Consider the following 47,890-nt stretch of genomic DNA (forward strand, 5'->3'; position numbering starts at 1 on the left):
TCTTGACGTTCTTGGTCAACACCTCAAGCTTGGATATATCGTGATCGACCACGAAAACCGTGAGCTTGGCGACCTGATCCGGCCTGGCACCGAGCGCATCGAGGGCGGTGCGCAAATTTGCGTAGGCTTGCTCGACCTGGACAGCGAAGTCGGGCGACAAGGCTCCCGTGCTGTCTTGGCCGCCCTGTCCGGAGATGTAGGCCACCCGGGCTCCGCGGGGCGTGATCACCGCCGTGCTGTAGCCATTCGGCGACGGGTCGTAGAGGTTTTGTGGATTGACGATGGTCAGCTTGAGATCATTCTCATTCGCTGTCGTCGCAGTGGGAACTCCGATGGTCATGATAATTAGCCCTTCGAGAAGCAGATGCTTAATTGTGCGTGACATGATTTTCTTTTGGCTTTGCGGACCGCGAGCAACGTACCCTCGCGGCCGGCAGATTGAACTTTAACCGCATCGCCCATACGATGACTCGTGCGACGTACGAGTCATCGTATGGTACGTCGTACGAGTCAATCGTTCAAGATCGACATTCGCTGCGTTCCCGGTCAAAATCGACATCTGAACAGCGAGGGAGACGGATGGCTGCCAAACGCAGCGGCGCCCGGAGCAAACGAAGGATAAATGAGCGGCTCCAGCCTGTGCCGGAGCCGCGCAGTGAACCGCCGCTCTCTCGGGAACGTATCGTGACGACCGCGGTAGAACTGCTGGATGGTCAAGGAGTCGACGGATTGACGATGCGCCGGCTGGCCGATCGCCTCGGCTCGGGCGTGATGAGCCTATATTGGCACGTCGATAACAAAGAGGATGTCTTTGATCTGGCGCTCGACTCGGTGCTCGAATATCGCGGACCGCCGCAAATAGTTGAGTCTAAAGACTGGCGCGGAGAAGTCGTTCATATGCTCGAAGACTGGCGCGCCAGCATGCTGCGCCATCCTTGGTCGGCATCGCTGTTGCCGCGCCGGGCGCTAGGCCCGAACATCCTCAGTCGCCTAGAACTGCTGAGCAAGTCGTTGTCCAGGGCCGGTGTAGCGGACGCAGAATTGAACGTCGCGATATGGTCGCTCTGGAACTATGTGATGGGCGCCACCATCACCCGGGCGAGCTTCGACTTGTCGGACGACGACAGGGCCGCCGCGCAGCAGCGCCTTACACGTCTCAGCGAACGTTACCCGACAATCGAACGCTCTCGTCTGCTGTTGGATAACGATTGGGATGGTGCTTTTCGGAAAGGCCTCGACTTCCTGCTCGATGGCCTCTCTCCAAGATGAGGCTGAAAGATAGCTTTGGGGCTCAAAGCGACTGTCGCAAATCCCAGTTTTGCACCTGATTTTCGCAACGTCGCAGAAGAAGCCTTTGCGGCAAGGTTAAGATTCCGGAACGGTCGTGAGCCAAAATGGCAAACTGAGGACTGCCCAGGCACTTGACGAAAGGTCGGTCGCGCGCAAATCTGCTAAGATGTCAGACCAATTTTGGATGTAGGTACCCATGCGAGCGCGCGGCGAACTGCCCGGGGCACCTGCCACGCGTGTGGCAATCGCCACGCTCCCGCCGTTGGATCGCGGCAAGCAGGTTATGGAAGCGCTAGCCGACTATGTCGAGCGCGCTGCGCTGAAGAGCGGTGACCGGCTTCCGACCGAACGCGAATTGATGGCTGCACTTTCCGTGGGGCGCTCGACGATACGGGAGGCGATGGGGCGTTTCGAAGCGCTCGGCGTCACCGAGACCCGCAAAGGCAGCGGCACCTATCTGCTGAAACCGATATCCGCCGGCACAATCCATTTGCCGTTGTCGCTCGATACGGCAGAACTGCGCGATGCTCTCTTGCATACCCTCGAGGTACGCCGCGGCATCGAGGCCGAGGCAAGCATGGTCGCGGCGCGGCGGCGGACAGTTGACGATCTGCGAACGATCGAGGAAAAACTCATCGAGATGGAGCGCGTCCATCTCGCCACCGGCACGTCGGGGCCGGAAGACCTGGCCTTTCACTTGGCGGTCTACGACGCCACGCACAATCCGCTTTTCCGGCAGCTCCTGGGGCAGATGCGCGAAGCGTTCGAGCGCTTCTGGGATCATCCTTTCGACCGTCAGGATTTCGCGCGGCGATCGTTCCCGTATCACCGTGAGCTGTTCGATGCGATCGTCGCCAGGGACGCGGAGCTGGCGCGCGCAAAAACGCTGAAGATCCTCGAGATCGTGGAAGAGGATATCGAGGAAATGTCGAAATGAGCGGTCCCGATTTTTTCGACCAGGCATCGCTGATCGCCGCACATGACGAGGGCAACGCCTTCGATGCCGTCGTCCCGCCGATCGTGCAGACCTCGCTCTTCACCTTCCCGAATTATGACGAGATGCTCGAGACATACCGCGGCGAAAAGGTGCGGCCAACCTACACGCGCGGGCTGAACCCGACCGTGCGCATGTTCGAGGAAATGGTGGCAAAACTGGAAGGCGCCGAGGACGCGATCGGTTTTGCAAGCGGCATGTCGGCCATCTCGTCGGCAGTGCTGAGCTTCGTCGAGCCGGGCGACCGCATCGTCGCGGTCAGGCATATCTACCCGGACGCGTTCCGGCTGTTCGGGACGCTGCTCGCGCGCATGCGCATCGAGGTGACCTATGTCGACGGGCGCGACGAGGCGGCTGTCGCGAGCGCCCTGCCTGGCGCCAAGCTGTTCTATATGGAAAGCCCGACCAGCTGGGTCATGGAAACCCATGACATCGGTGCGCTCGCTGCGCTGGCAAAGTCCCGCGGCATCCCGACCATTATCGACAACAGCTGGGCCAGCCCGGTCTTCCAGCGGCCGCTGTCGCTCGGCGTCGATGTTGTGGTCCACTCCGCGTCCAAGTATCTGGGTGGCCACAGCGATGTCGTGGCCGGCGTGGTCGCGGGCTCGAAGGACTTGATCGGCCGTATTCGCGGCGAAGCCTATCCATATCTCGGCGGCAAACTGTCGCCATTCGATGCCTGGCTCTTGATTCGCGGCTTGCGCACACTGCCGATCCGGATGCGCGCGCATCAGGCCTCCGGCCTCGAAATCGCACGGCGCCTGCAGGATCATCCGATCGTCGAGAAGGTCTGCCATCCGGGGTTGGCCAACCTGCTTCCTGCGGGGCTGACCGGCACGTCTGGCCTGTTCTCATTTGTCTTCCGCGACGGCATCGACATCCGGACGTTTGCCGACCGCCTCAAGCTGTTCAAGCTGGGCGTGTCGTGGGGCGGCCACGAAAGCCTCATCGTGCCCGGCGAGGTCGTGCTGCAGCAGAAAGCCCAACCCAATTCCGCAATGGCGTTCGGCGTCCATCCGCGGTCCGTGCGTCTCCATGTCGGCCTCGAGGGAACCGAGGCGCTGTGGAGTGACCTGGAAACGGCGATCGACGCCGCTTCCGAAGAAAAGACCTGAAGCAACCAGACAAGAAGGGAACGGAAAATGAAGAAGCTTCTTATCGCCGCTTTCGCCACCGTACTGATGTCGGGTGCCGCACTCGCCGACACGACGCTGAAGCTCGTGGAGGTGATCACCAGCCCCGAGCGCACCGAAACCCTGAAATCGATCGTCTCCAAATTCGAGGCTGCCAACCCGGGCACCAAGGTCGAGGTCATCTCGCTGCCCTGGGGCGAGGCGTTCCAGAAATTCGCGACCATGGTGTCCGCCGGCGAAATCCCCGACGTCATGGAGATGCCGGACACCTGGCTGTCGCTCTATGCCAACAACGGCCTTCTCGAGAGCCTCGAACCCTATCTTGCCAAATGGGAGCACACCTCGGGCCTCACCGATCGCGCGCTTGAACTCGGCCGCGACGTGAACAACACCGCCTACATGCTGCCGTACGGCTTCTATCTTCGGGCAATGTTCTACAACAAGAAGCTGTTCCAGGAGGCTGGTGTCGCCGAGCCGCCCAAGACGATGGACGAGTTCGTGGCGGCGTCTGAGAAAGTCTCCAAGCTTCCGGGCAAATATGGCTACTGCCTGCGCGGCGGGCCGGGCGGCCTCAACGGCTGGATCATGTTCGGCGCAACCATGGCCGGGTCCAACAAGTTCTTCAACGAAGACGGCACCTCGACGATGAACAGCGAAGGCTGGGTCAAGGGACTGACCTGGGTCGTCGATCTGTACAAGAAGGGATTGGCACCGAAGGACAGCGTCAACTGGGGCTTCAATGAAATCGTCGCCGGTTTCTACACCGGCACCTGCGCGATGCTTGATCAGGATCCAGACGCACTGATCGCAATCGCCGAGCGGATGAAGCCGGAAGACTACGGCGTCACGACCATGCCGAAAGGGCCGAGCGGCAAGACGTTCCCGACCATCGGCTATGCCGGTTGGTCGATGATGGCGGCCAGTCAGAACAAGGACCTCTCCTGGAAGCTGATCGAAACGCTCGAAGGGCCCGAGGGCAATATCGAGTGGAACAAACGCACCGGAGCGCTGCCAGTCCACAAGTCGGCCGAAAAGGATCCCTTCTACGCGAGCGAGCAGTTCAAGGGCTGGTTCGCCGAACTTGAGGACAAGGATGCGGTGCCGACGGTCATGCCGACCTATCTCGAGGAGTTCGCCTTCTTCAAGGACTCGATGGTCATCAAGACCAGTCAACAGGCACTGCTCGGTGATATCACGCCAGAGGAGATGGCCAACCAGTGGGCCGACTATCTGACCAAGGCGCAGCAGAAATATCTGGCCAAGAAATAAACGGCGGACCGCAAGCATTGGAGCCGCCCGTCGCGGGCGGCTCCAACAGACCTGCCCATGGCAATGGAACGAAAGCGTTAGCTGATGGTTTTTGACGCCACCGCCGGGTTCCCGGAATCGCGCCGCCGGTCGCTGGTCGACCGGATCACGCGCCACGCCGAGCCATATCTTTACACCGCCCCGGCGCTGATTCTGATCGTCACCATCATGCTGGCGCCGCTGGTGCTAGGCCTGTCCTACGCCTTCCGCGACGTGCACTTGCTCAATCCCTTCTCTGGCGGGTATGTCGGGCTCGATCATTTTCGCACCCTTTATGACGACGACAATTTCTACCGCGCGCTGCGCAACACACTGTGGTGGACCGGCGCATCCGTCTTTCTGCAATTCGTATTCGGCCTGATCCTGGCGCTGTTGCTCGACCGGCCGTTCGCCGGCCGCGCCATAGCGCAGGCGCTGGTGTTCCTGCCCTGGGCGGTTCCGACTTTCCTCACCGGGCTCAACTGGGCGTGGCTGTTCAACCCTGTTATCGGACCGCTGCCGCATTGGCTTTATGCGCTCGGCCTCATGAGTGAGCCGGCCAACATCCTTTCCAATCCGCAGCTTGCTATGTGGGGACCGATCATCGCCAACGTCTGGTGGGGCATTCCTTTCTTCGCCATCACGCTGCTGGCTGCGCTCCAGGCAATCCCGCGCGACCTCTACGAAGCGGCGGCGATCGACGGCGCCGGTGCGGTCAGGCGGTTCACGTCGATCACGTTGCCATTCCTTGCGCCGACCATTGCGATCACCGTGCTGTTGCGCACCGTCTGGATCTCCAACTTCGCCGACCTGATCATCGTGATGACCAGCGGCGGGCCTGCCGACCGTACGCAGATCGTCGCGAGCTACATCTTCACGCAGGCCTTCAGGGCGCTCGATTTCGGCTATGCCTCGGCCATTGCGCTGGTGCTGCTCGTCCTGCTGCTCGCTTATTCGATGCTGATCGTCATGCTTCGGCAAGTCCTGATGGATCGGGCCTGATCGGGGGTGACCAGATGAACAGGTATTCGACTATCGGCACCGCGCTGCACCGCCTGGCGATCCTCTGCTACGTGGTCTTTGCGCTGTTCCCGCTGTTCTGGCTGTTGAAAGTATCGGTGACGCCGAACGACCTGCTCTATTCGGAGGGCGTGCGGATGTGGCCGTCGCGGATGAGCTTCGAACATTTCCGCTTCGTGCTCGCCCACAGTGCATTCCCGGTCTTCTTCAGGAACAGCATGATCGTTGCCGGTGCGACGGCCGTGATCGTGACGCTGCTCGCGTCTCTCTCTGGCTATGCGTTGTCGCGTTTCACCTTCCGCGGCAAATACTGGCTGGTCGCGCTGATGCTGCTCACCCAGATGTTTCCATTGGTGATGCTGGTCGCGCCGATCTTCAAGATGCTCTCGCCGCTCGGACTGACCAACAGCCTGACCGGGCTGGTGGTCGTCTACACCGCCTTCAACATCCCCTTCGCAACGTTCCTGATGCAGTCGTTTTTCGACGGCATTCCCAAGGAGTTGGAGGAGGCGGCCAAGATCGACGGCGCCACGCAATTCATGGCGTTTCGCCAGATCGTGCTGCCGCTGACACTGCCGGGCATTGCCGCGACGCTGGGCTTTGTATTCACCGCCGCATGGAGCGAATTGCTGTTCGCGCTGATGCTGATCTCGGGCAACAGCGCCGCCACGTTTCCGGTCGGTCTGCTCACCTTCGTGTCGAAGTTTTCGGTCGATTTCGGGCAGATGATGGCGGCCGGCGTGCTGGCGCTGATCCCGGCCTGCCTCTTCTTCCTGTTCATCCAGCGCTATCTGGTCCAGGGCCTGACGGCCGGCGCGGTCAAGGGCTGAGTGAGGTTTCATGGCATCAATCGACATCCGCAACGTCCGCAAGAATTTCGGCATCGTCTCCGTGCTGCACGGCGTCGACTTGTCGATAAAGAACGGCGAGTTCGTGGTGCTGGTCGGGCCGTCGGGCTGCGGCAAGAGCACGCTGCTGCGCATGATCGCCGGGCTCGAAGAGGTGACCGAAGGCGAGATCCGGATCGACGGCATGCGCGTCAATGAGCGGGCACCCAAGGACCGCGATATCGCCATGGTGTTCCAGTCCTACGCGCTCTACCCGCATATGAACGTCGCCGAGAACATGAGCTATGGCCTGCGGATCCGGAAGGCCGCCCGCGAGAAGATCACGGCCGCTGTCAGCAATGCCGCCCGGAAGCTTGAGCTGCAGCCGCTGCTTGCACGGCGGCCGAAAGCATTGTCGGGCGGTCAGCGCCAGCGCGTCGCGATGGGCCGCGCGATCGTGCGACAACCCAAGGCATTCCTGTTCGACGAGCCGCTGTCCAATCTCGACGCGCGCTTGCGCGAGCAGATGCGGGCAGAGATCAAGAAGCTGCACCGCGATCTCGGCGCGACCTCGATCTATGTCACCCACGACCAGATCGAGGCGATGACACTGGCCGACCGGATCGTCGCCATGCATGAGGGCGTGGTGCAGCAGGTCGGCAGCCCGCTGGAGCTTTATGACCGCCCGGCCAACCTGTTTGTCGCCGGCTTCATCGGATCGCCGGCCATGAATTTTCTGTCGGCACGCTATGAGGTCGGCGCAGGCACGGCCGGCGCACGACTGCCTGATGGAACGCTGATTGCGCTTTCGTCAGACTATCAACTGGAGGAGGGCGCGGCGGTGACGCTCGGCATCCGGCCGGAGCATGTCGAGATGTCGCCGGCCTCGGAGAGCAGCCTGAGGGCGACGGTCGACCTGATCGAGCCGACTGGCTTCGGCATCATCCTGCATCTCGGCCTGCATGGCCTGCCATTCAACGTCTTCACGCTCGACCGGGGGGCGCTTACGGCTGGTCCGACGGTGACGGTGGCGTTCCCGCCGCAACATTTGCATCTGTTCGATGAGACGGGAAGGCGCGCATTGGAATCGAGCCTTCAGCACGGGAAGGGCTGATCCTTCTTATCGGTCGCTCAGATCATTCGGATTTTCCCAAAACCGGTTCCTACCTTTGGGCCCCATGTTATTGTCTATCTTGGCGCCGGCGAATTCGATACGACGTCGAGCTCGGCCTCGACATGCTCTTGGACGAAATGGAATGCGCCCGCGGCGGCGCTAATGCTAATATCCGGGCAAGGTAGTCGAGCGCATGCGCTTTTTGTTTTTTCTGATCCTGCTCGCCGGCACCGGCATCGGCGTCGTCTATCCCTGGGTGATAAGCAATTTCTCCGGCCATGAGATCGGCACCTGGCGGGTCTACGAACAGGGCCGGTTCAAGCCGGTGACGGTACCGCTGGCCGCTCGCGACGCGCCGGTGCGGGTGCTGGTCGACCTCACCGCGAGGGCCGAACGTATCGTCGTCTCGCAACAGCGCACCGTGCTGACGCTGACCGCCGCCACCGGCGGCAGGACGGTGCTCGCCTCGACGCTGCAATTCAACCATTCGGAAAATCCGCGCCAGGTCAGCCCGCAACTGCCGGACAAGATCTTTCGCGACGAAGCAGGCCTGATCCCGACGGTCAGCCCCGGCCCCTACATCTTCACCGTCGGCCCAGGTGACGCCGAGGGCATCGAGATGCGGGCGGTGGACCTAGTGCTGCGCTCCGGCGTTGGCGAGGTCGATCAACGGGCGCAGCCGGTCGGCTTCTCGTTGATGGCAGTCGGCCTGATCGGGCTGGTGCTGGCGTTTCGTTTCGGTGGCGGCGGCCGGCCGCAAAATCCGAACTCGAAGCCGCCATCGCCGCGCTGGGGCAGGGGCTCGAATTAGCTCGTGAATTACCGCCACGCCTATCACGCCGGAAACTTCGCCGATGTCGTCAAGCACGTCGTGCTGAGCCGGCTCGTCGAATATTTGAAACAGAAGGACAAGGCGTTTCGCGTCGTCGACACCCATGCCGGGATCGGCCGCTACGATCTATCGTCGACTGAGGCGCAAAAGACCGGCGAATGGCAAGGCGGCATCGACCGGCTGGTCGGTGCCCCGCTCGACGCGCCGGCGGCAGCACTTCTGGCGCCTTATCTGGAAGCCGTTCGTTCGCTCAATCCCGAAGGCGGCGTGAAAAAATACCCGGGCTCGCCGCTGATAGCACGTCATCTCATGCGCAAGCAGGACCGGCTGTCGGCGATCGAATTGCATCGCCAGGATGTCGCGAAGCTAAGGGCACTATTCCAAGGCGATTTCCAGACCCGGGTGATCGAGCTCGACGGCTGGTTGGCGCTCGGCGCGCATCTGCCGCCGAAGGAAAAGCGCGGTCTCGTGCTGGTCGATCCGCCCTTCGAGGAGGAGGGCGAGTTCGACCGCCTCGTCGACGGGCTTCGGAAAGCCCACAAGCGCTGGCCTGGCGGCATCTATGTGTTGTGGTATCCGGTCAAGGACCGCAAGGCGGTCGCCGCCTTCCGGAAGGCGCTGGTGCAGTCAGGCATCCCGAAGCTGCTCGACATCGGCTTCGAGATCAGGCCGCCATCGGCCGAGCCCAGCCTCGACGGCAGCGGCCTGGTTGTGGTCAACCCGCCGTTCACGCTGGAAGGCGAATTGCGCACGCTGCTGCCGGCCCTGCACACATTGCTTGTCGTCGAAAAACCGGCGCATTGGACGCTGGAATGGCTGGCGGCATAGGGCGGCAGAGCTATCCGCGCGCCTGTCTTGGTTGAAGGCGATTTCAAACTAAGAAACCATTGTCTCTACAACCGCTTGACCGCGCGCAAGCGAATCCGCACAGTGCACGCAGTCGACCATAAGAGGCTGCCATGACTCGCTTCGCCCATTCCGCCCTTGCCGCACTGATAGCGCTTTGCACGCCGCTCGGCACGTCCCTCGCTGTCACCCAGGCAGCAAAGGCGGCCGACCTTGCCGTCTATACCGAAGAAGACAGCGGCGTTTGCGGTGAGGCCTGGGTGCTGAACAAGATCACCAGCCGCTTTTCCTACCAGGTGCACCACGTGCCGAATCTGCCCGACGTCGAGATTGTCGATTTCCAGGGCATCCACCAGCATCGCTATCTGCCAGCCAACGAAACCTGGCCGATCGGCCGCCGCTATTGCGGCGCCACCGTCAGCCTGTCCGACGGACACGCCCGCACCATCTGGTATCTGATCGAGGAAGGGCAGGGCTTTGCCTCGATCGGCGATAATGTCGAATTCTGCGTCGCGGGCTTCGACCGCTGGATGGTCTACAACGGCCGCTGCCGCGTCCTGCGCTGAACGCGTTTGCCGGGCTGCTCCGCCTCATCGAGGATGGCGCGAAGGAAGGCGGCGTGACCGCGAAAGGCGCGCCGTCCGATTGACGTCGCCTTGACCCGCGTTTGCGGCCGGCGTCCGACAAACAGCTTTTCGACATCGACATATCCTGCCTTGGCAAGCGTATCGATATGAGCGCCGAGATTGCCGTCCGTCGCATTGACGATGGTCTTCAATCGGGCGAATTCCAGCGCTTTGCGCCTTTCCAGAGAATTCAGCGTGGCCATGATCCTGAGACGCACACTCTGGTGGATGATTTCGTCGGCAGCCATCATCGGGCCTGCTGTGATGTCCGGCGTTCAGTCTCACTGATCTGGGACCGCGCCGCTTGATCTTGCGCGAATGACATGCGCTTCTCCCGCATACTGCAGAATACTCTGCTAAATAGAGTAATCTGTCAACCTTAGCAAAAAATTGCCCCTCTCGAACGCAGGCAAGGTCCTGGCGCAGAGCGAGCCGCGTTTTGCTTTTTCAGCTTGTGTAGATCGTCCGGTTGACAAGACGATGAGATCGTTGAAGCAGCCGCATCATGGTGTTGCCGGTCGATGATCGACGAGCAAAACGCTTGCTAACCTTCAGCGCTTCGTAGCAAGATTGGTCCGGCAAAGCGCGCACAATGTCTGTAGCAAACCGTCGGCAAAGATCGAAGAGCAGCAACGGCATTTTGCGAAATCAGCACGAGCGTGTGTCGCCCGTAACCAAAACTTAAACTGAAAAAATCATGCTAATGCTTCGCTGGCTAGACAAGCGCGAGTCAGATATGCATTACGCGCCGGGTCATTAACGGCCGTCGGCACAACTAAGGGGCATGATATGGCGAAACAGTCATCCAAAGCGCCGGCATCCAAGTCACCGGCAAAGAAGGCACCGGCAAAGAAAGCACCAGTAAAAGCGGTGGCGGCAAAGGCCGCAGCCGCTGTGAAGAAAGCAGCACCTGCTGCCAAGCCGAAGGCCGCCGCGGTCAAGGCAAAAGCAGCGCCGGCCAAGAAGCCGGCCGCGAAAGCCGCGGCAAAACCGGCAGTGAAGAAAGCAGCACCAGCCAAGGCCAAAGCAGCGCCGGCCAAGAAACCGGCCGCGAAGGCCGCGGCAAAGCCGGCAGCGAAGAAAGCAGCACCTGCCAAGACTGCACCGATAAAGAAGACTGCACCGGCCAAGAAGGCTGCGCCGGCAAAGAAAGCGGCTGCAGCGAAGACTTCGGTAGCAGTGAAGAAAGCAGCGCCGGCGGCCAAGCCGAAGGCGAAGGCAGCGCCTGCGAAGGCGAAGGCCAAGAAGTAATCGCGTTTCTTCGCTCGCGGAGGACAGTTCTGAAGACCGTCGAGGGCGGGTGCCGGACAAGGCGCCTCGCTCGCAGGGTCAGTGCTCGGGCAAGAATAGAGGCGGAGGGAAGACAGCTTTTCGCAGCTCCCAGGACTTCGCCGTACGGCGAAGTCCGGTGGGCATTTCTCTGTGCCCGGAGAAATTCTCGGTGCAAGGCCGGTTGGCTAGGTTCGGATCTGTCTGATCTGTTCCAGATTCTCTTGGGCTGCAACTGCCGCAGCTCATTGCCTTAAGATCGCGGCGGAAACGGTCGTTCGCCGTGGCGCCCGGTTTTTCCGCCTGTGGCTGTTGATCATGCCGGCATGTCCAGTCAACAGTGCACAAAAATCAACGCGCTACGGTGTCCTCTGCACGTCCAATAGGATCCCGCGGCGCTGTACTCGGCAACAGGACCCGATCATGCCCAGACTGCTCTACGCCTCCACGTCCCCCTACAGTTCCAAGGTGCGCATGGCCGCGCTTTATGCCGGGATCGCAGTCGATCTCGTGCCGATAAAAACCGAAGACAGGCCGGCCGAGCTGATCGACGCCAATCCGCTCGGCAAGATTCCGGTGCTGGTGCTCGACGACGGCCGCTCGATCCACGACAGCCGCGCCATTACCCAGCATCTCAACCGCATGTCGAAGAACGCGCTGTTCCCGCGCAATCCCGACAAGCGCCTCGAGGCGGAAGTGCTGGAGGCACTGGCCGACGGCATCTGCGACTGCGCGCTGTCGATGGTCTATGAGCGGCGCACGCGCCCCGAAGACATGGTCTACCAGCCTTGGCTCGACCGCCAATGGGCGAAGATCACCGGCGCGCTCGATCTGCTCAACGCCAATCCGCCAAAGCTGCCGAAGAAGATCACCGCCGGCCAGCTCGCGCTGCGCGCCTGCCTTGGCTATCTCTCGCTGCGCTTTGCCGGAAAATGGGAAAAGGGCCGCAGCCGGCTGGTCCGCTGGGCAGCGCGCTTCGACGACAAGTTTCCGGAGCTGAAACCCTGCGTCCCGGCGTGAGTTGCTTGGCACCCAGCTAGAGCATTTTGCAGCCACGTGGAATCACTCGGCGTCGCAGAATGCGGCTAAAACAAATAGGTAGAGCGGGATGCTCAGTTCAATCTGAATGCATCCCGCTCTGGATAAGGGATCACAAAAAAGCCGGGCACGAGGCCCGGCTTTTTCGTGTCGTGGCTTGGACGATTTTAGAACTTCATACCGACGCCGAAGGTGACGCGGTTGTCGGTCGACTTGACCTTGCCGATACCGTCGAAGTCCTTGTCGCCGAAGTCGGTGTAGCGATACTCGACACGGCCGAACACATTGTCGGTGATCTTGATGTCGGTACCGACGCCGGCCGTCCAGCCGAGCATGGTGTTTTCGTCGCTGGAGCCAGCGGCTTCGATTTCCTGGTTCTTGAGCGCGCCACCGGCGGTGCCGTAGAGCAGGATCTCCGGGGTGACGGCGTAGCCGAGGCGGGCGCGCAGCGAGCCCTCGAAGCCGCCCTTGGCCTCGACGCCACCATCGTCGCCCTCGATGCCGCTATAGCCGATATCGGCTTCAGCACCGTACACGAAGTTCTCCTGCTGCCACTGGTAGCCGCCGAAGACGCCGCCGACGAATCCATCGGTGTCGACGTCAACGCCGATATCGTCGGCATCGGCATGACCGCTGAAGCCGTAGCCGACGCTCACACCGGCATAGGGACCCGCCCAGGAAGCGACCGGAAGTTCGGCGATCGGGGCGGGTGCGGGCGGCTCTTCCGAGATGACGTCAGCAGCATAGGCGGTTCCGCCGAGGGCGAAGAGCCCGAGCGCCACCGCCAGCGGTCGCGCAAATTTAAGATTGGCTTGCATTGTTCTTTACTCCTTAAGCCACAGGCACAGGCTTGCTTTTCACAAGCGCCCTCAACCCGCCGGGGGGATAAAACGGGTCTGGCGCTCAACGGTTCCGAATGTCGTGTCGAAATGCGGCTGAAGCGAACCTGAACTTGGGTCATTACCGGGCACGAATGAGGCCGAACTTTGACGTTGTATCTGCGCAACAGATGGTGTCAGGAGGCTTTGCCATGCCGCGCTGAACACCGCTTGGAGCAAGGGGTCCGGAGCCCTATATTGCGGTCTGACGGCCGAGTCCCGGCCACAGTCGAAAGATCTCGATCCGGCCGCTTTGCCACAATGCTGCCCAAGGTCCGAACGGCATTTAACGCTTGGCCGGCCATATTTCACCGACTGGCTGAAATCGAAGCCCATTGAGGATTGACAGGATGAGCAAGGCCGCTGGAACGGCGCTGGTGACAGGCGGGGGCAAGCGGATCGGCAAGGCGATCGTCGAGGATCTTGCCGCGAACGGCTTTGCTGTCGCCATCCATTGCAACCGCTCGCGGGCCGAGGCCGAAGCGTTGGCCGCGCGGATCAACGGCGGCCATTTTGGCCAGGATGGCCGCGCCGCTGTGGTCGCCGCCGACCTGACCGACATGGCCGCGGTCGGCGACCTGGTCGGCCGCGCCGAAGCCGCGCTCGGGCCTGTTACACTGCTGGTCAACAATGCCTCGCTGTTCTTGGACGACACGGTTCAGGACGTCGACTGGCTTGCCTGGGACCGTCACTTCGCCGTCCATGTGAAGGCGCCGGCACTTTTGGCGCAAGAATTCGCCGGGGCGCTGCCGGAAGGCCGGGAAGGGCTGATCGTCAATATGATCGACCAGCGCGTGTGGCGCCCGACGCCACGCTATTTCTCCTATGCGCTGTCGAAATCGACATTGTGGACAGCGACGCAGATGATGGCGCAGGCGCTGGCACCCCGTATTCGCGTCAATGCCATCGGCCCCGGCCCGACGCTGAAGAGCGCGCGCCAGGACGACCGCGATTTTGCCGCGCAGGTTGACGGCTTGATCCTGAAGCGCGGCCCGGAATTGCCTGAATTCGGCGCCACCATCCGCTATCTCTGGGGCGCGCGCTCGGTCACCGGCCAGATGATCGCGCTCGACGGCGGCCAGCACCTTGCATGGCAGACGCCGGACGTGACAGGCATTGTCGAATGAGTCCCATGGACCAGAAACACAAACGAGGCGGCGCCGCCGACGACCTGCCCCCCGATGTCGACCTCGAGGACGAGGCGGCGGAGATCGTCGATCCGTCAGCTCCCGGTGCCAGTGGCCCTGACGTCGCCTTCACGGCCATCGATTGGACGCCGCATGCCGGCGATGCCGACGGCATGGTCGGCGCCGAAGTCATCCAGACGCTGGTCAAACGGCTGCCCAACGCGCCCGGCGTCTACCGCATGATGAATGCTGCAGGCGACGTGCTTTATGTCGGCAAGGCGCGCAGCCTGAAGAAGCGGGTGACCAATTACGCGCAAGGCCGTTTCCACACCAGCCGCATCGGCCGCATGGTGCGCGAGACGGCGACGATGGAGTTCGTCGTCACCCGTACCGAGATCGAAGCGCTGCTGCTGGAAGCCAACCTTATCAAGCGCTTGCGGCCCCGGTTCAATGTGCTGATGCGGGACGACAAGTCGTTCCCCTACATCCTGTTGACCGGCGATCATGTCTCGCCCGGCATCTATAAACATCGCGGCGCGCGCTCGCGCAAGGGCGACTATTTCGGCCCCTTCGCCTCGGCCGGTGCCGTCGGCCGCACCATCAATTCGCTGCAGCGCGCCTTCCTGCTCAGGAGCTGCACCAACTCCTTCTACGAGAACCGCACGCGGCCGTGCCTGCTGTTCCAGATCAAGCGCTGCGCCGGCCCGTGCACCGGCGAAATCTCGCATGGCGACTATGCCAAGCTGGTCGCCGAGGCGAAGGACTTCTTGTCCGGTCGCAGCCAGAAGGTGAAGACCGATATTTCTGCCGCCATGCAGCAGGCCGCGGAGAACCTCGACTTCGAGCGCGCCGCCATCTATCGCGACCGGCTGGCGGCGCTGTCGCACGTGCAGAGCCATCAGGGCATCAACCCGCAGACCGTCGACGAGGCCGATGTCTTCGCCATCCATCAGGAAGGCGGCCAGGTCTGCATCCAGGTGTTTTTCTTCCGCACCGGCCAGAACTGGGGCAATCGCGCCTACTTCCCCAAGGCCGATCCGGCGATGGAGGCGGCCGAGGTGCTGGGCTCGTTCCTGGCGCAATTCTATGACGACAAGCCGACGCCGCGCACCATCCTGTTGTCGCATGGCGTCGAGGACCAGGAATTGCTGGCCGAGGCGCTCTCCACCCGCGCGGGTCGCAAGGTGGCGATCTCGGTGCCGCAGCGCGGCGAGAAGAAGGATTTGACCGACAACGCACTGCAGAACGCCCGCGAGGCGCTCGGCCGCCGGCTGGCCGAGACTTCGACGCAGGGGCGACTGCTCATCGGCTTCGCCGAGACCTTCGGCCTGAAGAAAACACCGGTGCGTATTGAGGTCTATGACAACTCTCACATCATGGGCACCAACGCCGTCGGCGCCATGGTCGTCGCCGGGCCGGAAGGCTTCGTGAAGAACCAGTACCGTAAATTCAACATCCGCTCGACCGAGATCACGCCGGGAGACGATTTCGGCATGATGCGCGAGGTGATGGAGCGGCGTTTTTCCCGGCTGCTGAAGGAACATGGCGACGTGCCGCAGAGCGAACAGGCGGCGGACGACACCCTGGCCGAACAGGGCGACGAAATCGAGGATGCGGGCGGCTTCCCGGCCTGGCCAGACGTCATCCTCATCGACGGCGGCCAGGGCCAGATGACGGCAGTGCGCAAGATCCTCGCCGATCTCGGCATCCAAGACCGTGTCCAGGCCATCGGCATCGCCAAGGGCCAGGACCGCGACGCCGGCCGCGAACGCTTCTTCGTGACGGGCAAGCCACCATTTTCGCTCCCCGTACGCGACCCCGTGCTCTATTTCGTCCAGCGGCTGCGTGACGAGGTCCACCGTTTCGCCATCGGCTCGCACCGCGCCCGCCGCAAGAAGGAAATGGTCAAGAGCCCGCTCGACGAGATCAGCGGCATCGGCCCGGGCCGCAAGCGCGCGCTGCTCATGCATTTCGGCACCGCCAAGGCGGTCAGCCGCGCCGCGATCGAGGATTTGGTCAAGGTCGACGGCATTTCCGAGCAGGTCGCGAAGCTGGTCTACAACCATTTTCACGAGAGCTGATGGATTCGGCTATTTTCGGTTGGTCCATCGACTATCGCCTGTTGACCCCCCACATTCGCTTCTGATTTGAGTAGGCAGGCAGAAAGAGTTCCCAAAAATATGGCCCAGCGCGCATTCAACCTGCCCAACATGCTCACCTATGCCCGCATCCTCGCGGTGCCGCTGGTTGTGCTGTGTTTTTTTCTCGAAGGCCATCTGAAGTCGAGCGACTTCGCCCGCTGGTCGGCGCTGATCATTTTCCTGCTGGCCTCGATCACCGACTATTTCGACGGCTATCTGGCGCGCGCCTGGCAGCAGACCTCGAATATCGGCAAGATGCTCGACCCGATCGCCGACAAGTTGCTTGTCGCCACGTGCCTGCTGCTGCTGGCGGCCGACACCGATAGGCATGCCGGCATCGCCGGCTGGTCGCTGTGGGCGGCGATCATCATCCTGTGCCGCGAGATCCTGGTCTCGGGCCTGCGCGAATATCTGGCGGCGCTGAAGGTCTCGGTACCGGTGACGCAGCTGGCAAAGTGGAAGACCACCATCCAGATGATCGCCATCGCCTTTCTGCTCGCGGGACCTGCCGGCGACAAGATCTTCCCGCTGACCACGCAGACCGGGCTCGTGCTGTTGTGGATCGCCGCCTTGGTCACGCTCTACACCGGTTACGACTATTTCCGCGCCGGCCTCAAGCACATCATGGACGAGTAGGATGTCGACGCGGCTCATTTATTTCGCCTGGGTGCGCGAGCGGATCGGCAAGCCGCAAGAGGACGTCGAATTGCCCGCCGGCATCGAGACCGTGGCCGACCTGCTGCGCTGGCTGAAATCGCGCGGCGAGGAGTACGAGCACGCGCTGCAATATCCTGACGTGATCCGCGTCGCCATCGACCAGGAACATGTCGAGCACCGCGAGAAGATATCAGGCGCGCGCGAGATCGCGCTGTTCCCGCCGATGACGGGTGGCTGAAATGCCCGGCGCGGTGGTGCCGACGGTGCGCATCCAGGCGGAGGATTTCGATATCGCCGTGGAGATCGCCGAGATGACGCAAGGCCGCGCCGACATCGGCGCTATCGTGACTTTCTCCGGCCTCTGCCGCGATGAGGCAGGCAGGCTCGCGGCACTCGAACTCGAACATTATCCAGGCATGGCTGAAGCCGAGATTGGCCGCATCGCCGCCGAAGCGATTCACCGCTGGCCGTTGCAGGGGCTCACCGCCATCCATCGCCATGGCAGGATCGCGCCCGGCGAGAACATCGTGCTGGTGGTCGCTGCCTCCGCGCACCGGCAGGCGGCGTTCGAGGCGGCGAACTTCCTGATGGACTACCTGAAATCGCGCGCGCCGTTCTGGAAGAAGGAACACCATACCGACGGCTCGCAAGGTGGCTGGGTCGATGCCAAGGAAGCCGACGACGAGGCCGCAAGCCGCTGGGAGCAGGGTGTGCCGAAACGAAATTGATGCTTCGCGTCACCGCCGCAGGGGTGGAACCCGTCAGCCCCCGATCAGCCCTTGTCAGTGCCGATCCAGTGATCGAGCGCAATCCGGCCGGGTCCCCACGCCATGATGCCGAGCGCCATCGCCGCCCAGGTGATGTGCAGCGGCCAGCCGTCCGGCACGGTGAGTTGTATGACCAGCGTCATCACGAGCAGCCCGAATGCCGCCAGTCGTGTCGCCAAGCCGAGAACAAGAAGAATTGGCAGCAGGATTTCCGCCGATCCTGAGACGAACGCCACCAGGCCAGGTGCCGGGAAGTCGTAAAGGCCGCCGGGCAGATGCAGCTTGAGCTCCGAGGTGAAAAGCAGCACGGCGACATCGTTCAACTGCAAAAAACCGTCCCATTTGTTGACGCCGGACCGCCAGAACGGGACGGCGAGTGCGCAGCGCAGGACGAGCTGCGTCAGCGACGGTGTGGCACTCGTGCGAAGGGCGGCATTCACCCTCTCGACGAGGGCGGCGATCCCTCGCGGCTCGGTGCTGGCGTTCTGCCCATGATTCGTCATGCTCATCCTCGCTGGTGTGCCGCTGTGAAGGCACCTGCTTGCAGCAGGTCGGCAATGTTGGCGGCAAGGTCGAATTCGGCCCGCTCCGCAGACGCTGCCGCGGCCGCCGCGCCGAGCGGCTCACCCGCCATGAGGCGATCCAGAAAAACGGCGCTGCCGGGCGGCAGATGGAGAACATAGACTTCGAGGCCGGGTCGCGTGATCAGCGCATCTTCACGGCCGCTTGCGTCGATCCGCCCGACAGGACCGTCGCTCCGGTTTGCCGCGAAGATCGTCACGACCGGATAACGCGAGCGTATGGCGCGCGTTGCCGGGTGCGGCACGAATACGGCATCGGCCAGTCGTTCGGGCGGGATCGACGCCAGTGCTCGGGAGGCCAACGGTTCCGCGTCGGCGGCATGATAGGCGTCGAGCCAAGCCCGCTCCATGCGCGCCACATCAGCCAGCCACGGCATCGACTGCGCGTATTCGTAGCGTTCGATGAAATCGGGAAAGTCGCGGCCGTATTCGAATAGAAGCGGCGAGGTGGGCGGTGTTTCGCGAACATGAAAGCGCGCCATTGCGCGAAAGAAGTCCGGTCCGGTGATGCGCAGCGTTGCTGGAAAGCTAGCGGCCAGCGCGTCGATCAGGCTGACCGTGACGTTATTGCGGTGGACGGCATATCGCTTGATCGCAGCCTTTCCGTTCGGCCCCGAGACAACGTCAGGCGGGGCTCGGTCAGGATCGAGCAAAGCGGCGGCGAATGCCGCGGCATAGTCGAACCGGCGGCCGAGGTCGCCCGACTGGAGCTCATCTTGCGGCATGGGCTTTTCCGAACGTGTGATCGCCGTCGGCATGACGGTCCAGGATCGTTTGGGCGGCGGCCGCCTCTGCCTTGAGCACCGGCCAGTCGGGAATGGCGCTGTCCCATTCGATCAGCGTCGGTAGCGGTCCGCATCGGCCGATGACGATATCGAAAAGCTTCCAGACTGCGTCGGTGACCGGACCGTCATGGCTGTCGATGAGCAGCAGGTCGCCCTCGTCATCCTCCTGCTCCGCGTGCCCGGCCAGATGGATTTCGCCGACATAATCGAGCGGGAAATCCGCGAGGTAGGAAAGGGCTGAATAGCCGTGATTGGTGGCTGAAACAAAGAGGTTGTTGACGTCGAGCAGCAAGCCGCAACCGGTACGCCGCACCAGCGCGCGGATGAAATCCGTCTCACTCATCGTCGATTCCGGGAACAGGACGTAGCTCGAGGGGTTCTCGAGCAGGATCGGGCGGCCGATCGCGCCTTGCACTTCGTCGATGTGATCCGCCACGCACGAAACCGTTGCCGGCGTATAGGGCAGGGGAAGCAGGTCGTTGTAATAGGTGGTGTCGTGGGTCGACCAGGCGAGATGCTCGGAAATGAGCGCCGGCTCATAGCGGTCGACGAGCGCCTTGAAACGGCCGAGATGCACTTTGTCGAGCGGTCGCGATCCGCCAATCGACATGCACACCCCGTGCAGTGAAACGGGATAATCGCGGCGGATCTTGGCCAGCGCATCGTGCGGCGGGCCGCCGGCGCCCATGTAGTTTTCGGCGTGGACCTCGAAGAAACCGCCCTTTCGGTCGTCGCCGAGGATCGCGTGTAGATGTTCATGCTTGAAACTGGTGCCGGCAAGGCCGACGACCGGGTGTGCCGGAAAGCGCGAGGTTTTCGACATACGGGATGCTGAGGCCAGTCCGTTCATCTTCATCTCCGCTTTCCGGGCAGGTTGCATTGCCTACGACGGGATGTCGCGGGTCAGCTCCGTGGGCGAGCCCTTGCGGTTGCCGGGCAGGTCCATTGTCGTGCAGGTGCCGCCATCGACAAACTTCCAGGCGTTGCCCTGGTAATCGACAGTCGAGGTGCCTTGGCAGGTAGTGCCGGGTCCTGCCGCGCAGTCGTTCTGCCCCTTCAAGGCGACGCCAAAGCACTTCTCCTTGCCGGCATCCGTCGCCGCCTTGACCTCTGCCTCGGACAGCGGTGCGGCCGCCGCAAAAGAAGCAAGAGCCGTGGCAACGGCGCCGGCCAGAAAGGCCGCGCTCACGGTTGATCTTGTTGACATGATTTCACCTCCGATTGGGTTGTTGCGCGCGCCGTTCCTCAAGCGCGCATCGGTCAGTTCGGTCCGGAGGCTCGCTGTGTTACATCTGTTTGGGAACACGACTTCGTGATCGCCTGGGGCCTGGCCCACCAGGTCGATCCGCTGCCCATCAGGGGAGAAGATGGTGATGTCGAGCGAGAAGCCGGCAGCGGCCCTGCTCTGTTCGCTCGGTTGCCGGCGTTCGGCGTCCGGGGCAGGATTGCCGCAACAAAAAAGGCCAGCATTGCGCCGGCCTTTTTTGAATATCACGTGGTGATGGACTATCGGCTCAGCCGACGATCTCGGTGTCCGAGAACCAGTATTTGATCTCCTGCGCGGCGGTCTCCGGCGCGTCGGAGCCGTGCACCGAGTTCTCGCCAATCGACAGCGCGTGTATCTTGCGGATCGTGCCTTCGGCGGCGTTGGCCGGGTTGGTGGCGCCCATCACGTCGCGGTTTTTGGCAATGGCGTTCTCGCCTTCCAGCACCTGCACGACCGTTGGGCCCGACGACATGGACTCGACCAGCTCGCCGAAGAACGGCCGATCCTTGTGGACGGCGTAAAAACCTTCCGCCTCGCGGCGGCTCATCCACACCCGGCGCGAGGCGATGACGCGCAGGCCGGCTTCTTCGAGCATCTGGGTGATGGCGCCGGTGAGATTGCGCCGGGTGGCGTCCGGCTTGATCATGGAAAAGGTGCGTTCGAGCGCCATGGGTTCGTCCTTGTGATGGAGAGTGGAATTCAGGGTGGCGGGCTCTATACAAGCCGCCCGCCGGCTTGCCAAGGGGCTTGGCGCTAATGCATGTCGCGCAAAAGTGCGCAGCGGTTTTGCGATAACGACATCCATAAAAACAAGAACTTAAGCGCGTCGCTGACGCGCTTTAGCCGCCACAAGCGCGTCGCCGTCAGCCTAAACCAATGTTGTCATAACTGCATCTCGATCGTCAGCTTGGCCGTGTCGCCAGCCCGAAGGCCTTCGCGGGCCCGCACCGCCGTCTTGATCGGCAACAGCAGCTGCCGGATTTCTTGTCGGGAAACAGCGATGTCCGCCATCTGGTCTGGCCGATGACGGCCTCCACGCCAAGTGAGCCCCAGGGTCGTGCCATGCCCGCCGTCGCCGTCTTGATCCGTGCCCCAAGCTCCGGCGGCAGCGTCACGAAATGCCAGCCGCCCTTGCCCGGATAGACCCAGATCTCGGCCTGCACGTCGTAGCGAAACATTTTGTGCCTTCCTCCGATCAAAGCCGTCGCGGCTGGCTTCGCCATGGTGCCTTGTCCGCAACGCCGGCGATTGGCAAAACATCCATGATATCCATTCTTCCTCGCAAAGACTGGCAGCGTCGCCGTTGCACTACCGCCTTATAACCATCGAAGCGCGCCGGACTTCCCAGCCCTCCCGTTCCAGTTCCGGCACGCTGTGGTTCTCGCTCGGGTAGCCGACGCAGAAGTAACCGATCAGCGTCCACTCCAGCGGCGCGTCCAGGATCGTCGCCATTTCGGCCGGATCGAGGATCGAGACCCAGCCCATGCCAATTCCTTCCGCGCGCGCCGCCAGCCAAAAGGTGTGGATCGCCATCACGGCCGAATATTCGATGGTCGCGGGCATGGTCAGGCGGCCGAGCCCATGCCCCTGTTCTGTCGCGCGGTCGGCGAAAACCGCGAATTGACAAGGCGCCTCGTTCAGGCCGGCGAGCTTCAGGCGCGCATAGAGCGCGGCGCGTTCGCCGCCAAACGATGCGAGCGCCTCCGCATTGCAGCGCTCAAAACATGCCCTGACGGCGGCGCGGCACTCCGCACTCTCGACCATGACGAAACGCCAGGGCTGGCTCAGCCCGACCGAGGGCGCAATGCTGGCGACGTCAAGCAGCCGATCCAGTGCGCCTTCCGGAAGCGGCGTCGGCTTGAATCGCCTGACGTCCCGCCGCCACAGGAAGAGGTTGACCAGCTCGGCGCGAAAATCGTCCGGGAATTCCGGGCCTGACGTCATGGGGGTCGTGTTGCCTTTGCTGAGTAGGGTAGTAGGGTAGTAGGGCAGTAAGGCAGTAAGGAAGTACGGAAGTCACGGCGGCGCGCATACCTACTGCCCTACTGCCCTACTCCCCTATGCAGCGGCCGCCGCCACCTTGCGGCCCAGGCCATCATGCAGGTCGAGGCAGCGCTCGAACCACTGCGCCACCACATCGCTGTCGTCGAGCAACCGGTAGGGCGAGGCGATGCGCGCCCATTGCAGCGCGCCGAAGACGATGTAGTCGGCAAACAGCGGTGATTGGCCGCCGATGAACGGCTGATAGGAGAGCATCGAGCGCAACGGCTCCAGCGAGGCGCGGAAGGCGCCAAGGCCGGCGTCGCGCGCCGCCATCACCTCTTCCAGGCTCTTGCCGAAGCGCTGCTCGCGGCTCTGCCGGAAATAGGCGGCGTTCGGCTCGTCCTGCATGGCGTGGAGGTCCATGATCGCCGCAGTGGTGACATAGGGGTGGATGGTCAGTTGCGACCAGCGTTCGATGAAGCGCGCCATCGCCTTGCCACCGTCGCCGCAAAACAATGTCGGCCGCTCGGGATAGGCCTCGTCGAGATAGAACGCGATGGCGAAAGAATCGGCGACCACCTTCTCGCCGTCGCGGATCACCGGAACGAGTTTCGAAGCGCCGCCTTCGACAGTGGGCACGTCGAGAAAACGCGTCGGCACGGTTGAGATATCAAGTCCCTTGTGGGCAAGCGCCATCGCCGCCTTCCAGCAATGCGGGCTGAACGGACGGGCGGCATCGCGTCCGACGAGGTCATAGAGCAGAATGGTCATTGGCGGCAGCTTCCTCGCGGTCTACTAGAGCGACGTGCGTCCACGTGGAAAGTACGCTCCAGCATTTCCGAAAACGGTATCGATTTTTGGGCCGATGCGGTAGGCACCCGAAACGGGGTCTCGGGGGTCGGGAGAAAAAGATGAAACAGCACTTCATGATGTTTGCGGCCTATAATCAATGGGCCAATAGCCGCATCTACGATGCCGCCGCCGATCTGGACGAGGAAGAATTTCACCGCAATGTCGGGGTTTTCTTCAGCTCGATGATGGGTACGCTCAACCATGTTCTGACTGCCGATCGCATCTGGATGAGGCGCTTTACCGGCGAGGGCGACGCGCCGGCCAGGCTCGACACGATCCTGCACCGCGCCTTGCCGGGCTTGCAGCTGGCGCGCGAGGCCGAAGACAAAAGGATCATCGACTGGGTCGGGGCGTTAAGCGACAAGGCTTTGTCCGGCCGCTTCTCCTACATGACCGTCTCCGACATGCGCACCGTCTCGCAGCGATTGGCGCCGGCGCTCGATCATTTCTTCAACCACCAGACCCATCACCGCGGCCAGGCGCACGCGATCCTGACCGTTCTTGGCCGGCCTTCGGTGCCGCTTGATCTGACGCTGTTCCAGCGCAGCGAAGAGGGCCGCGCCTTCGCCTGATTTGGGATTATCCGGATCAAATAGACAGGAAAACCCGTCGAAGACGAACAGCATCTTCGACGGCCATAGTCGCAAAGAGGCCTGGCCACGTGTCAGGCGGCGTATCCGCCCTGGCCGCGGGCGACCGGCTTGACCGAGACCGCCGGCTGAGCCGAAGGCCAGAGAATGCCTGCCGTCACCGCGAAGGTGATCAAGGCATCGCGCGCCGCTTCGGGCGAGATCTCACCGGCGCGTGCCGCCTCGCAGGCCTTCACCGCCGCCCCGTAGCTAAGGCGTCGCCGCGATGGCGGGAACTCGGTCAGGAACTCATGCATGTCGAAGAGCGAAGCGAGCATGCGCTTGTGGCCGGCGCCGACGGTAACGGCGACGGGGGTGAAAAATGTCGTGTCGTGCATTCTGGCCTCTTGAATTGTGACGGCGGACGCCGCTCTCCGACCTGGGTCGGACGCCCAGAAACGCGGATTGCGGCTTCAGGTTCCAATGTTGCCGAAATTTGGTTTCGCCACCAAGTCCCGTGGCATGAGCGCCGTGCCGAAGAGGCTGCCTATTTCCACATGTCACGCATGCGGGCGCCAAGGTCGACGCGCACCTGCGGCTGGCGGCGCGGATCGTCCTTGGCCTGGACGCTCGCCCATGATGTCTGTTCGAAGGCGCCGAGGATCGAGGCCGGGATGAAGCGGGTGCGCGAGGCGTAAACGTGGCGATCGCCGCGCGCCGCCTGGCCGTGGACGAAAAAGCGCTGCGGCATGACCAGGTGCAGGCCGTCCTTGGCCCGCGTCATCGCCACGTAGAGCAGGCGGCGCTCCTCGTCGATGTCCGCCTTCGAGCCGACGGCGAGGTCGATCGGGATGCAGCCGTCGACGGTGTTGAGCACGAAGACGTTCTTCCATTCCTGGCCCTTGGCCGAATGGATGGTCGACAGGATCAGATAGTCCTCGTCGCGATGCGGCGGCCCCGCCTCGTCGCTGGTTGCATCCGGCGGATCGAGCGTCAGCTCGGTGAGGAAACGCTCGCGCGAGGCATAGCCCGAGGCGATCTGTTCGAGCTGCAGAATGTCGGCCCGGCGCGTCGTTGCGTCCTCGTGGATGCGCTCGAGATGCGGCTCATACCAGAGCCTGACCTGTTCGAGATCAACAGGCCATTTTCCCGACCCGGTTCGAAGCTGCGAGAAAAGCGCGACGAAACCCTGCCAGTCGTCGGCGGCGCGTTGCGGCGGCCGGTAGCGCGCCAGCCCCATCGCTTCGTCGAGCGACGTGGCCATGGTATCGACGATCTGCGACGCCGCCGAAGGGCCGATGCCGGGCAAAAGCTGCAGCACGCGAAAACCGGCGACACGGTCGCGCGGGTTTTCGGCGAAGCGCAGCACCGCCAGTACGTCCTTGACATGGGCGGCGTCGAGGAACTTCAGCCCGCCGAACTTGACGAACGGGATGTTGCGGCGCGTCAGCTCGATCTCCAGCGGCCCGCTGTGGTGCGAGGCCCGAAACAGCACGGCCTGTGTCTTCAGCGCCGTGCCGGCCTCGCGCTCGGTCAGGATCGCGTGGCAGACGTAACTTGCCTGCTCGACTTCGTCGCGGACGCTGACCAGTTTCGGCTTTTCCGCCGATTTGCGCTCAGACCAGAGATTCTTGGTAAAGCGCTCCGATGCCTCGCCGATCACCGCGTTGGCGGCGGCCAGGATGGTCTCGGTCGAGCGATAGTTGCGCTCCAGCATGACGATCTCGGCCGGCCGGGCGAATTGTTTTGGAAAGTCGAAGATGTTGCGGACTTCCGCCGCGCGAAACGAATAGATCGACTGCGCATCGTCTCCGACCACCGTCAGCCCGGATCCGTCCGGCTTGAGTGCGGTGAGGATCGAGGCCTGCAGCCGGTTGGTGTCCTGGTATTCGTCGACCAGCACATGGTCGAAGCGCCCACCCAGATGCGCGGATATCTCTGGCTCGCCGGCCATCTGCGCCCAGTAGAGCAGCAGGTCGTCGTAATCGAGCACGTTCTGCGCCTGCTTGGCCTCGACATATCGGGCGAACAGCGCCTTAAGCTGTTCTGCCCAACCCGCGCACCAGGGAAACACCGAACCGAGAATCTCGCCGAGCGGCGCCTGCGCGTTGACGGCACGCGAGTAGATCGCCAGGCACGTGCCCTTGGTTGGAAAACGGGCTTCGGTTTTCGAGAATCCGAGTTCGTGCCGGGCGAGGTTCATCAGGTCGGCCGAATCCTCGCGGTCATGGATGGTGAAGGCCGGATCGAGGCCGATCTCCAGCGCATAGTCGCGCAGCAGCCTGGCGCCGATGCCGTGAAACGTGCCGGCCCAGCTCAGCGCATCGGTGATGATGGAAGCGTCCCGGCCGAGCACCTCGCCGGCGATGCGCTCGACCCGCTTGGCCATTTCCGATGCGGCGCGACGCGAAAACGTCATCAAAAGGATGCGCCTGGGATCGGCGCCCCTGACGATCAGATGCGCGACGCGATGCGCCAGCGTGCTGGTTTTGCCGGAGCCGGCCCCGGCGATCACCAGCAACGGCCCGGCGACCTTGCCGTCGCCATGCTCGACCGCAAGGCACTGCTCGGCATTCAGCTTCGCGAGATAGGCAGGCCGGAAGGTCGAATCACGGGCAGCGAGGTTCATCGCCCATCAAGCATCGTTTCCGCTTTGTTCGCAACGGTTTCGGCGCGAAAGTTGCGATCGATTCGTCTGTTTCCACTGGCGCACCAGCCGATGAACTGGACCTAACGCTCGGGCTCTGCGCCCATTGCCGCCGACTGCCGCCGCAGCGACTTGTCGTCATCGGGAGGCGGCAGCAACAGCGGATCGAAGTCGTCGGGCACTTCGTCAATGATTTCCCTTGTTATGCGGTAGGCCACGTAGATGGCGGCCCCGGCTATGAGCAGACGGATCATGATTTTCTCCACTGGTATGAACCAACCGAAGAGCCCGCGTTTTGTTCCTCGCTCTCTCGTTTTGTTCCCCGCTTTCCAAAGGCCCCGAGCTCTGCCTGAGGGTGCAACCAAATCGGCACCGTCTCGTTTGCCCGGTGACAGGAGGTTGCGATGAACAAGCTATCAATCTCGCTGGCCTTGGCGGCGGCGCTGGCCGTCGCGGCTTGCGATAACAACATCCCACCGACAAAGGCCCCCGGCGCCGATCAAAAGCCGCAGGTCGACCCTGCACCCAAGTCGACGTCAGGCGATGATCAACTCGGCAAGCCGCCGGCGCAGTGATGGAACGCAGAAAAAGTGGCCGGCGCCGCTTGGGAGGGAGCGATGACGCCGGCCAGGCGGGTATCAGGTCCGCCGCATACCTAGAGATAGCTGAGTCTTGCCGTTGCGTCATGGGGTGATCGCGGAAGACGACCGCATTGAACAGTCAATCAACTGACAAATGTGACAAAACCTGCAATTTTTCAGATGCGAGAAGTCGATGCTCGCCAGGCGCCGCGCCGTCGCAGCAGGTTCCCGGCCGGACCCAGGCCTGGCTCTATGATCCGGTGAGGCCGGCGATCGGATCTTTCCTCCCGCGGCATCAGGCAACCTGCCGCCGCCGGCCGTTTTCATGGCCTTATGCGGCCAACCGGCCGTCAAGGCCTTGCGAAGCGCCGACGTCCCGTGCAAAAGCGCGGCCATGCTGATTATTAACGACCTTTCGCTCCGCATGGCCGGACGCCTGCTTCTCGACCATGCCTCGCTGACCTTGCCGGCCGGCAGCAAGGCTGGGCTTGTCGGCCGCAACGGCACCGGCAAGACCACATTGTTCAAGGCGATCACCGGCGACCTCGCCTCCGAGACCGGTTCGATCAGCCTGCCGAAGAACACGCGCATCGGCCAGGTGGCGCAGGAAGCGCCCGGCACCGAGGAGCCGCTGATCGACATCGTGCTCAAGGCCGACCTTGAACGCTCCGCACTGCTCGAGGAGGAAAAGACGGCGACCGATCCGCACCGCATCGCGGACATCCACATGCGGCTGGCCGACATCGACGCCCATTCGGCCGAGTCGCGTGCCGCCACCATCCTCGCCGGCCTCGGCTTCGACGACGATGCCCAGCGGCGGCCAGCATCGTCGTTCTCCGGCGGCTGGCGCATGCGCGTTGCGCTCGCCGCTGTGCTGTTTGCCGAGCCCGATCTGCTGCTGCTCGATGAGCCGACCAACTATCTCGACCTCGAAGGCACGCTGTGGCTGGAAAACTACGTGTCGAAATATCCGCACACGGTGCTGCTGATCTCGCACGACCGCGACCTGCTCAACCGCGCCGTCAACTCGATCGTCCATCTCGACCAGAAGAAGCTGACCTTCTGGCGCGGCGGCTACGACCAGTTCGAGCGCCAATACACCGAGCAGCGCGAATTGCAGGAGAAGGGCAGAGTCAAGCAGGAAGCCGCGCGCAAGCACATGGAATCCTTCGTCGAGCGCTTCCGCGCCAAAGCTTCGAAGGCGAGACAGGCGCAGTCGCGGATCAAGGCGCTGGAGAAGATGAAGCCGATCGCCGCAATTGTGAACGACAACGTGCGGCCGTTCTCCTTTCCCGAGCCGGTGAAGACGGTGGCCTCGCCGATCATTGCGCTGAACAATGTGAATGTCGGCTATGTCGAGGGTGAGCCGATCCTGAAGAAGATGACGCTGCGCATCGATGCCGACGACCGCATCGCGTTGCTTGGCGCCAACGGCAACGGCAAGTCGACCTTCGCCAAATTGCTGTCCGGCCGGCTGAAGCAGGAGACCGGCACCGTGACGGTGGCACCGGGGCTTAAGGTGGCGATCTTTGCCCAGCATCAGCTCGACGATCTCCGGCCGAACGAAAATGCCTATGAGCATGTCCGCCGGCTGATGCCGGAAGCGCCGGAATCGAAAGTGCGCGGCCGCGTCGCCCAGTTCGGCCTGACCACCGAGAAGATGAACACCGCCGCCAAGGACCTGTCCGGCGGCGAAAAGGCGCGTCTGCTGATGGGCCTGTCGGCTTTCGAGGGGCCAAACCTGTTCATCCTCGACGAACCGACCAACCATCTCGACATCGACAGCCGTGAATCGCTGATCCATGCGCTGAACGAGTTTCCCGGCGCCGTCATCCTGATCTCGCACGACCGCCATCTGCTCGAGGCAACGGCCGACCGGCTGTGGCTGGTCAAGGACGGCACGGTCAATCCTTTTGACGGCGACCTCGATGACTACAAGACGCTGGTCACCGGTGTGTCCGGCGATCGCCGCGGCAAGCGCGAGGCCGAAAAAGCCTCGAAGGCTGACCGCCGCCGCGACGCGGCCGCGCGCCGCTCCGCCTTCGAGCCGCTGGCCAAGGAGATCCGCGCCACCGAAGCGCTGATGGACCGTATCCGCAAGCGCATCGACTTGATCGAGGACGAACTCGCCAACCCGGCGGTCTATGAAAAGGACCCGTCGACGGCGACACGGCTGGCCAAGGAGCGCTCACAGCTGGCCCAGACGCTGGCCGCCCATGAGGAAAAATGGCTGTCGATGTCGGCGGAATATGAGGAAGGCACGGCGGAGTAGCGCCATCTGGCCCTACACGCCGCCGCCATAAACGGCTAGTTTGGCCCTATGAATCAGCATGCCAAGCTCAGGATCGGCCATTCGGCCTGTCCGCATGATTGCCCGTCGACCTGTGCGCTCGAAGTTGAACTGCTCGACAGCAAGCGCATCGGCCGCGTTCACGGCGCCAAAGCCAACAGCTACACATCAGGCGTCATCTGCGCCAAGGTCGCCCGCTATGCCGACCGCGTCCATCACCCCGACCGCTTGTTGAAGCCACTGATCCGCGCCGGCGCCAAAGGCGGGGGCGTCTGGAAGGAAGCGAGCTGGGAGGCCGCACTCGACCTCGTCGCCGAAAAATTCATTGCGGCCGAGGCAAAATACGGCTCGGAGACGGTCTGGCCCTATTATTATGCCGGCACGATGGGGCTGGTGCAGCGCGACGGCATCGAGCGGCTGCGCCACGCCAAGAAGTACTCCGGCTTCTTCGGTTCGATATGCACCAATCTGGCCTGGACCGGCTGGATGATGGGCGCCGGCGCGCTGCGCGGTCCCGACCCGCGCGAGATGGCCAAGTCCGACTGCGTGGTGATCTGGGGCACCAATGCCGTGGTCACCCAGGTCAACGTCATGACCCACGCGATCAAGGCGCGCAAGGAACGCGGCGCAAAAATCGTCGTCATCGACGTCTACGAAAACGCGACGATGAAGCAGGCCGATCTCGGCCTGGTGCTGAAGCCCGGCACCGATGGCGCGCTGGCCTGCGCGGTGATGCATGTGCTGTTCCGTGACGGCATGGCAGACCGCGCCTATTTGGAAAAATACACCGACGACCCGCACGGTCTGGAAGCGCATCTTCAGACGAGGACGCCCCAATGGGCGGCTGATATCACCGGGCTTTCCGTCGACGAGATCGAGACCTTTGCTCGCCTCGTCGGCACGACGAAGAAAACCTATTTCCGCCTCGGCTACGGCTTCTCGCGCCAGCGCAACGGCTCCGTCAACATGCATGCCGCGGCCTCGATCGCCGCGGTCACCGGCTGCTGGCAGTATGAGGGCGGCGGCGCCTTCCATTCCAATTCGGGCATTTTCAAGCTGAACCAGGAATTGCTGGAAGGCACGCGGATGCGCGACCCCGCGATCCGCCATCTCGACCATTCGCGCATCGGCCCGGTGCTGACCGGGGCTGAGGATGCGCTCTATGGCGGCCCGCCAGTGACGGCGCTGCTGATCCAGAACACCAATCCGGTCAATGTCGCGCCGGAGCAGCGGCTGGTGAAGCAGGGTTTTCTGCGCGACGACCTGTTTGCCTGCGTGCACGAGCAGTTCATGACCGACACCGCAAAACTCGCCGATGTCGTGCTGCCGGCGACGATGTTTTTAGAGCATGACGACGTCTATAAGGGCGGCGGCAACCAGCACATCACGCTCGGGCCGAAGCTGATCGACCCGCCGGAAGGGCCGCGCAGCAACCATTTCGTCATCGAGGAACTCGGTAAAAGACTGGGTGTTGGCGACAAGCCGGGCTTCGGCATGACCGAGCAGCAGCATATCGACATCATTCTGGGCAAGCGCGGCCTGGGCAGTTTTTCGAGCCTCAAGGAAGAAAAGTGGCTCGATTTGCAGCCGGATTTCGAGGCGGCGCATTTTATCGACGGCTTCGGCCACGCGGACGGAAAATTCCGCTTCCGCGCCGACTGGACCGGGCAGGCGGCGCCCAACCGGCCGCCGAAAAGCATGGGCCTGTTCGGGCCGGTGGCAAGCCTGCCGGAATTCCCCGACCATGTCGACCTGATCGAGGTGGCGGATGAGGCGCATCAGTTCCGGCTGGCCACCTCGCCGGCGCGTAATTTCCTCAACTCGACTTTTTCGGAGACACCGGTATCGAAGGCCAAGGAGGGCCGGCCGGAACTGCTTTTGCATCCGGACGACGCAGCAGCCTATGGGCTGGCTAACGGCGACCGCGTCGAGATCGGCAATGCGCGCGGCGAAGTCGTGCTGCATGCAAGATTGTTCGACGGCATCAAGCGCGGTGTCGTCGTGGCCGAAGGCATCTGGCCGAACAGCGCCCACGAGCGCGGCGAGGGCATCAACGTCCTGACCGGCGCCGACGCGCCGGCGCCCTACGGCGGTGCGGCGTTTCACGACAACAAGGTGTGGCTGCGCCCGGCGAAGTGAAGCGTCGGAACGATATATCCATCCGGCCGTTTTTGCGTGGCGGTGGAGACATGGTGATGGCAGAAGCCTTGGCAGCGCCAGGCCCCATTGGAAGAACGCTTTCGCCCGGCGAACTGGTAACCACGATGTCGCACTTTCATCGCGCCGAGATTCTGCGCATGACGGGGTGGCGCGACCGCCTGGACCGGACGAGCAATTGGGCGATAACGGTCGTCGCGGCGATGTTGTCCGTCTCGCTTTCGACGGCCAGCGCGCATCACGGCGTGCTGCTTTTTGCCATGCTGCTTGTCTTGTTGCTGCTGTGGATAGAAGCGCGGCGATATCGCTTCTTCGACGTTTACCGGGCCCGCGTGCGCCAGTTCGAACGGCACTATTTCGCGCAGATATTCTCACCGCAGCCGGACTTCGCGTCCGATTGGCTGTTGGTCGTCGGCGAAAGCCTGCGCACTCCAAAATTCCTCATTTCGCAACGAGCGGCGTTGGCGCGCCGTCTGCGTCGAAACTACATCCACATGCTGCTGATCCTGCTGCTGGCCTGGATACTCAAACTGTCGACCCCCAGTCTTCTAACCGAAGGTGTCCGCATCGACTTCGTCAGTTCGGTGCGCGAGGTCATTGCCGGCGCTGCCCTGGGGCCCATTCCCGGCGTGGTCATCGTCGTGCTGGTCGCCGCCTTCTATGCCGGCCTGCTGGTCACGGCGTTCCTGACCGCCGGCGACGACGGCGAACTCTCCTTCGGTGACGTTCACGTCTAGAAACGCAAGCCGGTAGCCATGTGAAATTCATTTGCGCGTCAGCGGGGATCGAACCGATCGGTTCGCTCTATTGACGCATCGTGTAGGACGGAGTGAACGCCGGTTGAGCAAATGCCTGCGCTCCGCGGTGGGCCTATTCGCCTAACGAACCTGATAACAAACAGAAAAATTGTGGCGAAGGAAGCCTTTTGGCGGATTTCAAGCGCCCGATTCAGGGCGGAGCCGGAACATCTTTGTGATTGGAAATCGCAGCACTACCAACCCCTTCGGGGTGGTCCGAACGACGCGAAATCCTCCCAGGGCACGCCACAAGACGGACAACAAAACTGAAAATATGAAAATTCTGGAGTACCTGAAATGACCAAGATTGCTCTTACCGCCGCCGCCATCCTCATTGCCGCAGGCAGCGCCTTTGCCGGCAGCGACCATTATGGTTCGGACGGCGTCAACCAGCCGGCAGCGCCTGTTGGCAATGCGCCTGTTGGAAACGTAGACAACACGTTCACGGGTTCGATCCGCAAGCCGTTTGCGGCTGAGCACAATGCCGTCAACACCAACGCGACGACCCAGCCCGGAACGACTGAACCGGTCGTGCCCCAGTCCGGCCGGGGCAACTGGGGCCGCTAAGCCCTCAAACTCCGGAACTCAAAGAGCGGCGGGCTTGGCCCGCCGTTCTTGCCTTTGCATATCAAGTCTCAGCCTACAGCCGCGCATCTTTTTGGGCGCGCAAAGGACGCTGTAGCATTCGCGCATGATCCTTCCAAACCGAAGGTCGGTGCAGCAAAAATCGATTCCGATTCCCATGCTCTAGCGCAGATCCTTCTGCCAAACGCAGTGCGTCAGCCGCGCTTCACCGAGGCTTAGCCGTGCCCAGTCGCCGTCGAAGACGAAGCGGGCCAGGGCCGCTGTCGGGAATTTTTCTTCAAGCTTTTCGAGTGCCGCGGCATCCGATCCGACGCCGGCAAGCCGGCGCGCGAAATCCTCCAGACCGGGATTATGGCCGATCACCAAAAGGCTGCTTGTTGCCGCATTTGCCTGCCGTACCTTGGCGAGAACGTCTGCCGCACTGGCCTCGTAGAGCGCCTGGACAAATTTGGCCGGCGTTTTCGCCGGCAGTTCCGCCGAGACCAGCCGCCATGTGTCGCGGGTGCGCAGCGCCGGCGACACCAGCGCCAGGTCCGGCAGCCAGCCCTGCCTGGCCAGTTCGCGTCCGACCAGCGGGGCGGCCTTCAGCCCGCGCGCGGAAAGCGGCCGGTCGAAGTCGATAAGGTCAGGATCGTCCCAGCTCGACTTGGCGTGGCGCAGAAGAAGGAGTTGCTTCATGAGTTCAATTTAGGACCAAGGAATGTCGGGCTGAAAGTCTTTCCCATATCCGCCCCCATGTTTTGTGCCCATGGCGGTATCAAAAGCCGCCCAAAGCGCACCAAAGATGAACAAACCTACGCTCCGTTCATCCTTATCCCACCTGACCGAAATGTCTGCTTCAGTAATGGCCCAATCGCCCGATCGAATGTGAATTGCATCGATGACAGAACCTACTCGCCCGTCCTCGATTCGATACAGATAGAAGTATGCCGTGGCATTCCTTGGATTGTCCGCCTCATCATATTCGAAAACGCCGGCCAAATCGCCTGTTCTCCGGATTGCGCTATCAAAAAGCACCCATTGAAATGCCTGCGATCAAAATAGCGTCGAGACGTCGCGCGCGCCATGAACGACACGGACGATCTCGATTTGCTGTTCGGTCAGGCGATAGAGCACGAGATAGTTGCCGATCGTCAACGCGCGCGCTCCGCGAGCGATATCTGGTCTACGCGGCCCCGACTCGGGAAGGCCGGCAAGCTGAAGGATGCGCTCGGCGACGACGTCCAGAAAATGATCGGCGGCTCGCGGGCTCTCCTCGGCGATAGCAAGCCAGATATCGATAAGATCATTTTCCGCCGCCGGGCTGCGGATGATCGGCATGCCGGCCATGAGCTATTTCTTGACAGCGTCGACGAGCCGGCCGCGGGCTCTCCGCTTGATGTCCTCGATGTCGAAAGGCGCGAACGGGCCGCTCTCCAGCCCTTCCGTCCAGGCTTTCCGCAGCCGTTCCGCTTCCGCCTCGCGCAAGGGCTGGCGAAGGCGCCATTCGCGGAGCGCCTCGCGGATCACTTCGCTTGCCGAACCGTATTGCCCGCTGGCCACCGCGCCCTTGACCATGTCCAGCAGTTCCGGGGAAAGCGCCACGCTGACTTTTTCGACTGTCGCCATCAAACTGTCTCCTTGGCAAGACGGTAGCAAATATTGCTACCGTCTTCAAGAATGGTTCTAGGGCGTGATGCGCGCCAACTGCTCGAGGTCGGTCTCCTCGCGCAGCGGATCGGGCGCCATGACCACGGCGGTGCTGTTGTCGGCATCGTCGGCGAAATGGGCAAGCACGGTACGGCCGCCTTCCATCCGCGCCTTGCCTTCGGCGACCAGCCCGAGCGCCAGCGGATAAACCCGGTGCTCGGCCTTCAGCACCCGCGCGGCAAGCGTGTCCTCGTTGTCGCCGACCATCACCGGCACGGCCGCCTGGGCGATGATCGGGCCGTCATCCATGTCCACCGTGACGAAATGCACCGTGCAGCCATGGATGCGGATGCCCGCGCGGATAGCTCGCGCATGCGTATCCAGCCCCTTGAAGGCCGGCAACAGGGCAGGGTGGATGTTGATCATCCGTCCCAGCCATTTCTCGACGAAGCGCGCGCCGAGGATGCGCATGTAACCGGCCAGCGCCACGATCTCGGCGCCGAACGAGACAAGTGCCGCGTCGATCGCCCCGTCATGCGCTTCCTTGCTGGTATAGTCGGCTCGCGAAATCACCTTGGTGGCGATGCCGCGCGCCGCGGCGATACCGAGACCGGCGGCATTGGCCCGGTCGGAAATGACGCCGACGATCTCGGCCGGATAGTCCGGGTTGCTGGCCGCGGCGATCAGCGCCGTCATGTTGGAGCCGCGTCCCGAAATCAGCACCACGGTGCGTTTGCGCATGCTCATAGGCCGATCGAGCCCCGATAGATCACGCCGGCGTCGCGGCGCGGCACGATGCGGCCGATCGGCGTCACGCTCTCGCCGGCCTCCTGCAGCACGGCCGCGACCTGTGCGGCCTGGCCGGAGGCGACGGCGAGGATCATGCCGACGCCGCAATTGAAGGCGCGCATCATCTCTTCGGGCGCCACGCCGCCGGTCTTCGCCAGCCATGAGAATACCGCCGGCACCTCGATGGCGTCGAGGTCGAGCTCGGCCGAAAAATCCTTCGGCAGGACGCGCGGGATGTTTTCCGGGAAACCGCCGCCGGTGATATGGGCCAGCGCCTTGATGCCATGCGTGTTACGGATCGCCTTGAGGATCGACTTGACGTAGATCCGGGTCGGCTCGAGCAGCGCCTCGGCCAGCGTGGCTTCATCGTTGAAGGGCGCTGGATCGGTCCACGCGAGGCCGCTGGTGGCGACAATGCGGCGGACCAGCGAAAAGCCATTTGAATGCACGCCCGACGAGGCCAGCCCCAACAGCACATCACCCTCGACGAGGTCGTCGGTCGGCAGCAACTGGCCGCGTTCGGCCGCGCCCACGGCAAAGCCGGCAAGATCGTAGTCGTTGCCGTGATACATGCCGGGCATTTCCGCCGTCTCGCCGCCGATCAGCGCGCATCCGGCCTGCCGGCAGCCCTCGGCGATACCGCCGACGATCGAAGCACCCTGGTCTGGATCGAGCTTGCCGGTGGCGAAATAGTCGAGGAAGAACAATGGCTCGGCGCCCTGCACGACGATATCGTTGACGCACATGGCGACGAGGTCGATGCCGATCGTATCGTGCTTGCCCGCATCGATGGCGATCTTCAGCTTGGTGCCGACGCCGTCATTGGCAGCGACCAGCACCGGGTCGGTGAAGCCGGCGGCCTTGAGGTCGAACAGGCCGCCAAAGCCGCCGATCTCGCCATCGGCGCCCGGCCGGCGCGTCGCACGCACCAGCGGCTTGATCTTCTCGACCATGAGATTGCCGGCATCGATGTCGACACCCGCCTCGGCATAGGTGAGCCCGTTCTTGCGCTTGCTCATCACTCTTTCCTGCTTTCCGGGGCTCTTCGCATGAACGGCTGCGCCTCGCAAGGATAACGGCTGGCTCAGGCACTTTCGGCATCACAAAAGAGTGGACAGAGGCTTCAGGCAAATCTCCAACATTGGCGATTGGCGAAGGCCTTGAAGACAGCCAATCTCTTCCCAAGAGCGGAGATTGGCAGCTTCTGCGTCGCTCTCACTTGCCGTAGCCTCTCATCTCCATCATGTATCATCAAAACAGAAGCGACGGGATATGCGTTTGACCATCCCCAACATGATCACGATCATGCGTTTCGTGCTGGTGCCGGGCGTGGTGCTGGCCATGCTGCAGGCGCGCTGGGATTGGGCTTTCGCCGGCTTTCTCATCGCCGGCATTTCCGACGGTGTCGACGGCTTCATCGCCCGCCATTTCAACCAGTTTTCGCGGCTTGGCGCCTATCTCGATCCGATGGCCGACAAATTGCTGCTGGTTTCTGTGTTCGTGGTGCTGGGCTTCATTGGTGAATTGCCGCTGTGGCTGGTCATCACCATGGTGTCGCGCGATGCGCTGATCGTCTGCGCCGTCGTTTTGTCCACCGTCATGGCACACCCGGTCGAGATGAAACCGCTGTTCGTGTCGAAGGCCAACACCGCCGTCCAGATCGGGCTGGCGGCGGTAGTGCTGGGCGAACTGGCCCTCGCCATTAATCTCGACCCACTCAGGCCGGTGCTCATATTGCTGTCCGGGGTCTTGACCGTGGCTTCGGCCGCGGCCTATCTCGTGGCTTGGCTGAGGCATATGAGCGGCTATGGCGAAGGCTCCAAACCGGGCACCTGACCAGGACATCGACGCGGCAGCCGAGGCTGCGGCTGCCGATGCTGCCGCGTCTGGCGTGTTTCGCCGCCAAATCCGCTTCTGGCTGATCAGCGCCATCATCCTCGCGATCTTCCTCTATGTCTTCAGCGGCATCCTGCTGCCGTTCGTCGCCGGCATGGTGCTCGCCTACTTCCTCGACCCGGTCGCAGACCGGCTGCAGCGGCTCGGCCTGTCCAGGCTGATGGCGACGATTGTCATCCTGTTTGCCTTCATCGTCGTTCTGGTGCTGGCCTTCGTCATCCTCATTCCGGTACTGGCTTCGCAGATGGCCGATTTCGCCAGCAAGCTGCCGGAATACCTGACCCGCCTGCAGACCCTGATCACCAGTTTCGATCCGAGATGGCTGGAAGAGAAATTCGGCGTTGACGCCAATGGCCTGCGCGAAGGGTTGAATTCGCTACTGACCTCCGGCTTTGGTCTCCTGACCACGGTGTTCACCTCGATCTGGAGCTCCGGCGTGGCGCTGGTGTCGGTGGTCAGCCTGTTCGTCGTCACGCCCGTCGTCGCCTTCTACATGCTGCTCGACTGGGACCGCATGGTGGCGATTGTCGACAGCTGGGTTCCGCGCGACTATGTCCAGACCGTCAGGGCAATCGCCAACGACATCAACACCTCCACCGCCGGCTTTGTGCGCGGGCAGGGCACGCTGTGCCTGGTACTGGGCGCCATGTACGCCATCGGGCTGACTCTGACCGGCCTGAATTTCGCCATCCTCATCGGCCTGTTCGCCGGGCTGATCTCCTTCATCCCCTATGTTGGCTCGCTGACCGGGCTGGTGCTGGCCGTCGGCGTCGCCTTCGTCCAGTTCTGGCCGGACTGGACCATGGTCGCGGCGGTGGCCGGCGTGTTCTTCGTCGGCCAATTCATCGAGGGCAACATCCTGCAGCCGAGGCTGGTGGGAAAAAGCGTCGGCCTGCATCCGGTGTGGCTGATGTTTTCGCTGTTTGCCTTCGGCGCGCTGTTCGGCTTCGTCGGCTTGCTGATCGCCGTGCCGGCCTCGGCCGCTGTTGCCGTTCTGGTGCGCTTTGCCATCGCCCGCTATCTCGAGTCGCCGCTTTACAAGGGCCACAACACCGAACCTGTCCCGCCGCTACCGGCGCGTCGCCGCGGGAGCGGTGGGCCGCGCAGTTGAGCCAGATGCCGGACGACAAGATCGACCCGCCGCGCCAGTTGCCGCTCGATCTCGGCCACGGCACCGGCTATTCGCGCGACGAGCTCGTCGTCTCCGGCACCAACAGCCAGGCGGTGTCGCTGGTCGATCGCTGGCCGGACTGGCCGTCGCCGGTGATCGTGCTCGCCGGTCCGGCGGGCTCTGGAAAAACCCACCTGGCGTCGATCTGGCGCGCCCGCGCCGGCGCAGTGAAGATCGACGCCGGGCGGATCGGCGACTGCATGGCGAGCCTCGGCGCGCGGCCGGCCCTGATCGACGATGTCGATGCCAGTCCGGTCGATGAACAGGGGCTGTTCCATCTGATCAACGCGGTGCGCGGGGCCGGCTCGACCCTGCTCTTGACCGCGCGGCGCTTTCCGGCCGCCTGGGGCGTCAGGCTTCCGGACCTCGCCTCGCGGCTGAAGGTGGTGGCGACGGTGGAGATCCATGAGCCCGACGATCTCTTGCTGGCCGGCGTCATCACCAAACTGTTCGCCGACCGCCAGGTCGAGGTCGAGCCGCATGTCGTGCAATATCTGGTGCGCCGCATCGAGCGCTCGCTGGCAACCGCGATGCGGGTGGTCGAGCGGCTGGATCGCACGGCACTGGAGCGCAAGACGCCGATCACGAGGGCGCTGGCCGCCGAAACCGTCAGCGCCATGGATGAGGGGCAGGGCGAGTTCGAGATTTAAAGATCGCCGAGCGTGATCAAAGTGACGCGGCAGGGTAGGCGACCCGCTCCGAGCAACCATGTTTCCTATTCATCGGGCGATTACGTCAGCGAAAGCGAAGTCATCCGCGATGGCCTTCGCACGCTCGCCCAGCGTGACGCGGCTGTAGAGCGGTGGTTGCGCGAGGAAGTCGTACCGACGATGAAGGCTGTTGACGCAGACCCATCGCAACTGATGAACCTGGAAGAGGCGAAGAAACTCCTGCACGCCCATGTCGATGCTATCGTGGCTAAAGCCTCGCGCTCATGACGCACCAGGTAGTGTTCAGCGCGGCGGCCGAGAAGGATGTGGCCGAGCTGCTGGCCTATCTTGTGCCGGAGGCTGGAGAAAGAACTGCACGGGCCTGGGTCGACCGACTGATTGTCTACTGTGAGGGGTTGGCCACATTCCCTGAGCGCGGTACTCGCCGGGATGACATAACCCGGCTCTGCGTACGGTTGGTTTTCGGCGGCGTGCGACGATAGCCTTTCGCGTGGATGGCAACACTGTTGTCATCTTGCGCATGCTCCATGGCGGCCGCGCCTTGGAGGCGGTCGAGGACATAGACGGCGAATAGATCTTCGCGATTCATTGACCCCGGCCGGTGTCCCGTTTTGGGAGCCAGTGCTGGCATCGGTCTTGCAACGTCAACCTTGCCGGCTAACCCCGGTCCTGATTGCGTATCAAATCAGGTTGTAGGCTCGCCGGGAGATGAGGCGGTTGGGGTTCTCTTCCCGGCGAGCTTGCCTTCGATGACGGTCGGTAGTCGCGTGTACTGGCAACCGCGCCCACGGATAGTCGCAATCCCGCTCCGCCTTTGGCCGTTGTAATGGACCGTTGATTTCCTCTACGGCGACGATGGCCTGAAGCGCCTGCGGTAATCGCCCGGCGCCAGGCCGGTGATCCTGGCGAACACTTTGCGGAAGGAGCCGGGATCGTCATAGCCGACATCCCAGGCGATCTGGTCGATGGATCGGGTTGTCGCTTCCAGCATCTCACGCGCCTTGCCGACGCGCAGGTGTTGGCAATACTCGGTCGGCTTGAGGCCGGTGGCGTTGCGAAAGCGGCGCAAAAAAGTCCGCTCCTCCAAGGCCGCATGCTCCGCCATGGTGGCAAGCGTCACATCGCGCGCGCCTCTCGCCTGGAGCCAGTGCTGCACCTTGAGGATGGCCTCGTCGCCATGGTTCAGCCTGGGAGCAAAGGGGCTGTAGAAGCGTTGCTCGCGCCCCGGCGGGTCCACCAGCATGAAACGGGCGGTCCCTATCATGACGGTCGGCCCGAGCACCCGGTCGACGAGCTTCAGGCCGAGATCGGTCCAGGCCATGTAGCCGCCGGCTGTGATGATGTCGCCATCGTCGATGACCAGCTTGTCGGCATCGAGTAGGATGTCGGGAAAGCGCACCGCCAGCGCGTCGCGATAGGCCCAGTGCGTGGTCGCCGCACGGCCCGACAGCAGGCCGGTCTCGGCAAGCACGAAGGCGCCGGCGCAGACCGAGCCGAGCGTCGCGCCTGCCGCATGGCGGGCCCTGAGCCAGTCGGCATAGGGCGCGGCCGCCTCGCGCGGGATCGGATCACCCAGGGTCGGAGGCAAGATGACCATGGCAGGTCCATGGCCGGGGCCAGGCTCGTTGTCGAAGCTGCGGATGACCGTTTGGCTCGCCTCTTGCCACTGCCAATGGCTGACGCGAAGCCTCAGCGCGTCCGGCGACCGTTCGGAAGCCAGCCGGTTGGCCAGCTGGAACAGATCGGTGAGGCCCAACACTGCCGCTTCCTGAACACCCGGATACACCACAAGCCCGATTTCGACCGGATCACGCGCCGCAATCATCTGTCAGTTTTGCCTTGTTCAATGTCTGCTTTGCCAATCCGCACCATGACTCCGTCGCGATAGGCTTGTCCACAGAAGGAATGAACCTTCCCCCACCAATTCAGTCACCTGCATCAGGGAGTAAGATGATGAGCACATTCACCACCAAGGACGGCACCGAGATTTTCTACAAGGATTGGGGCACAGGCCAGCCAATCGTTTTCCATCACGGCTGGCCGCTCAGCGCCGATGACTGGGACAACCAGATGCTGTTCTTCCTCGACAAGGGCTATCGCGTGATCGCGCATGACCGGCGCGGGCACGGTCGCTCGACACAGACGGCGACCGGTAACGAGATGGACACCTATGCCGCCGATGTCGCGGCTCTGGTCGCTCACCTTGATCTCAAGAACGCCGTCCATATCGGCCATTCGACCGGCGGCGGCGAGGTGGCGCGTTACGTTGCCCGCTACGGTGGCGAGGGACGCGTCGGCAAGGCGGTGCTGATCGGCGCGGTGCCGCCGATCATGGTCAAGACCGACAGCAACCCCGGCGGCCTGCCGATCGAGGTCTTCGACGGCTATCGTGCCGCTTTGGTCGCCAACCGCGCGCAGTTCTACAGGGATGTGCCGGCTGGCCCGTTCTACGGCTTCAATCGCGAGGGCGCCAAGGTCTCGCAAGGGGCTGTCGACAATTGGTGGCGCCAGGGCATGATGGGCGGGGCCAAGGCCCATTACGACTGCATCGAGGCTTTTTCGGAGACCGACTTTACGGAGGACCTGAAGAAGCTCAACGTGCCTGTCCTCATCATGCACGGCGATGACGACCAGATCGTGCCGATTGCCGACTCCGCTCTGCTTGCAGCCAAGCTGGTGAAACACGGCACGCTCAAGGTCTACAAAGGCCTGCCGCATGGCATGTGCACCACTCACCCGGAGATCATCAATCCGGATCTCCTGGCGTTCATCCAAAGCTGACGGTTCGGAGCTTCAGGCGGGCACGCTCGGAAATCTGGGCTGCCCGTCGGGTTTTTCAGTGCTTCGTCGGCCGCAGAGGCAGTCCGGCGCAGGTGCGCCGGCAGCATGGCCGATGATTTCCGCTGAATGGATGGTCGGAGTGGAGAGATTCGAACTCCCGACCCTCTGGTCCCAAACCAGATGCGCTACCAGGCTGCGCTACACTCCGAGTCCTTGGCGGCGTATAGGGTTCCGGGCTTGGCTGCGCAACCCCTTAAAAGACGAAAACGGAACAAACGGCAGGTCCGGGCCGAGAGCGGAGCGGAAAATGCCAGCCCGCGCAACGGCAGCGCCCGCCCCAGGAACCCAGGTTGCTGTCCACTCAGACCTTCACCAAGGCTGCCGTCGCATACGTGAAAGCGACGCCGACCGCGAGCCCACCCATGACCTCGCACGATCATCGTCGGTGGCCCGCCGGCAGGCATCGGGCCTTGCCGCAGGCGTCATTGCGCAGTAATGACGGGAATACAGCGGCGGGTGCCGCCGCTTGCACGTAGTAATGAGGTGTCCATGTCCGCGCGCATTTTCAGCCCAGCCAAAACCGCGATGCAGTCCGGCAAAGCCAAGACCGGCCACTGGGTGCTGGAATTCGATCCCGAGATGCGCAAGAAAATCGATCCGCTGATGGGCTACACCACATCGGGTGACATGCGGAGCCAGATCAGGCTCACCTTCGACACAAGGGAAGAGGCGGTGGCCTATGCGGAGAAAGAGGGGCTGGCCTTCCGTGTCGAGGAGCCGAAGGAATCCAAGCGCCGCCAGATTTCCTATGCGGAGAATTTCCGCTATGACCGCAGGACGCCCTGGACGCATTGACCGGCAAATGCCGAGCGCGCCCAGCGCGTAATTCAGCCGGCCCTTGGCGTCGGCCCAGCGGTCCCGTAGCTCAGCTGGATAGAGCACCGGCCTTCTAAGCCGATGGTCACAGGTTCGAATCCTGTCGGGATCGCCAGTATTTTCAGTGCCCTTCCCGAGAAATGGGTGACAGTTCATTCCGGAGACATGGGTTTCGGCCTCATTGGGATCCAGGCGGGCTGCGGGAACCCAAGGGGTCGCGGGGGGCTTCGCGCGTGCCTGATCCAGTTGTAGATCAGGCGATTACCGCGGTCCCGACACGGCGTACCACGGGGACACTGTCTCGATCAGAGCGGCATTGAACCAAATTCGGCAGGCTGCGCCTGATTTGGCAGCATCCAACGACGAGCGAGCCAGTTATCCTCGCCTTCTACCAGATGTTGGTGGCCCCTCATTCCACGAAATCACTTGTTGATCTTTCCCCGAAATGTGCCGCTCCCGCACACGGACACGCGGTTAACCTTCGACCTCCACGAATAATGCTGTGACACTCTTTCGTAGCTCGAAGTTTCTAGCAACGTTTTGACCTCCTCATGGAACCGTTTAGCCACCAAAGAGTTGCGTCTGAAACTAGGCGGACCATTATGGCAACCCGAGATAGGGACCGTGGCTTTCGAGAGTTGATCGGTTCGGAAGACAATCGCCGGAAGCTACGCAAACGATTAAGTCTGGAAGCCGATCAAACTCTGCCACCGAGGCTTGTCGCATTAGCTGTGAAGCTTCAGGAGGAGCTTGAGCGGCGAGAGCAAGTGTTGGCTGACGACAACCACCGGCGGCCCTAAGTTCCTCCCATAGTGTCTCATTTAGGTGATCGTGATGGCAAAGCGTGACAGGGCCGTGCACAAGTGCCTTCCCGAGGCCGTTCGGGAGTTGATCGGTACCGAGACATTCGTCGTCACGTAATAAGCTGTTTGGGCTGAACGTCGAAGCAGAACTGCCGCCAACCCTCGCTTCATTGCTTGAGGCGATCGGTAAGGCCAGTCGCGACGAAACCCCATAACTGCTCTAGGTTCCCCTCACTGGTTTCACCCTCCGGTCAACATTGAGACCGACCGACCCACCTCGCTCGTTGAGAGTTTTAACCGAGCCGCCGTCACCTCGACAACTAGGCGGGGTCGTTAACTGCCTGCTGGAGACGCGACGCAGCGGCAGCCTATCCTTTTTTCACGATTCGCGAACCGGGCAATCCCGACCCACCTCGCGCTCGGTAACCGCTTGATCGCCCCGTCGCGCTTTAGGTGCGGCGGGCTTTTTGTTTCGGTATGGAACACTGGCACGCGCAAGACGTTCGCCTCCTGCAGCAATATTTCCTTGTGCACATAGGAATGCTGCGAGATCGGATTGTCCCCTCCGATCAGCCCGCGTCCTTAACCTCCGTGGGCGCGGGCTTCTTCGTTCATGGAACGAAACGATCAAGGCTCGTCGGACGTGCAGCCCCTGCGCGTTGGCACGGGCAATGCGTGTTCAGCCTCGATCGCGTCGGTCAGCGCGCTCTGAATTCACGATGATGCACGGTCATGCAACCACCGCCATGTCTTCGCGTTTAGCCACTTCAATTCTGGAGAAGCGACAAAGATGCCGGCGTTTATACCGATTACGATTTACCTGAATCACAAATCGATGCTGGTTGCGTCGATACCTGATGCTGAGACCGCGCTTCAGCAACCATGGCCATTCATGGACAAGCCGTCCCGACTTGAGGCAATCCGAATGGTTGAGGAATGCCTGGCCGGACATTGCAGTCACCAAGCTGCGTTCGCCGCTTTCGAGGCGGCTGCAACTGAACAGGGACTTCGTAAGCAGAAGCCTCCAAGCGAAGGCCTCAAGAAATTCGACGGGGTTGCTGAAGATCTGATGTGAGGTCGTGCTCGCCCGCTCGCAGATCTTCCGCGAGGGCGCATCTCGGGTCTGCGATTCTGCAACGGGGTGCGGTTTTTTGGTGTATAATAATGCTGCACGAACAAAATCTCTGGGCGAAGGGGGTTTGTCATGCCGCTTCGTGGAAGAGCAGAGGATTCGGGTGTTTTCAACCCGTCCGAGCTGGCGCTACTTGGCCGCGTGTTCAATCGTTTGAAGATTGACGGCCAATCGGAACAACAGCGCGAGTCGCTCGCGTCCCGAATTATTGCCAATTACATGGCGGGAGTGGTGGACGAGGAAGAACTTCTGTCGGCTTCGAAACAAGCGCTGGGGCGGTAGGCCGGGTAAAGCAAGCTAACCGAGTTTGACCCTTCCAACCGCCAGTTGGTAGACGCGACGCAGCCGGCGCGCGTAGGATTCCCTACGAGCCGGGCACACCCACCCCCGCCCACCCTGTGCCTGGTGAACGACTGATTGCCCGCCGTGCCGAAAGGTGCGGCGGGCTTTTTTGCTTTGCGCAAGTTGCGAAGTCGGATTAGCTCCGCAAGTCCATCCGGAGGGTCACATGCCGATTTATCGGAAAGCTAAAGAAGCTGGCGTCTTCAATCCGTCCGATGTCGCCCTGCTTGGCCGCGTTTTCGACCGGCTCAAGATCGAGGGGCAATCCGAACAGCGACGTGAGGCGCTTGCATCCCGAGTCCTTGCCAACTATTTGGCTGGTATCACGGATGAAGACGAGCTTGTCTCGGTTTCCAAACTGCCGCTGGGGCGGTGAGCTAGTGATGACTGTGCGTCACCCGATCGAGGGAGCGGCGGGCTCCGGCCAAATTCTCGGCCAGAATCTCTAGCAGGGCTTCGCTTTCCGGGAGGATAAGTCCCGGCGCTCATGCTCGACAACTCTGTCTTGAAAGGACAGCGCCTTCTCATAGTGCGTGACGAGGCTGGAATATAGATGTTGCATGGTGCTTCTCCCTCGTTGGGCGAAAGCACGTTGCTCGCTCTCAAGCGCTCAATTGCCGGAAGGTATGGGCGACCGGGAAACCCTACTCTCCTTAGGGGCAAAACGCCACCATAAGCCCACCGTGCCGAAAAGTGCCAACTGCCGGTTGGTAGACGCGACGCAGCCGGCCGCATATGATTTTTCACGATCCGCGCACCGGGCGCACCCACCCCCGTCCAACCCCGCGCTCGGTGATCGCTTGATCGACCCGTCGCTCTCCTGTGCGGCGGGTTTTTTTGTTTCCGGATGGAACAGTTGGTTGGAGGGGAAGTTCGCTCCTTCCGGCATCTCTTGTGCAGAAATGCCGCGAGATCTGTTCGGAGATTCGGATGAACGTGCATAGGGTTGGTCCTATTGAAGAGCACGCAATCGCCGCAATTCTCAACCGCGCGGACCGTGGGGGACACCGTTTCGGTCAAAGCGACATTGAACCATATCCGGCACGCTGCGCCTGATCTGGTTGCATCCAACGACGAGTTAGTGGAGGCTATTATAGAGGCAGCTATCGCCTTAGGCCTGTCCGTGGCTTCCGATGCGGGTGAGTAGTAGCTGTCAATTTCGCCCGTCAGTTGTCCTCGCCCCTCTACCAGTTGTTCGCGGCCCCATGTACGAAATTGGTTGTTGATTTTTACAAGCGGCGTGCCAACAAATGGGTGCTTGGGTTATGTCCAGGGGAGGCCTCAGGTGGACATTGGGACGGACTGCCAGCGTATGGCCATGGAGCTTGTGCACGAGGCCATCCAGAAGGTCCCGCACGGTGGCGCAGTCTCCGTCAAGGCAGTTATAGCTGCGGTTCGCAAAGATGGCCCTCATCTCGCAATCAGTGACACGGCCCTGCTCGACCTTGTTGTAGCGACCGCTCCGGCGTTTGGACGCGCAGTAGCCTTCGACCTTAACGAATAATGCTGTGGCAACTCATCCGGCCGCTTCGGGGAACCCTTCAGCAACCAATGAGTTGCGTAAAAAGCTAAGGCAAACCGTTATGGCTACCCGAGATAGGGATAATCGTTCCTTCCGAGAATTGATCAGTTCGGAAGATAATCGTCGGAAGTTGCGTAAGCAGCTAGGTCTGGAGAACGACCGACCTTTGCCGCCGAAGCTTGCTGCTTTAGCGGTGGAGCTTCAGGAGGAGCTTGAGCGGCGAGAGCAAGAATGGGCTGAGGAGACCGCGGCTGCCCTAGTTCCCAGCAACGTGCCGCATTTTTTCAGCCCCTCGGTCAGCGTGAGAACTGAGCCTCCCGATCAGACGCGCAGCGTCGACACTGCTGAGGCAGCAGTTGAGGAACTCCTGAACTGCACTAAGCGTGGCCCCAAGAGGAACCTCGCGCTGCGCGTTTGCATTGCCGTGATTGCCGACAAGATGGAAGCTGAGGAGGCCCGTAAGGCATTCCTGGCTGCTGCCCAGGAGGAAGGGGTATTGCGCCACTTCGGTTAGGTCTCCGGGAAAACTGTGCCCGCGCCAGCCCCTCTCCGGTCGGCCCGCTCAGAAATTTCTACCAAACATTCCGACCCACTCTAGTTGTCCCTCAATGACAACGCTTTGGTTCGTCCGTCCGGTGTTCGTGAAGACTGAAACGGACGGCGGCAGGCATGGCTGTAACAATGCGAGGGCAGCCCTTGAGCAGCTCAAGAGTTGGACCCGGAGAGGACCTCGCTGGCACAAGGCGTGGACGCTTTGCCTGTCAGCGCTGGAGGGCGATCCAATTGACCCGCATGTAATCCGGAAGGCTTTCGTGGCTGCCGCTAAGGAGGCGGAGATGTATCTCGCGCCCGAGTAGGAGGTGTCATGGCTCTTCATTGGTTCGGTCACCATCGAGACCGACCGACCTGGGCTCACCTACGGCTGCAACAGCGTCGAAGGTGCCGCCGCGAAACTCATGAAGTGGAGCAAGCGGGGGCCAGAGTGGAGGAAGGCGGTCGAGGCCTGCAAGGCCGTCCATGATGGCGAGGGCACAGCCGACGACGTAAGAAAGGCCTTCGAAGCTGCGGCTAAGGAGGGAAGGTTGCTACGCTCCTCTAGCTAACGCGATCCAACCGCCGGTTTGCTAGACGCGACTCAGGCGGCGCGCATAGGGCGCACCGGGCACACCACCCCCGCCCGCGCCGGCTGGCGACCTTTTGGCCTCAGGCTAAGCTATGAGTACGCCTCCGGCGAAGGCCGCCTTGCGCGAGCGTGGCAGGGTAGCGAGGCTGCGCTCTTAAGGTCGTCCTTACGAGCGTAGTTAGCAGCACAGCATGAGCCATGTGACGTTATTGACC

General features: G+C 62.3%; 57 protein-coding genes and 2 tRNA genes (1 of these 59 cut by a window edge). 36 read left to right on the top strand and 23 right to left on the bottom strand.

Features of this window, described 5'->3' with window-relative positions:
* On the bottom strand, nucleotides 1-385 hold the 5' portion of the coding sequence (locus AC0L25_RS15565) for a RidA family protein (protein WP_473596312.1). The gene continues 104 nt to the left of window position 1, outside the view; the window shows 385 of its 489 coding nt (coding positions 1-385); it begins with the start codon at nucleotides 383-385; the stop codon falls past the left edge of the window.
* A gap of 194 nt (nucleotides 386-579) precedes the next feature.
* On the opposite strand from AC0L25_RS15565, the gene AC0L25_RS15570 reads away from it, so the two are divergent.
* The 10 genes from AC0L25_RS15570 to AC0L25_RS15615 all read left to right on the top strand — a co-directional run bounded on the left by AC0L25_RS15570 (nucleotide 580) and on the right by AC0L25_RS15615 (nucleotide 9,909).
* Entirely contained in the window at nucleotides 580-1,269 is a 690-nt protein-coding gene (locus AC0L25_RS15570) for a TetR/AcrR family transcriptional regulator (RefSeq protein WP_473596313.1), read from the top strand.
* Nucleotides 1,270-1,486: 217 nt separating this feature from the next.
* Nucleotides 1,487-2,227 (top strand): FadR/GntR family transcriptional regulator, encoded by a 741-nt coding sequence (locus AC0L25_RS15575; RefSeq protein WP_473596314.1) that lies wholly within the window; start codon nucleotides 1,487-1,489, stop codon nucleotides 2,225-2,227.
* Complete coding sequence (locus AC0L25_RS15580; protein ID WP_473596315.1) at nucleotides 2,224-3,399, top strand: PLP-dependent transferase; 1,176 nt, start codon at nucleotides 2,224-2,226, stop codon at nucleotides 3,397-3,399. The genes AC0L25_RS15575 and AC0L25_RS15580 overlap by 4 nt, the downstream gene beginning before the upstream one ends.
* Nucleotides 3,400-3,426: 27 nt before the next feature.
* On the top strand, nucleotides 3,427-4,686 hold the full coding sequence (locus AC0L25_RS15585) for an ABC transporter substrate-binding protein (protein ID WP_258118152.1): 1,260 nt from the start codon (nucleotides 3,427-3,429) through the stop codon (nucleotides 4,684-4,686).
* A gap of 84 nt (nucleotides 4,687-4,770) precedes the next feature.
* Complete coding sequence (locus AC0L25_RS15590; RefSeq protein ID WP_473596316.1) at nucleotides 4,771-5,706, top strand: carbohydrate ABC transporter permease; 936 nt, start codon at nucleotides 4,771-4,773, stop codon at nucleotides 5,704-5,706.
* A 14-nt stretch (nucleotides 5,707-5,720) separates the two neighbouring features.
* Complete coding sequence (locus AC0L25_RS15595; protein WP_473596317.1) at nucleotides 5,721-6,554, top strand: carbohydrate ABC transporter permease; 834 nt, start codon at nucleotides 5,721-5,723, stop codon at nucleotides 6,552-6,554.
* A 10-nt stretch (nucleotides 6,555-6,564) separates the two neighbouring features.
* Nucleotides 6,565-7,665 (top strand): ABC transporter ATP-binding protein, encoded by a 1,101-nt coding sequence (locus tag AC0L25_RS15600; protein WP_473596318.1) that lies wholly within the window; start codon nucleotides 6,565-6,567, stop codon nucleotides 7,663-7,665.
* A gap of 193 nt (nucleotides 7,666-7,858) precedes the next feature.
* Nucleotides 7,859-8,476, top strand: coding sequence for a hypothetical protein (locus tag AC0L25_RS15605; protein WP_473596319.1), 618 nt, complete (start codon nucleotides 7,859-7,861; stop codon nucleotides 8,474-8,476).
* 3 nt (nucleotides 8,477-8,479) lie between these two features.
* Complete coding sequence (locus AC0L25_RS15610; protein WP_473596320.1) at nucleotides 8,480-9,325, top strand: 23S rRNA (adenine(2030)-N(6))-methyltransferase RlmJ; 846 nt, start codon at nucleotides 8,480-8,482, stop codon at nucleotides 9,323-9,325.
* Nucleotides 9,326-9,456: 131 nt separating this feature from the next.
* On the top strand, nucleotides 9,457-9,909 hold the full coding sequence (locus AC0L25_RS15615; protein WP_473596321.1) for a hypothetical protein: 453 nt from the start codon (nucleotides 9,457-9,459) through the stop codon (nucleotides 9,907-9,909).
* On the opposite strand, the gene AC0L25_RS15620 is transcribed toward AC0L25_RS15615, so the two are convergent.
* Together AC0L25_RS15620 and AC0L25_RS15625 are read right to left on the bottom strand one after the other, a co-directional pair.
* Nucleotides 9,879-10,217, bottom strand: a complete 339-nt coding sequence (locus AC0L25_RS15620; RefSeq protein ID WP_473596322.1) for a transcriptional regulator — start codon at nucleotides 10,215-10,217, stop codon at nucleotides 9,879-9,881. The genes AC0L25_RS15615 and AC0L25_RS15620 overlap by 31 nt on opposite strands.
* A gap of 447 nt (nucleotides 10,218-10,664) precedes the next feature.
* Nucleotides 10,665-11,174, bottom strand: coding sequence for a hypothetical protein (locus AC0L25_RS15625; RefSeq protein WP_473596323.1), 510 nt, complete (start codon nucleotides 11,172-11,174; stop codon nucleotides 10,665-10,667).
* A 487-nt stretch (nucleotides 11,175-11,661) separates the two neighbouring features.
* Here AC0L25_RS15625 and AC0L25_RS15630 point away from each other — a divergent pair, with 487 nt between their 5' ends.
* On the top strand, nucleotides 11,662-12,258 hold the full coding sequence (locus AC0L25_RS15630) for a glutathione S-transferase family protein (protein ID WP_473596324.1): 597 nt from the start codon (nucleotides 11,662-11,664) through the stop codon (nucleotides 12,256-12,258).
* 185 nt (nucleotides 12,259-12,443) lie between these two features.
* Here the strand turns inward: AC0L25_RS15630 and AC0L25_RS15635 are convergent, their stop codons facing one another.
* Complete coding sequence (locus tag AC0L25_RS15635) at nucleotides 12,444-13,094, bottom strand: outer membrane protein (RefSeq protein ID WP_473596325.1); 651 nt, start codon at nucleotides 13,092-13,094, stop codon at nucleotides 12,444-12,446.
* 410 nt (nucleotides 13,095-13,504) lie between these two features.
* Between AC0L25_RS15635 and AC0L25_RS15640 the strand changes: the two genes are divergently transcribed.
* The 5 genes from AC0L25_RS15640 to AC0L25_RS15660 all read left to right on the top strand — a co-directional run bounded on the left by AC0L25_RS15640 (nucleotide 13,505) and on the right by AC0L25_RS15660 (nucleotide 17,807).
* Nucleotides 13,505-14,281: an SDR family oxidoreductase gene (locus AC0L25_RS15640; protein WP_473596326.1), complete on the top strand. Its 777-nt coding sequence runs from the start codon at nucleotides 13,505-13,507 to the stop codon at nucleotides 14,279-14,281.
* On the top strand, nucleotides 14,278-16,362 hold the full coding sequence (gene uvrC / locus AC0L25_RS15645; protein WP_473596327.1) for an excinuclease ABC subunit UvrC: 2,085 nt from the start codon (nucleotides 14,278-14,280) through the stop codon (nucleotides 16,360-16,362). Before AC0L25_RS15640 ends, uvrC begins: the two co-directional genes overlap by 4 nt.
* 99 nt (nucleotides 16,363-16,461) lie before the next feature.
* Nucleotides 16,462-17,058, top strand: a complete 597-nt coding sequence (gene pgsA, locus AC0L25_RS15650) for a CDP-diacylglycerol--glycerol-3-phosphate 3-phosphatidyltransferase (protein ID WP_352481786.1) — start codon at nucleotides 16,462-16,464, stop codon at nucleotides 17,056-17,058.
* 1 nt (nucleotide 17,059) lies between these two features.
* Entirely contained in the window at nucleotides 17,060-17,317 is a 258-nt protein-coding gene (gene moaD, locus AC0L25_RS15655) for a molybdopterin converting factor subunit 1 (protein ID WP_292184203.1), read from the top strand.
* 1 nt (nucleotide 17,318) lies between these two features.
* Entirely contained in the window at nucleotides 17,319-17,807 is a 489-nt protein-coding gene (locus tag AC0L25_RS15660; RefSeq protein WP_473596361.1) for a molybdenum cofactor biosynthesis protein MoaE, read from the top strand.
* Between the two features lie 44 nt (nucleotides 17,808-17,851).
* On the opposite strand, the gene AC0L25_RS15665 is transcribed toward AC0L25_RS15660, so the two are convergent.
* The 8 genes from AC0L25_RS15665 to AC0L25_RS15700 all read right to left on the bottom strand — a co-directional run bounded on the left by AC0L25_RS15665 (nucleotide 17,852) and on the right by AC0L25_RS15700 (nucleotide 23,233).
* Nucleotides 17,852-18,349, bottom strand: a complete 498-nt coding sequence (locus AC0L25_RS15665; RefSeq protein WP_473596328.1) for a DoxX family protein — start codon at nucleotides 18,347-18,349, stop codon at nucleotides 17,852-17,854.
* Nucleotides 18,350-18,351: 2 nt separating this feature from the next.
* A complete protein-coding gene (locus tag AC0L25_RS15670) occupies nucleotides 18,352-19,152 on the bottom strand; it encodes an HvfC/BufC family peptide modification chaperone (RefSeq protein ID WP_473596329.1) in 801 nt (266 codons plus the stop codon).
* Entirely contained in the window at nucleotides 19,139-20,062 is a 924-nt protein-coding gene (gene bufB / locus AC0L25_RS15675) for an MNIO family bufferin maturase (RefSeq protein WP_473596330.1), read from the bottom strand. The genes AC0L25_RS15670 and bufB overlap by 14 nt, the downstream gene beginning before the upstream one ends.
* A 33-nt stretch (nucleotides 20,063-20,095) precedes the next feature.
* Nucleotides 20,096-20,419, bottom strand: coding sequence for a BufA1 family periplasmic bufferin-type metallophore (locus tag AC0L25_RS15680; RefSeq protein WP_473596331.1), 324 nt, complete (start codon nucleotides 20,417-20,419; stop codon nucleotides 20,096-20,098).
* Between the two features lie 307 nt (nucleotides 20,420-20,726).
* Complete coding sequence (ndk, locus tag AC0L25_RS15685) at nucleotides 20,727-21,149, bottom strand: nucleoside-diphosphate kinase (RefSeq protein WP_473596332.1); 423 nt, start codon at nucleotides 21,147-21,149, stop codon at nucleotides 20,727-20,729.
* Between the two features lie 232 nt (nucleotides 21,150-21,381).
* Nucleotides 21,382-21,657, bottom strand: coding sequence for a DUF1905 domain-containing protein (locus AC0L25_RS15690; RefSeq protein ID WP_473596333.1), 276 nt, complete (start codon nucleotides 21,655-21,657; stop codon nucleotides 21,382-21,384).
* A 130-nt stretch (nucleotides 21,658-21,787) separates the two neighbouring features.
* Complete coding sequence (gene bluB / locus AC0L25_RS15695) at nucleotides 21,788-22,423, bottom strand: 5,6-dimethylbenzimidazole synthase (RefSeq protein ID WP_473596334.1); 636 nt, start codon at nucleotides 22,421-22,423, stop codon at nucleotides 21,788-21,790.
* A gap of 114 nt (nucleotides 22,424-22,537) precedes the next feature.
* The gene (locus AC0L25_RS15700) at nucleotides 22,538-23,233 is read right to left on the bottom strand and encodes a glutathione S-transferase family protein (protein ID WP_473596335.1); all 696 of its coding nucleotides are present in this window, start codon (nucleotides 23,231-23,233) and stop codon (nucleotides 22,538-22,540) included.
* Nucleotides 23,234-23,373: 140 nt separating this feature from the next.
* Here AC0L25_RS15700 and AC0L25_RS15705 point away from each other — a divergent pair, with 140 nt between their 5' ends.
* A complete protein-coding gene (locus AC0L25_RS15705; protein WP_473596336.1) occupies nucleotides 23,374-23,886 on the top strand; it encodes a DinB family protein in 513 nt (170 codons plus the stop codon).
* A 92-nt stretch (nucleotides 23,887-23,978) separates the two neighbouring features.
* On the opposite strand, the gene AC0L25_RS15710 is transcribed toward AC0L25_RS15705, so the two are convergent.
* The 3 genes from AC0L25_RS15710 to AC0L25_RS15720 form a co-directional block, all read right to left on the bottom strand.
* Nucleotides 23,979-24,281, bottom strand: a complete 303-nt coding sequence (locus tag AC0L25_RS15710; protein ID WP_473596337.1) for a DUF982 domain-containing protein — start codon at nucleotides 24,279-24,281, stop codon at nucleotides 23,979-23,981.
* A 149-nt stretch (nucleotides 24,282-24,430) separates the two neighbouring features.
* Nucleotides 24,431-26,512, bottom strand: coding sequence for an ATP-dependent helicase (locus tag AC0L25_RS15715; protein WP_473596338.1), 2,082 nt, complete (start codon nucleotides 26,510-26,512; stop codon nucleotides 24,431-24,433).
* A 101-nt stretch (nucleotides 26,513-26,613) separates the two neighbouring features.
* Complete coding sequence (locus tag AC0L25_RS15720; RefSeq protein WP_473596339.1) at nucleotides 26,614-26,784, bottom strand: hypothetical protein; 171 nt, start codon at nucleotides 26,782-26,784, stop codon at nucleotides 26,614-26,616.
* 150 nt (nucleotides 26,785-26,934) lie between these two features.
* Here AC0L25_RS15720 and AC0L25_RS15725 point away from each other — a divergent pair, with 150 nt between their 5' ends.
* The 5 genes from AC0L25_RS15725 to AC0L25_RS15745 all read left to right on the top strand — a co-directional run bounded on the left by AC0L25_RS15725 (nucleotide 26,935) and on the right by AC0L25_RS15745 (nucleotide 32,922).
* Complete coding sequence (locus AC0L25_RS15725) at nucleotides 26,935-27,105, top strand: hypothetical protein (protein ID WP_473596340.1); 171 nt, start codon at nucleotides 26,935-26,937, stop codon at nucleotides 27,103-27,105.
* 400 nt (nucleotides 27,106-27,505) lie between these two features.
* A complete protein-coding gene (locus AC0L25_RS15730) occupies nucleotides 27,506-29,383 on the top strand; it encodes an ABC-F family ATP-binding cassette domain-containing protein (RefSeq protein ID WP_473596341.1) in 1,878 nt (625 codons plus the stop codon).
* Between the two features lie 48 nt (nucleotides 29,384-29,431).
* On the top strand, nucleotides 29,432-31,540 hold the full coding sequence (locus tag AC0L25_RS15735; RefSeq protein WP_473596342.1) for a molybdopterin-containing oxidoreductase family protein: 2,109 nt from the start codon (nucleotides 29,432-29,434) through the stop codon (nucleotides 31,538-31,540).
* A gap of 56 nt (nucleotides 31,541-31,596) precedes the next feature.
* The gene (locus AC0L25_RS15740; RefSeq protein WP_473596343.1) at nucleotides 31,597-32,295 is read left to right on the top strand and encodes a DUF2270 domain-containing protein; all 699 of its coding nucleotides are present in this window, start codon (nucleotides 31,597-31,599) and stop codon (nucleotides 32,293-32,295) included.
* Between the two features lie 357 nt (nucleotides 32,296-32,652).
* Nucleotides 32,653-32,922, top strand: a complete 270-nt coding sequence (locus AC0L25_RS15745) for a DUF680 domain-containing protein (protein WP_473596344.1) — start codon at nucleotides 32,653-32,655, stop codon at nucleotides 32,920-32,922.
* 180 nt (nucleotides 32,923-33,102) lie between these two features.
* On the opposite strand, the gene AC0L25_RS15750 is transcribed toward AC0L25_RS15745, so the two are convergent.
* Genes AC0L25_RS15750 through purM form a run of 6 tightly spaced genes read right to left on the bottom strand, consistent with a single transcriptional unit; the run spans nucleotide 33,103 to nucleotide 36,377 of the window.
* A complete protein-coding gene (locus AC0L25_RS15750; protein ID WP_473596345.1) occupies nucleotides 33,103-33,618 on the bottom strand; it encodes a SixA phosphatase family protein in 516 nt (171 codons plus the stop codon).
* A gap of 9 nt (nucleotides 33,619-33,627) precedes the next feature.
* Nucleotides 33,628-33,921, bottom strand: coding sequence for a hypothetical protein (locus AC0L25_RS15755; RefSeq protein WP_473596346.1), 294 nt, complete (start codon nucleotides 33,919-33,921; stop codon nucleotides 33,628-33,630).
* A 54-nt stretch (nucleotides 33,922-33,975) separates the two neighbouring features.
* A complete protein-coding gene (locus AC0L25_RS15760; RefSeq protein WP_473596347.1) occupies nucleotides 33,976-34,269 on the bottom strand; it encodes a type II toxin-antitoxin system RelE/ParE family toxin in 294 nt (97 codons plus the stop codon).
* 3 nt (nucleotides 34,270-34,272) lie between these two features.
* Entirely contained in the window at nucleotides 34,273-34,548 is a 276-nt protein-coding gene (locus AC0L25_RS15765) for a type II toxin-antitoxin system ParD family antitoxin (RefSeq protein WP_254022331.1), read from the bottom strand.
* 57 nt (nucleotides 34,549-34,605) lie between these two features.
* Nucleotides 34,606-35,316 (bottom strand): phosphoribosylglycinamide formyltransferase, encoded by a 711-nt coding sequence (gene purN, locus AC0L25_RS15770; protein WP_473596348.1) that lies wholly within the window; start codon nucleotides 35,314-35,316, stop codon nucleotides 34,606-34,608.
* Entirely contained in the window at nucleotides 35,313-36,377 is a 1,065-nt protein-coding gene (gene purM, locus AC0L25_RS15775; RefSeq protein ID WP_473596349.1) for a phosphoribosylformylglycinamidine cyclo-ligase, read from the bottom strand. Before purM ends, purN begins: the two co-directional genes overlap by 4 nt.
* Before the next feature lie 259 nt (nucleotides 36,378-36,636).
* On the opposite strand from purM, the gene AC0L25_RS15780 reads away from it, so the two are divergent.
* Genes AC0L25_RS15780 through AC0L25_RS15800 form a run of 5 tightly spaced genes read left to right on the top strand, consistent with a single transcriptional unit; the run spans nucleotide 36,637 to nucleotide 39,578 of the window.
* On the top strand, nucleotides 36,637-37,194 hold the full coding sequence (locus AC0L25_RS15780) for a CDP-alcohol phosphatidyltransferase family protein (protein WP_352955796.1): 558 nt from the start codon (nucleotides 36,637-36,639) through the stop codon (nucleotides 37,192-37,194).
* Entirely contained in the window at nucleotides 37,166-38,365 is a 1,200-nt protein-coding gene (locus AC0L25_RS15785; RefSeq protein WP_473596350.1) for an AI-2E family transporter, read from the top strand. Before AC0L25_RS15780 ends, AC0L25_RS15785 begins: the two co-directional genes overlap by 29 nt.
* Before the next feature lie 5 nt (nucleotides 38,366-38,370).
* Nucleotides 38,371-39,075, top strand: a complete 705-nt coding sequence (gene hdaA / locus AC0L25_RS15790) for a DnaA regulatory inactivator HdaA (RefSeq protein WP_473596362.1) — start codon at nucleotides 38,371-38,373, stop codon at nucleotides 39,073-39,075.
* 12 nt (nucleotides 39,076-39,087) lie between these two features.
* A complete protein-coding gene (locus tag AC0L25_RS15795) occupies nucleotides 39,088-39,363 on the top strand; it encodes a ribbon-helix-helix domain-containing protein (RefSeq protein WP_473596351.1) in 276 nt (91 codons plus the stop codon).
* Complete coding sequence (locus tag AC0L25_RS15800) at nucleotides 39,360-39,578, top strand: type II toxin-antitoxin system RelE/ParE family toxin (RefSeq protein WP_473596352.1); 219 nt, start codon at nucleotides 39,360-39,362, stop codon at nucleotides 39,576-39,578. Before AC0L25_RS15795 ends, AC0L25_RS15800 begins: the two co-directional genes overlap by 4 nt.
* 362 nt (nucleotides 39,579-39,940) lie before the next feature.
* On the opposite strand, the gene AC0L25_RS15805 is transcribed toward AC0L25_RS15800, so the two are convergent.
* Nucleotides 39,941-40,921 carry a GlxA family transcriptional regulator gene (locus AC0L25_RS15805; protein WP_473596353.1) on the bottom strand — a complete coding sequence of 327 codons (981 nt, stop codon included), beginning with the start codon at nucleotides 40,919-40,921 and terminating at the stop codon, nucleotides 39,941-39,943.
* Between the two features lie 128 nt (nucleotides 40,922-41,049).
* On the opposite strand from AC0L25_RS15805, the gene AC0L25_RS15810 reads away from it, so the two are divergent.
* On the top strand, nucleotides 41,050-41,877 hold the full coding sequence (locus AC0L25_RS15810) for an alpha/beta fold hydrolase (RefSeq protein WP_473596354.1): 828 nt from the start codon (nucleotides 41,050-41,052) through the stop codon (nucleotides 41,875-41,877).
* Between the two features lie 131 nt (nucleotides 41,878-42,008).
* Here the strand turns inward: AC0L25_RS15810 and AC0L25_RS15815 are convergent.
* Nucleotides 42,009-42,085: transfer RNA gene (locus tag AC0L25_RS15815), tRNA-Pro, on the bottom strand.
* Between the two features lie 341 nt (nucleotides 42,086-42,426).
* Between AC0L25_RS15815 and AC0L25_RS15820 the strand changes: the two genes are divergently transcribed.
* The 8 genes from AC0L25_RS15820 to AC0L25_RS15855 all read left to right on the top strand — a co-directional run bounded on the left by AC0L25_RS15820 (nucleotide 42,427) and on the right by AC0L25_RS15855 (nucleotide 47,655).
* Nucleotides 42,427-42,732, top strand: a complete 306-nt coding sequence (locus tag AC0L25_RS15820; protein WP_127320127.1) for an ETC complex I subunit — start codon at nucleotides 42,427-42,429, stop codon at nucleotides 42,730-42,732.
* A 59-nt stretch (nucleotides 42,733-42,791) separates the two neighbouring features.
* Nucleotides 42,792-42,868, top strand: a tRNA-Arg gene (locus AC0L25_RS15825).
* A gap of 1,478 nt (nucleotides 42,869-44,346) precedes the next feature.
* Nucleotides 44,347-44,631: a DUF982 domain-containing protein gene (locus AC0L25_RS15830; protein ID WP_473596355.1), complete on the top strand. Its 285-nt coding sequence runs from the start codon at nucleotides 44,347-44,349 to the stop codon at nucleotides 44,629-44,631.
* A gap of 129 nt (nucleotides 44,632-44,760) precedes the next feature.
* Nucleotides 44,761-44,970: a hypothetical protein gene (locus AC0L25_RS15835; RefSeq protein WP_352962406.1), complete on the top strand. Its 210-nt coding sequence runs from the start codon at nucleotides 44,761-44,763 to the stop codon at nucleotides 44,968-44,970.
* Nucleotides 44,971-45,196: 226 nt separating this feature from the next.
* The gene (locus AC0L25_RS15840) at nucleotides 45,197-45,406 is read left to right on the top strand and encodes a hypothetical protein (RefSeq protein WP_473596356.1); all 210 of its coding nucleotides are present in this window, start codon (nucleotides 45,197-45,199) and stop codon (nucleotides 45,404-45,406) included.
* Between the two features lie 1,207 nt (nucleotides 45,407-46,613).
* A complete protein-coding gene (locus tag AC0L25_RS15845; protein WP_473596357.1) occupies nucleotides 46,614-47,066 on the top strand; it encodes a DUF982 domain-containing protein in 453 nt (150 codons plus the stop codon).
* Between the two features lie 94 nt (nucleotides 47,067-47,160).
* The gene (locus tag AC0L25_RS15850) at nucleotides 47,161-47,409 is read left to right on the top strand and encodes a DUF982 domain-containing protein (RefSeq protein WP_352951707.1); all 249 of its coding nucleotides are present in this window, start codon (nucleotides 47,161-47,163) and stop codon (nucleotides 47,407-47,409) included.
* A gap of 3 nt (nucleotides 47,410-47,412) precedes the next feature.
* On the top strand, nucleotides 47,413-47,655 hold the full coding sequence (locus tag AC0L25_RS15855; RefSeq protein WP_473596358.1) for a DUF982 domain-containing protein: 243 nt from the start codon (nucleotides 47,413-47,415) through the stop codon (nucleotides 47,653-47,655).
* Nucleotides 47,656-47,890 lie beyond the last annotated feature (235 nt).

The organism is Mesorhizobium sp. WSM4813 (genome assembly GCF_055811555.1).

Coding starts and splice junctions, on each gene's coding strand:
- AC0L25_RS15570 (WP_473596313.1), top strand. CDS start 580: ATGGCTGCCAAACGCAGCGGCGCCCGGAGCAAACGAAGGATAAATGAG.
- AC0L25_RS15575 (WP_473596314.1), top strand. CDS start 1,487: ATGCGAGCGCGCGGCGAACTGCCCGGGGCACCTGCCACGCGTGTGGCA.
- AC0L25_RS15580 (WP_473596315.1), top strand. CDS start 2,224: ATGAGCGGTCCCGATTTTTTCGACCAGGCATCGCTGATCGCCGCACAT.
- AC0L25_RS15585 (WP_258118152.1), top strand. CDS start 3,427: ATGAAGAAGCTTCTTATCGCCGCTTTCGCCACCGTACTGATGTCGGGT.
- AC0L25_RS15590 (WP_473596316.1), top strand. CDS start 4,771: ATGGTTTTTGACGCCACCGCCGGGTTCCCGGAATCGCGCCGCCGGTCG.
- AC0L25_RS15595 (WP_473596317.1), top strand. CDS start 5,721: ATGAACAGGTATTCGACTATCGGCACCGCGCTGCACCGCCTGGCGATC.
- AC0L25_RS15600 (WP_473596318.1), top strand. CDS start 6,565: ATGGCATCAATCGACATCCGCAACGTCCGCAAGAATTTCGGCATCGTC.
- AC0L25_RS15605 (WP_473596319.1), top strand. CDS start 7,859: ATGCGCTTTTTGTTTTTTCTGATCCTGCTCGCCGGCACCGGCATCGGC.
- AC0L25_RS15615 (WP_473596321.1), top strand. CDS start 9,457: ATGACTCGCTTCGCCCATTCCGCCCTTGCCGCACTGATAGCGCTTTGC.
- AC0L25_RS15620 (WP_473596322.1), bottom strand. CDS start 10,217: ATGGCTGCCGACGAAATCATCCACCAGAGTGTGCGTCTCAGGATCATG.
- AC0L25_RS15630 (WP_473596324.1), top strand. CDS start 11,662: ATGCCCAGACTGCTCTACGCCTCCACGTCCCCCTACAGTTCCAAGGTG.
- AC0L25_RS15635 (WP_473596325.1), bottom strand. CDS start 13,094: ATGCAAGCCAATCTTAAATTTGCGCGACCGCTGGCGGTGGCGCTCGGG.
- AC0L25_RS15640 (WP_473596326.1), top strand. CDS start 13,505: ATGAGCAAGGCCGCTGGAACGGCGCTGGTGACAGGCGGGGGCAAGCGG.
- uvrC (WP_473596327.1), top strand. CDS start 14,278: ATGAGTCCCATGGACCAGAAACACAAACGAGGCGGCGCCGCCGACGAC.
- pgsA (WP_352481786.1), top strand. CDS start 16,462: ATGGCCCAGCGCGCATTCAACCTGCCCAACATGCTCACCTATGCCCGC.
- moaD (WP_292184203.1), top strand. CDS start 17,060: ATGTCGACGCGGCTCATTTATTTCGCCTGGGTGCGCGAGCGGATCGGC.
- AC0L25_RS15660 (WP_473596361.1), top strand. CDS start 17,319: ATGCCCGGCGCGGTGGTGCCGACGGTGCGCATCCAGGCGGAGGATTTC.
- AC0L25_RS15665 (WP_473596328.1), bottom strand. CDS start 18,349: ATGACGAATCATGGGCAGAACGCCAGCACCGAGCCGCGAGGGATCGCC.
- AC0L25_RS15670 (WP_473596329.1), bottom strand. CDS start 19,152: ATGCCGCAAGATGAGCTCCAGTCGGGCGACCTCGGCCGCCGGTTCGAC.
- bufB (WP_473596330.1), bottom strand. CDS start 20,062: ATGAACGGACTGGCCTCAGCATCCCGTATGTCGAAAACCTCGCGCTTT.
- AC0L25_RS15680 (WP_473596331.1), bottom strand. CDS start 20,419: ATGTCAACAAGATCAACCGTGAGCGCGGCCTTTCTGGCCGGCGCCGTT.
- ndk (WP_473596332.1), bottom strand. CDS start 21,149: ATGGCGCTCGAACGCACCTTTTCCATGATCAAGCCGGACGCCACCCGG.
- AC0L25_RS15690 (WP_473596333.1), bottom strand. CDS start 21,657: ATGTTTCGCTACGACGTGCAGGCCGAGATCTGGGTCTATCCGGGCAAG.
- bluB (WP_473596334.1), bottom strand. CDS start 22,423: ATGACGTCAGGCCCGGAATTCCCGGACGATTTTCGCGCCGAGCTGGTC.
- AC0L25_RS15700 (WP_473596335.1), bottom strand. CDS start 23,233: ATGACCATTCTGCTCTATGACCTCGTCGGACGCGATGCCGCCCGTCCG.
- AC0L25_RS15705 (WP_473596336.1), top strand. CDS start 23,374: ATGAAACAGCACTTCATGATGTTTGCGGCCTATAATCAATGGGCCAAT.
- AC0L25_RS15710 (WP_473596337.1), bottom strand. CDS start 24,281: ATGCACGACACGACATTTTTCACCCCCGTCGCCGTTACCGTCGGCGCC.
- AC0L25_RS15715 (WP_473596338.1), bottom strand. CDS start 26,512: ATGAACCTCGCTGCCCGTGATTCGACCTTCCGGCCTGCCTATCTCGCG.
- AC0L25_RS15720 (WP_473596339.1), bottom strand. CDS start 26,784: ATGATCCGTCTGCTCATAGCCGGGGCCGCCATCTACGTGGCCTACCGC.
- AC0L25_RS15725 (WP_473596340.1), top strand. CDS start 26,935: ATGAACAAGCTATCAATCTCGCTGGCCTTGGCGGCGGCGCTGGCCGTC.
- AC0L25_RS15730 (WP_473596341.1), top strand. CDS start 27,506: ATGCTGATTATTAACGACCTTTCGCTCCGCATGGCCGGACGCCTGCTT.
- AC0L25_RS15735 (WP_473596342.1), top strand. CDS start 29,432: ATGAATCAGCATGCCAAGCTCAGGATCGGCCATTCGGCCTGTCCGCAT.
- AC0L25_RS15740 (WP_473596343.1), top strand. CDS start 31,597: ATGGCAGAAGCCTTGGCAGCGCCAGGCCCCATTGGAAGAACGCTTTCG.
- AC0L25_RS15745 (WP_473596344.1), top strand. CDS start 32,653: ATGACCAAGATTGCTCTTACCGCCGCCGCCATCCTCATTGCCGCAGGC.
- AC0L25_RS15750 (WP_473596345.1), bottom strand. CDS start 33,618: ATGAAGCAACTCCTTCTTCTGCGCCACGCCAAGTCGAGCTGGGACGAT.
- AC0L25_RS15760 (WP_473596347.1), bottom strand. CDS start 34,269: ATGGCCGGCATGCCGATCATCCGCAGCCCGGCGGCGGAAAATGATCTT.
- AC0L25_RS15765 (WP_254022331.1), bottom strand. CDS start 34,548: ATGGCGACAGTCGAAAAAGTCAGCGTGGCGCTTTCCCCGGAACTGCTG.
- purN (WP_473596348.1), bottom strand. CDS start 35,316: ATGAGCATGCGCAAACGCACCGTGGTGCTGATTTCGGGACGCGGCTCC.
- purM (WP_473596349.1), bottom strand. CDS start 36,377: ATGAGCAAGCGCAAGAACGGGCTCACCTATGCCGAGGCGGGTGTCGAC.
- AC0L25_RS15785 (WP_473596350.1), top strand. CDS start 37,166: ATGGCGAAGGCTCCAAACCGGGCACCTGACCAGGACATCGACGCGGCA.
- hdaA (WP_473596362.1), top strand. CDS start 38,371: ATGCCGGACGACAAGATCGACCCGCCGCGCCAGTTGCCGCTCGATCTC.
- AC0L25_RS15800 (WP_473596352.1), top strand. CDS start 39,360: ATGACGCACCAGGTAGTGTTCAGCGCGGCGGCCGAGAAGGATGTGGCC.
- AC0L25_RS15805 (WP_473596353.1), bottom strand. CDS start 40,921: ATGATTGCGGCGCGTGATCCGGTCGAAATCGGGCTTGTGGTGTATCCG.
- AC0L25_RS15810 (WP_473596354.1), top strand. CDS start 41,050: ATGAGCACATTCACCACCAAGGACGGCACCGAGATTTTCTACAAGGAT.
- AC0L25_RS15820 (WP_127320127.1), top strand. CDS start 42,427: ATGTCCGCGCGCATTTTCAGCCCAGCCAAAACCGCGATGCAGTCCGGC.
- AC0L25_RS15830 (WP_473596355.1), top strand. CDS start 44,347: ATGCCGGCGTTTATACCGATTACGATTTACCTGAATCACAAATCGATG.
- AC0L25_RS15835 (WP_352962406.1), top strand. CDS start 44,761: ATGCCGCTTCGTGGAAGAGCAGAGGATTCGGGTGTTTTCAACCCGTCC.
- AC0L25_RS15840 (WP_473596356.1), top strand. CDS start 45,197: ATGCCGATTTATCGGAAAGCTAAAGAAGCTGGCGTCTTCAATCCGTCC.
- AC0L25_RS15845 (WP_473596357.1), top strand. CDS start 46,614: ATGGCTACCCGAGATAGGGATAATCGTTCCTTCCGAGAATTGATCAGT.
- AC0L25_RS15850 (WP_352951707.1), top strand. CDS start 47,161: ATGACAACGCTTTGGTTCGTCCGTCCGGTGTTCGTGAAGACTGAAACG.